The sequence below is a fragment of the Paenibacillus sp. SRL342 genome (assembly GCF_984798905.1).
In genome coordinates this window covers 1441787-1499457 of sequence record NZ_OZ481790.1, presented here as the reverse complement: position 1 = coordinate 1499457, position 57671 = coordinate 1441787, and the positions used below count along the sequence as shown (strand labels likewise).

Here is a 57671-nt window from a genome sequence, read left to right as displayed (position 1 = left end):
TGGTGGTACCATACCAGTCACTGCTTCCCAGAAATATCATGTAATTCGGGTTTGCCTCATGATAGTCAATACTCACAATTTCTCGCATACCTGAGAGTGGGATTTTATTAATAGGAACATCGGTTACATTTTCATGTCTAAATCCGACCTGATCCGTTAAACCACTAAAGAATGAAACACCCTGAGGTGGTGTGGAGGCCGTGAGTGCGACGACTTCTTCATGTCCATCGGTGATAGCTTCCCAAGTACTCGCTGTACTGCCAGTCAATCCATTGGTACCATTGATATTTTCCGTCTTGTACACGCCAAACCAGTCTGTAGCGTATACGGTGCCCGGATTATGCGGATCAAATTTGATACTGGATGTTGCTGAGAAAAACATGTTGGGTGTCCACCATGACGGTTTGGATACCAACGTTTTGCTCACTGTTGTCCAACTCAGCCCGCCATTAACGGAACGATACAGCGGAAGATTATCTCCGCCTGTTCGAACGGCTGCCAGGATGTGATTATCATTATTCGGATCAATCGTGATTCCATAATAAGATGAGTAACTAGAGCTGGGTGTTATATTCGTCCACTGCACACCATTGAACTTGTATACGCCTTGATTATCCGTGGTCACATACAACGTTCCGTTCTTCGCTACAGTCATACGTGCAGGATATTCGGGGCTTCTCCCGGTAAGTTGCCAGGTGGTCTGCCCATTGCTTCTTGGTGCTTTGCTATACACACCAATGCCGCGAACCCCCGCATACACAACTTGACCTTGCTTCGTCACGGGATTCAATCCATATGCTACACTCCGAATCCCCTCACCGGACAGCCCGCTAGGTACATCCCATACCTTGCTCCACGTGGATGCACCATCACTGGAAGTATACAATCCATCATATCGTGTACCCACGTGCAGGTAATTGGAGTTCGTGGGATTAACCGCGATGCTCTCTCCCATGGCTCGATGGATATTTCCATTCGATTCATTCCGAAGATTAAGTCCGGTTCGAATCCAGGTTTCTCCCCGGTCTGTGGATTTCAGAATATCACTTGGCCCCACGTTCCCGTACTTCCCAGCAGCGATATACACAACGTTGGGATTTTGCTGATCCAGCGCAATTCCATCCACGCCGTACAGATTACTGTCCTCATCTCCAAAATGATCCAGTAGTGGAATCCAATCTCCTGAAGTTACATCCAGTCGGTAAGCTCCTCCAACATCAGTTCGAGCGTAAACCAGATCAGGCTCAGTCGGATGAATGACCACCCCCGTAACGTACCCCCCACCACCAATAGGTATATTATTCCACTGATAGTTTTGAGCTGATTGAACATAATTTGTACTTGCCGGTATCATGAGCATATACATGAGTAGCACAATCAGGGACAATTTCATTAGTCTGGAGATACGCATCTGGTTCACCGCCCTATCCGATCATTTTGAATGTTCTTCAATCATCTGATGTATCCTGTCTCGTTCCGACTGTTCCACGATATAGTAGTACACTCCGTCTATTTTCTTGCCCGTGCCTTTAATCTCAACGGATTCAATATGATCCAGTACCGAACGATAATTGGAGAACATCTGCTTCATCTCATCAAAGGTAACGTCGGTTCTGACGTGAGCACTGACTTCGTCCAGCAACGTCTCCAGTTGCAACACGTTCGATACCTGGACCGTATTCTTCAGCACTTGTTTGATGATCTCCCGCTGACGGTCATTCCGTCCGAGATCCCCCTTCGGATCATCATAACGCATCCGCGAAAATCCCAAAGCCGCTTCACCATCCAGATGAATCTTCCCTTGCTCGAACCGGTAACCCTCATAGTCAAATGCAAACGGGTTATTCACATTCACTCCGCCCACCATGTCGATGACTTGTGCAAAGCCCTCCATATTCACTTTCATGTAGTAATGTATGGGAACGTCAAGCAATTGTTCCACCGTTTGCACAGACATGTTAACGCCCCCAAAAGCGTATGCATGGTTGATCTTATCCTCCGTGCCGTGTCCAACAATATTTGTTCTGGTATCTCGGGGGATGTTAAACATAAGAGCGGATTGCTTCGCAGGATTAACACTTAATACAATCATGGTGTCGGAGCGCCCCCGATCATTGGAACGTTCATCCACACCCAGGATCAAAGCATTAAAAGGTTCTTCATTCTCCATGTCCACAGGGAAATCTCCCCCACCGCGCTGGTCGACAATAGATACCTGCTTGATGGGTTCCCGGGGTTCATACATTTGATCCGCCGCTGATTTGACATGCGAATACAGGTACACAGAATATCCAATCATAACAACTGCAACAAGGGAAATGGCACCTAATGTTATTTTGATCCCGCGTCTCATGTTATGGCCTCCGTTAGATGACTGCCGTTTTTCTACCATCGATATTGGTTAGACCTGGACGACCAACGGAGTAGTATTGAAAGGACGTATCTTTAATCTGATCTTCTCCGTAGATGTTTCTTCCATCAATCAGGATGGGTTGGTTCATATGCGCTGCCAAATCAGTCAGATTAACCTCCATGAACTCTTTCCATTCCGTCAGAACACAGAGTGCATCAGCACCTTCCGCCGCTTTCATGGCACGCTCTTCCCACGTAATGGATGGGGAATCCACCTCTTTGCGGAAGTTCTCGGTAGCGATGGGGTCATATGCCCGAATCACTGCTCCCTGCTCAAGCAAACGTTGAATGATCTCAATCGCCGGAGCATCCCGAACGTCATCGGTATCCGGTTTGAAAGCAAGCCCCCAGATGGCAATCTCCTTCCCTTCGAGTGAGCCCAGTGCGTCTTCCAGTTTACGAATGACGTTGAAGCGTTGATCTTTGTTCACTTCCACCACGGACTTCAGCAGTTTGAAGTCATAATCCACATTACCTGCAATTTGAATCAGAGCCTGTGTATCCTTAGGGAAACAGGAACCTCCGTAACCAATGCCTGCCTTGAGAAAGGAGGCACCGATTCGTCTGTCATAGCCCATGCCTTCGGCAACACGGCTGACATCTGCTCCTACTTTTTCACAGATGTTAGAGATTTCGTTGATAAATGAGATCTTGGTTGCCAGGAAAGCGTTGGATGCATATTTAATCATTTCGGCCGAACGAATATCTGTAACAATAATCTGATCGGTTAATGGCTGATGCAGCTCTTTCAGTGTGGCAACCGCCCGTTCGCTATGTGTCCCAATGACTATCCGGTCAGGATAGAGTGTATCCTGGACAGCGGTACCTTCTCGCAGGAACTCCGGTACCGATGCCATGTCGAATGGGTGATTCGTCAAACTGCTGATCCATTCCTGAATACGATCATTGGTTCCGACAGGAACAGTGCTTTTAGTCATTATTATTTTATAATTATCCATATAAGAACCTATTTCTCGCGCGACAAGCTCAATAAAGCTCAGATTTGCTTCGCCATTAGGCAGGGATGGCGTACCCACCGCGATGATAATAATATCCGAACGACTGATAGCATCCTGAATGTTGGTGGTGAAGGACAGCCTTCCTGCTTTCATATTGGCATTCATGATATCCTTCAGACCCGGTTCATAGATCGGAACATGACCGTCCATTAACATATTCACTTTTTCCACATTGTTGTCGACACAGATCACGTTATTTCCCAGTTCCGAAAAACATACGCCTGATACCAAACCCACATACCCTGTGCCAATCACCGTAATATTCATTCCATAATCTCCCCCATGTTCTAATGTGTTGGTTACGCGTGCTTCACATATGTCTGAACAATGTCCTGCCATTCGGTAGACACTCTAACGATATCTTCCTCAATCAGCTGACTGCCGATCTGTACCTCAATGATCTCCAGTTCCGTAACGGCTCTGACGGAATGAAGCATACTCCGGTCAATGATCACCGTATCTCCTTGCCCGATCATTCGGCTCTGCCCATTCAGAATCAATTCCCCAGTTCCCGATACAACCGTCCATACCTCATTGCGAAGCAAATGGTATTGATAACTCAGGTTTTTCCCGGCACTGATGCAGATTCGTTTGGTGAGAACCTCACCGCCAGCTTCGTTTCTTGTGTAATCCAGAACCCGGTAGCAACCCCACCTGCGCTCCTCATACATGGGGCGTTGATCCTCGTTCTTTAAGATTTCCTTGATCCGTGGGCTGGCTTCTTTGTCACTGACCAGAATGCCATCCGGACTCACGGCGACCACCACATCCGACAATCCCAATATGGCAACCGGAATGTTCAATTCATTGACCAGGTGGGTATTCAAAGAATCTCCCGTAATCCACCCTTTTCCTACAACCGAGCTTCCCATCTCTTCCGTGAGTGTGTTCCACGTGCCTAGATCTTTCCAGAAGCCGTTATACGGAATAGCGATAATCTGATTTGCCTTCTCGACAACCTGGTAATCAAAACTGATCTTGTTCAATCTTCCGTATTGCTTCAGCATTTCGTCATACTGGATTGGCAGTTCCATCTCAATGAGCAGATTAATCAAATAACCCAGCTTAAAAGCAAAAACCCCGCAATTCCATAATGCGGCCTGCTCAATCATGAGGACCGCATCGGATTCGCAGGGTTTCTCCTGGAACTTCGCTACATTCACGTATTCATTGTTATTGTCACTGGAAGATAGGGATTGCGGAATGATGTATCCGTACTTCTCTGACGGGTACGTCGGCACAACTCCCATCAAGGCCAGATCAGCACCAGACTTATCAAGCATCTCCGGTAAGGTTGCCAGCACCTCGAAGAATTCTTTTTCAACAAAGGGATCTACAGGCAACACTGCAATCGTCTCATTCAGACTCACACTCTCTACGGAATACAGATAGGAGGCAGCGAGTGCAATCGCAGGAAACGTATCTCTGCGCTCAGGCTCCACAACCAGTCTCACATCATCTCCCAGCTGAGAAGTCAGAATCTCCACCTGTGGCAAACTGGTCGCGATCAGCGCTTCTGATGCAAGTCCCGCATGATTCAGCTGTCGCCATACCCGCTGTACCATGGATTCCGGACTTCCCTCTGGCCCATGAAGAACTTTAAGAAATTGCTTGGATCTGGAATCGTTGGATAACGGCCACAGACGCTTGCCAGAACCACCAGATAACAGAATACTTCTCATAGGGCTGCACCATCCGACAGCACAACCGTACTTGCTCCCTTGCCAGTCTCGGTTGGCTTGTTATATGTGCTGGTCTGATTGGACTCCAGTCTGCCTGCCGGATTACTCTTGGTCCAAGCTGCATAATAATTCGAGTTCTTGCCGTATGAATTATCCAGCAGGATGTTCGGTTGATCCAGGAGACAGGCCAGAATATGTCCATGCAGACGGGATGTCGTAATGGTCTGGTATTGATTGAATTCCTTAATGGCCGTATGTACCATCCGATCAGAGTATTTGTACCACAACCAGCGGGCGAAAGAGCTGCCTTTCCCTGACTTTAACCGGGACGTAATCATGCGAATGATCTTCCGGTCTACCCGGTTGTACAATGTCTCCCAGTCTTTAAACGTGGCCTTGGGTCCACTGACGGATTCGTAATGCACCTGATTCTGAGTTTTCTCAATGTCTTTCCGGAAGAAATACAACATCTCTGCGGTAGGCTTGCTCTTGGACTTAAGAGGCCACAACTGATGCGCCATATCCGGAGAAAGGTACACATTCGTTTGTTGAAATTCTTTACTGGCTATCTCATAAGATAAGGTATCCCGGACAAAAAAGTGCACATCCTTATGACGATTGAATACTTGGGCTGTCTTTTTCAATTCAATATCACTCTTGTAAAACATCGTCTGTGGCAGAATGACAATCCGGTGATTCGGATGCTGGGCGATCATGCGCTCTCTCAATTTCTGATGGGCAGGGTACAGATCACCAAAGTTACCTCCCCCGTGCAACACAATCGTGATACCTTCCGGTACCTTGAGGGACAAAGGGCAATCCAGAATGCTGTATCTGGCACGTACATGAATATCATTGTCCCGGAAGAAAGCCTCAGTACCTTTCATAATCAACAAGTCGCCACCATTGCTGTGCACCGGGTAATCCAAATAATAGATTTCGGTACGCGGTGGAATGACCTTCAAAATCTGACGTAAATGTCCCTTCAACTCTTCCATTGGATGAATATTGTTAGTGCCCAGCATCTCCATCTCCTCCTTGGGTGACTCTTCTTCTTTTTTTGTTTAACCGTTCATAGAGAAACGGTATATCTTCCTTGTCATAGAACATGGCGGCAAACTTCACCTTAAATACAATCTTCATCGCAGCCACAGTAACCACCATTCGTACAATGGACCCGATCAATAAGGCAATTGCAATTCCGTTGAGCCCCCACAGCGGAGTGAATACAAAGAACAAAGCCACCGTCACCGAGAGTGCAATAAGTTGTCTGATCATCACAAGTCCTGGCCGACCCAGTGCATTAAATGCAGATGCTAGAATCCAGGAGCCACCACCAATGATGCATTCCACAGCCAAAATATAAAACGCAACGCTCGCTTCCAAAAATTCGGAGCCAAACAGAAGACCCATCAGGTAGTTCCCCACAAACATGGTGGGTATTACAATGATCATCATGACCATGAGCGAGATGCGGAAGGCTCTGCCGACCGTTCGAATAATCTGCTCTTGGGGTAATCCGGTCACTTTTGGGAAAACAACATTGCTGATCGCCGTTTGAACGGCATTGTAGATTCGGGATAACGCAAATACGACGGAATACAGTCCAAAATCACGCGGGGTGAGCAAAGCCAAAATAATGATTTTATCAAACTGGGTATACAATGTTCCTAGTAATTCAACACCATACACCCTGCTGCCATAACCAAAAAGTTTCTTGGCCGAACTCTGGTCCACCCGATCCTTGAACCATCTCAGTCTCAATTCATCACGGTTCGCATAGATAGCCCACGCCACCACGGAGAAGCTGGTTACAAAATAGATCGCAGCCGCGAGCTGAATGCTCAGCATCCCCAGGCCCCATAACACAAAAAGCCCGCCTACATTAAACAGGGGGATCATTAACCGGATACCATTATATACAGCGAATTTCTCCCGACTCTGCGAGAGCGCTGATATGAGATTGATGACAATAAGTACAGGAACGGTAGCAATCGTATACCATCTGGATATCTGCACGACCTCCGGCGGAAAGCTGGAGAGCCAGAAAGGTAATCCAAACCAGGCCACAATACCAATAATGATGCACACCGGAACTTGAAAAAGAAAACTTAACCGAACATACTGCGCACTCTTCTCGGTTGCGCTCTGTTTGATGTTATAAATGATGGATGTCGGTAGTCCGAAACCGACCAATCCGGTTAGTAGCGCCGGCCAGAACAAGATGGCCGAGAATGCGCCCTTTCCCTCTACACCGAACATGCGTGACGTCAAAATGGAAGACAGCATCGTCAGTGTCATGACCAGCAGATTGGTCCCACTTGTCTGAAATATGGCACTCATTAAGCCGTTTCCTCTGAATACTTTGCGAAGTGCAACTTGCGCCATAGCGATCCTCATCCCTTACTGTTTTGACGAAGCGACCCAACAATCATGCCGTTTCGGTAACATACTTTGGCAAGCTGACGTGTGAACCGATCTGCATTATAAATGTAGATCAGTGAGGTTGTGATCCCCTGTGCGAGCTTGATCCCATGTTTGGCCGTACGTACAACACCACGATCCTGATCCCGAATGGCATCACTCACACCCTGCCAATAGATTCTGCGCAGAAACCAGTTCTTCGTCGTTCGCTCTTTGGCTACTTTATGTTGTACCGCGCCATACGGCGTGTAATATACCTTGAACTTTGTCCGTATTCTTGCAATCAACTCACTCTCTTCACTGGAGAGAAGATTGTTGCCCACTCTTCCAAGGTCTTCACGGAAGGGGGCCAGTTGATCAAAGACGGATAAACGAAAGGCCACATTGGCACCAAATGGAATATAAGGACTTTTCATCTCAGTGACTTCATCTGCAAAATCCAGAATGGTGAACAGCGACCTGTTCTCCGGTGGAATCCACATTGGCTCAGGTACTTCCCAGATCGGATCAATCTTGCCACCGACACAACCGATATTTTCATTCATTTCAAAGACGCTAACGATCTGGCGAATCCAATCCCTGCAAGCAAAAGCATCATCGTCAAGGAACAGGATATACTCGCCGCGCGCCTCGTGAATGGCCCGGTTACGGGCTACAGACAAGCCTTGCTTTTCTTCCAACACATACCGGATTGAATGGTTCTCATGCTGCAAGATGGTTTGGAGCACGATTTCCCGTGTGTTGTCTTTCGAATTGTTATCAATAAGTATGATCTCATAGTCGCTGCTTGCGTAATTCTGTTGTATCGCACTTCGTATAGCCTCTACCGCATCCTGTGCACGGTTATACGTACAGATCGCGACGGTTACCTTCATCATTTCATCCCCATATTTTTCAATTAGGTCCACTCTCTCATCTGTACTAACTGGAGTACAGGGTAAGTGTCCTTTGGGCAATCACTGGCCAATCCAGCCGCTCCAACGCTTTGACAAAACCACTGCCTTCCTGAAACTCCGATTGTTTTAACCGGATCATATTCATTGCCTTGAGTAATCCATCCGGATCGGAAGGTTCATAGAGTACCGCACAATCTTCGGGCAGGTATTCCTCCAACAAGCCAATCCGTGGTGCCACCACCGGTTTACAGAAGGTCAATGCCAGAATTGCACTGCCTGAAGTTGCAATTTGCTTGTATGGAAGAATGATCGAATCGACTGCATCAAAATAGTCCGAATATTCATCATCTTCGATGAAATGAAAATGGGTATGAATATGTCCGCTCTTGAGAAATTCATCTCCAAGGTCATAATCCTTTACCTTTTTGCCGGCAATCAACAGATGGGCTTGTTCGGAATCCAGATCCTTGAATGCCTCCAGCAAATCATCCACGCCTTTGTAAGGCGACACCTGACCGAAGAAAGCATACACATAACTATCCTCCGGGATGCCAAACCGGGAGCGGATATTCACGCCTTTCCCCTGATACACTCCCTTGTAATGTCCATGCGGAATAACCTCGATCCGGCTGGAATCAATCCCAAACGTCGAACAGATCTCCGAGATCAAGGGTTTACCCATGACAATCAGCTTGGAGCAATTTTGGACCAGTATTTTTCTCATCCAATAATCAAACCGTGTCTTACCGCTGTTGTGAGGCCAGATGTTATGCACTGTCCAGAACAATTTGGCCCCGCGCAACCGTGCAAAACAAATCATCAATACATACAGAATGGACTTGATCACTGTTGTCAGTACGGATGAACCTCTGTAATAAAAGCTGGGCCAATGAAAATGCAGCACATCATTTTTTTTCAGTTTGAGTAGATCTCTTTTGGTAAACTGTTTCACTTCCCATCCCTTGTTCTCAATGGAATCGGATAACAGCTCATTGAATTTATTGTTCTCAATCATCTTGGGCAGCATATACACCGTCGGATTTTCCATCCAGACACCTCTTACTTTAGTTTCATTCGCACAGGTTCCTCTGTATACGTTCCAACTGCGCGCCTTGCATGAAATCTCATTAGAAATCCTTGCATCATAATTTTGGTATTACGCTTGAGCAGCACCCAGTCTTTCCACCAAGGGTACAGCGACAGTGCTTTTTTCAAATAAACGTTATTGCGAAGTGTATTTCTCGACCATTCGAGCATTCGATAATGGTGTAACTGACGGCGCTTCTGTTCCTTGGACATGTCATTGTAGTATTTCAAAATGATCTTGCGTTGGCCCTTGTACTTGGCCGTTGTAGAGGTTGAAATTCGCGGACCACTATGGATGTTAATATCCACCAGCGGTTCTTTCACATTCACGGCGATGTAGCCTCGTTTCAATATGCGCAGATAAAAGTCATAATCCTGAGCGGATGTCAGATTTTCATCGAATCGAACTTCACGGGCCAATGAGGTAAGTACCATGATTTTGGACGTTTCCCCAATCCAGTTGAATGTAAGCAGATCCTCATACCGAATAACATCGCGAGGTTCCACCGACAATTTCCGTTTGACCACCTGATGCTGCTCATTCGTGTATGCGAGATACTTGCTGCAAAAGGTGAATGATTCCTGGGTTCGTTCCAGCACTTCCGCCTGGGTTTTTATTTTGTCAGGCATCCATTCATCATCATCATCCAGGAAGGCAATGTATTTGCCATTGGCTTGAGATATCCCTACATTCCGTGCATGGTTGGCTCCTTTGGGATATGGAACCCGGATGTACCGAATCCGTGAATCTTCCCGGGCCCAAGCCTGACAGATCTCTGGCGTCTGATCTTCTGAACCATCATCCACAATGAAAATCTCCAGATACGGATGTGTTTGCTCTCGTACACTTCTCAACGCATTTTTCAATAACTCGGCCCGGTTATGGGTCGTAATGATGCAAGATACCAAGGGGTTCATTTCATCACCTTTTCCTGTTCACTAGGATACCTTCACTTGAAGGGCATCATATATTCCTGACAATCTGCCTACGAGAAGATTCATATCGAATTTATCCGATATAATCTCTCTGTTATGTGAACCCATTCTTGCTCTAACCTCTTCATCCGTGATGAGATATTCCAGCGCTGATATCAGCCCGTGCACATCTCCCGGCTCGATTAACAGCCCATTATGACCGGATGTAATCACTTCGGGGATGCCTCCGACGGTGGTCGATATAATGGGCAAGCCACAATTCATTGCTTCAAGTATGGCCATAGGTAATCCCTCATGATAAGAAGGCAGGACCAGTAGATCCGCTTCCCGCATCAGCTTTTCCTTTTGCTCTCCGTTAATCCAGCCGAGTACATTGACACGATCCTCTATTCCATACTGCTGCACGATTGCTTTGACTTCTTCGACTTCGCCATCCCCTGCCAGATTAAAGGTAGCTGTAACGCCCAGCGCCTTCAATTGCTGAATGGACTGTAGCAGATCGTAGACTCCTTTTCGCTCACCGAGTCTGCCCATGAAAAGAGCATTAACGGCTGTTTGTTGTTCTCTCACAAACGGTTCTTTGACAAAGACCCCGTTATAAAGAACTTCAATCGCTGTCTCCGGCACAATCGTAGCAAAGTATTCTTTCCACGTCTGGGACAAGACAATCAACTTATCTGCCTGATTCAGAATGTAGTGACAATACTTACGCTGCAGAGCAAATTGGTTGTAGAAATCATCAAAGCTGGCCGCATGAATATGCAGAATGACTGACTTTCGAAACAACTTTCGTGCGGTTAGCAGAAATAGAGACTTCCGATAAAAGCTCCCGTTGTTTGCCATATGAATATGCACGATATCCGGCTTAAACGTATACAGCTTCATCCAGAATTGAATGAATCCCCGTATAAAAATAAGCAGCCGTGAGAACACGCTGCCCGTGATATACGTTTCGACCCGCTGCATGGCATACATTTCCGAGATGGAGGAATCCTCAATATTTTTGATGACACTCACAATTCCACCCATATCCTTCAAGGATGATCCAACAACCAATACTTTTGGTTTCATGATAGACTCCTTTTTTTCATGGTTAATCTTCATACCTCTTACAGACTGTTCACGTAATTTTTAATGGATGAGATCAGATCAGACTGTTTTCTCACATAAGGCTGGAACGTCAGCTCCTCTATGCACGGAACCAGTTTTTGCAATTCATCCTGACTCTCCGCGACGGCCACATAGCCGTTATCCTGAAAAACCTTGGAGATTTCAAGCTGATGGTCATCCACATGCTCGCCCCATTCTTTCCGGCGTGGAATGACAATAACCGGCTTGCCACGTTCAAGACAATTTGTGATGGAACCCACACCCGCATGAGAAATAATGCATCTGCTGCGCTCCACATATTCATTCATCTCTTCCTGGGTAAGGAAAGGAATCACAGTGAAATTTCGGGGCTGAACCTCGGTATATCCGGATTGGGCAATAACCTCTTCTTCAATAATTCCTGCCTCAATCGCCTCATCAATAAGCTCAAACATCCGATTGAAGGGAAAACGCTGGGTTCCAACGATAGCAAATATCAAAATAAAGCCCCCCTGTATTTTGCATTGGGATAGCTATCCTGCAACGTTTCCCATTGGATGAAGAACTCATCCGAGATTTTGTACATCAATCTCCCGGTTGCGCTGGAGGAATAGATTTTGGCATAACTTTCGATATAAATCAGCTTGGCACCGAAGATTTTACCGATGAGGCAAAAAGGATAGGTAGCTCCTGCCCCTGTTGTAATGATCACCTTTGGACGCTCACGCAGATATAGAAAGAACGACTTGATAATATTAGCCACAAAGATTAGCAAGAACATCGCATTCTTCCGCTCTTGTTGCATTAAGAAGTATACTTTGCCCTGAGACGATTCTACTTTTCTGCTTTTATTTTTCTCGGTAATCAGGAAATAATCATGTTCTTCAACCGCAGGAATAATTTTGGTTAATTCATCAAAATGACCGCCTGTAGAACTGATCAAACAGACCTTCATGTTCTAATCTCCTTTGAAAAGGATACGTCCTTGGCTCGCTGTATCTGTATATCCACTTCTGCTTTAGCCCCTGACTTGGAATGAATTCCATTTCCCGTAGCATATAACGCGTTCAGGAAGATACAGAATGGAGCAATCAGATGAACCGTGGACAGGGTATTGTCAAAAAAGGAATAGGTCAGAAAACCGATAATCATACCGGCAAAATACAACCGGATCATGCCGCCCAATCGGAAGTACACAGCCCGAAACACCAGCAGCAGCGAAAGAAACAACAGGATGGCTCCAACTAAACCGCCATCGTAATAAAAACGAATGTATTCATTATGCGGAACAACGAATCCAGAAAAAATACTTCCATCATTCGCTACAAGTGTTGAGCCGAGCCCACGTCCAAATATCGGATACTCATTTGCTTTGCCAATAAAATAATTCCAGGCTACATCCCTTCCCGACAACCCTTTACTCTCTGACCTCATCTCATAATTGTCCCACTGCGCAATGACCATATAGGCCACTGCAACAACAAACAGAATGAGAGGAATAATCGCGCTGACTCTGCCTTTGATGAAGGCTTTCAGTTGATCAAAAAGGTAGACCAGAATAATCGGAATAAGCGCAATAAGCGGCCCCCTTGTTCCCGTCTGGACCAGAATGACCAGATGTGTCAAGGTAAGCATGTAATACAGAACAACCTGATGGCCTTGCTTGATCTGAATCAGACAGACGCAGATGGAGATAAAACACAACATGGCCAGATGCGCGGCGATGTTGGCACCCTGTAACCGGGTTACTCCCGACATCTCCAGGTTAGTAATGGACAATATGCCGGCGAGTTGCAGAATATAACCACCAGCAAGACTGAACAGCGGCAACCATGCGAGTACACGTATAATTCGTTGACTGATCTCTCTTGAGAAGTGGGGCATCAGCAACAAAAAAGGAACAATGACTCCCAGAAAAGCCTTGAATGGATCGAGCGGACTAACTTTACTTGGCAGATCCGATAGAAAATAACTCTCCACAAATAAAAAACCAATCGCCAGTGCAGGATAGATCAGATCTTTGCGAATACCAAAGCGTAAAAAAAGAGAGACGACAAAACCTAGAATCGCCAGCTTGTAGAAGGACAGCGAATCCAGTCCTGCCAGATGAATGCTAAATATTTTATCAATGGACAATGAAAAACTGACGATGAGAATCATAAAAATCCAGCTGGGCTGTTTAATATAAACGCCCAGCAGAATCACAGCTATAAGAGCAACAACCGAGACTAGTGGAAGATAGATTGCTGCGAAGACAATTACCAGCGAAAAAAGAATGATATTAAACGACTTCATATTTAATGCAGCAAGTATACCGGTCTTTTGCATATCTGCTATGCCACCTTAAAGCCAGAATCGTGTTTCAAAACGCATCCTTCGAACCTACCAGCACCTTGAACGTTCTGAAGATAATTTTGATATCCACCATCATGCTGCGCTCACGGGCATACGTCAGATCCAGCTCCACCATTTCCTCAAAACCAACACTATTTCGACCGCTGACTTGCCATAATCCCGTACATCCCGGAATCATCTGAAGACGTTGTCTGTCATAGGAAGTGTAGTTCTTCACTTCTCTGGGCAGAGCCGGTCTGGGTCCAACGAGACTCATCTCTCCTCTGAACACGTTCCACAACTGTGGCAACTCATCCAGACTGGTTTTCCGAATGAACTTGCCAATCCGGGTAATGCGGGGATCATTTTTCATTTTGAACATATTCCCGTTCACTTCATTCTGATCAATCAGCTGTTCGAGCAGATCTTCTGCATTCGCAACCATGGACCTGAATTTGTACATGTGGAACTCTTTTCCATTCTGTCCGACCCGTACCTGACGAAAAAAAACAGACCCCTGCGGGGCCTCGATTTTGATCAGTAATCCGATGACCGCAAACAAGGGGCACAAAATGATCAAACCTATGAAAGAACCCAGCAAATCGAGCATTCTTTTCATAAATAGATACACTTTATCCGCATTTTGTCCTGACATCGTTGATGCATTGTACCCCAGACTTGGGTCCATAACGATCTCCGCTTCCTTCGTTTGGGGAGATGGACTCATTCAAACTCCCCCCCGGCTACATGTTCTACCGACTCTTTTTCCAGAATCTGTTGCAGAGCTTGCAGCATTGGAATTCTAAGTTCCTGTTTTTGCAGAGCGAAGTCGATGGTTGTCAAAATGAATCCCAGTTTCTCGCCCACGTCATAACGTACTCCCTCGAAATCGTAAGCATACACTCCTTGTGTCTCATTTAAGCGCTGAATCGCATCTGTTAATTGAATCTCTCCCCCTTGACCAATCTCTTGTTGCTCCAGATGTTCGAAAATCTCTGGACTCAGTACGTATCTCCCCATAATCGCCAGGTTGGAAGGCGCTGTGCCTTGGGCAGGTTTCTCTACGAACCTGAGAACCTCTGTCAAACGGCCATCCGATTGAAGCGGGTCTACAATGCCGTATCTGTCTGTTTGTTCAGCAAGTACGGTTTGTACGCCAACAATGGAATGTTGAACCTGATCATATTGATCAATCAATTGTTTGGTGCATGGAACTTCCGATACGACGATGTCATCTCCGAGCAACACGGCAAAAGGTTCGTCACCGATAAAGTTACGTGCACACCAGACAGCATGACCAAGTCCTTTGGCCTCTTTTTGTCTTATGTAGTGGATATCCACGTTAGAGGATTTGCGAACCTCTTCAAGCAGGCCCAGCTTCCCTTTTTCCAGCAAGTTATGTTCCAATTCAAAAGCGTTGTCGAAATGATCTTCAATTGCCCGCTTCCCTTTACCGGTTACGATGATGATGTCTTCGATTCCAGAGGCAATGGCTTCCTCAACGATATACTGTATAGTTGGTTTGTCCACAATAGGGAGCATTTCTTTGGGCATCGCTTTTGTGGCTGGCAAAAATCGTGTACCTAGTCCAGCTGCAGGAATGATTGCTTTTCTCACTTTTTTCATAAATACCACCCTATCCTCTTTTTTTTTAGTTTGATAAAAGTTGAATCAGGGCATCTAACCCGTCCTCACGTCATACCTTCGACGATTAACGTCTAAGGTTCATTGAACCCACAGCATGACCGAGTGCCTACAGTGATAAAGGTGCAGTAGACATTACCTGTTTGCTTGGGAGCATTGGATGGAAGGTTTACTTCTCTCCGTAGCCCACCGGTACTGCAGCGTTTTTGATATTGTTCAGAATTGCGCCCAGGATCCGTGCATTCACATGTTCCAGAGCAGCCTTGGTCTTCTTCACCAGTTCCTTCTTGACCTTGCCCGAGTTCACGACCAGCAGCACACCATCACACAGCGAACTCACAATGAGTGCATCCGTTACCGCGAGCACCGGCGGTGTATCAAACATGATGACATCATATTGATCCTCTAACTTCTCAATCAGCCTTTTCATCCGGTTGGAACCGATCATCTCGGAAGGGTTCGGCGGAATTGGGCCAGAAGTGAATAATTGGAGATTGTCGATGTAGCTCTCTCTAAGCACTTCTTCCACACTGTACTGATTAGACAGCACACTACTAAGACCGATATGATTCGGTACGGAAAACACCTGGTGCAAGGAAGGATTACGCAGATCCGCATCGATCAGCAGAACTTTTTTGCCTTCCTGGGCATAGGTTACCGCCAGGTTGCTAATGGTTGTGGTCTTGCCTTCGCCGGATTCAGCGGAAGCCACCATGATTTTTTTGATATGACTGTCGATTGAGGAGAACTGGATGTTCGTCCGTAATTTACGGTATCCCTCCGAGATTTGAGATTTGGAGTTAAAATAGGTCACCAGACTGTTATTTTCATTGGTTAGCCGCGACATATTTGCCATCCCCCACTTTCTGTTGAGATACGTAATTTTTCGTGTTTTTCAGATCATCTTTTTTCATTTTGGATATCACTGTAAGCACAGGCAGGCCCAGCTCTTTTTCAAGTTCAGTTTCGGATTTGAATGTGTCATCCAGATAATCCAGCAGGAATACGAGTGCAATCGCGAGCACAAGACCTGCGAACAGACTGACAATGATGCTTAATGTGGTTTTCATATTGATTGGAGATGCGTTACTATCCACTTTTGCTTCACTGAGGATAGCCACATTATCGATTTTCATGATCAGGGGGATTTGAGATTGGAACACGTTGGAGATGGCATTGACCGTTTTTGCGGCTTTTTCGTAGGTAGTCCCTTGTACAGTTATGCTCATCACTTGGGATTCGCTGGCTGTAGAGACGGAGGTGCTATTCATGAGCTGAGCAGAGGTTAAGCCCAGGTCTGGATACGTGGTAGCGACTTTATCCATAATGGCGGAAGATTTAATAATTTCTCTGTAAGAGTTAATGAGTTTGATATTGGTTTGAATCATGCTGAAGTCCATCATCGCTTGGCCTTGAACGTTAGAGGTCTGGTTCACGATCAATTTGGAACTTGCCTCATAGATGGGCTGGGTGAAGAAAATGCTTTTGACCCCTGCACCCACACCGGCTATCAAAGCAATTGCAACAATCAACCACAGTTTCTTTTGTAAGAGTCGAAAATATCCTTTCAGTTCCACTTTCATTCCTCCTATACGTTGTGATCTATCTTATGTAACTACCAGATGGACAGTAGCCATTTGCGAGGTTTCCAGCGTTCTGTAACCAGACACGAATTCGATAGAATGTGCGACGTATTCTCTGCCAGCCTCTTAACGGCTTCAGCTCCAAATCGACGCTCGATGACCCGCTCTCCTTCACTTATGGCAAATGTCCTTGTGCACGTATCATGTGCATCTGATGAAATGAAATGAAACCCGTTTTCTTTGCAAAAATGAAAACACCACTGCCGAACTTTCCGTCCGAAAAGCCCAGTGAAAGATTGAGCTGTGAGCTGACATAGTCCGCCTTGACTCAAGTAATCAGCCAACAACTTTGGCTTCTTCAAAATGACACGATTGCGTTCCGGATGAGCAATAATAGGGGTAATTCCCGCTATTCGTAATTCATGCAGTATCCTGGGGAACTGTGAGGGAATATGACCAAAGGGAAGTTCCAACAACATGTAACGACTTCCGGCGAGTGTGCAGCACTTTCCTGCATATAAGTCTCCAATCAGGTTGTCATGCACCCTGATCTCCTGTCCGGGACGGATCTCCAGGCGAATGTTGCGATTGCGAAGTTCTGCGTGAAGCAGGTTCACGGCCTGATTGACCACCATCGGTTCATTGTTGTATTGCCCGTTCAGGTGATGCGGAGTAGCAATAATGGAGGTAATTCCTGAGGCTGCCGCCTTCTCAGCCATTGCAATGGACTGCTCCATTCGAACAGGACCATCATCTAGGCCAGATAATATGTGGCAGTGCATTTCAACCATATCCAAACTTCCTGAAATAGTATGAGCCCCCTCGCCCCTTTATTCATTGCGCAAATGCTTTTGGTGTTAAAGAACTAATGCATAACGCTATGAAATATAGTAAAATGGCGTTAAGTACATGTTTTGTTCAGAAAATGTTAAGAATCGACTTGGAATTATATGGTGAAATCAATGTAATGATAGGGTTCCTGCAGAGCCTTTTGTTCTGTTGCCTTTTCATACTGAAAACGGGAAACCGCGGGAAACTGAACTTCAGTAAGCATTGTGTTTAACTGTCCAGTTATATATAGTTTCTGTTCGTGCTGAATATGCAAGTTCGAATGATACATTGTGAGCTCACCGAAGGGCTGTTTCCATTGCAACCTTGCGTGAAGTCGTACACATACATGTTGATCTTCAACATCCAAACCAATGAGCATTTCTGATGATACCGGCAAGTTCAGGTCGCTCAGGAAGGTGATTGCTTGAGTGTCCATTCCAAGTAACAGAACAGGGCGTCTTTTGCGGTCTACCATTTTCCCATGAAACTCCTGAATGTACATATGGACATTTAATTTCATATCAGCCCATTCCTGAATTATTGAATACATGGTTTCATTCCTTTAGAATGGATTAGCCAACTGGACTGCCTCCACTTCCTTCTCACAGGTATATGGTCCAGGCAACAAGGAGATACTTAAAATATTCCAAATGATACATTTTGTAACTCCATACGTCCAATTTACGATACAATACGTATCATGTCAAGCGGTATTTGGACATGGTTCTTTTGATTTACGACAATTTGAGATGTCCTTAGACAGACCTATTTACAAATGGGAATGGGTTAAAGGAAACACATGCGGAGTTACTCTTTTGCAGGAAAGCTGCCCTGATCAAACACTTGGCTCAGGATTGTTTCAATATATATTTGATGTCGTTCAGGGGGAAATAGCTTATGAGCTACGGAAATCGCATTGCTGAATTACGGGAACAGCGGGGACTTACTCAAGAAGAACTTGCGAGCTCCATTCATATTACCAGAGCTGCTCTCTCCCACTACGAGAAGAACCGTCGCAAACCGGATTTCGAAGTGTTAACGAGACTTGCTGACATCTTTGAGGTGTCTATTGATTATCTTATAGGACGTACAAAGCAAAGCGATGTCGTGATGGATGAGGACGTACGCGAATTCGTTGATACCTTGGAGTTATCGGATAAGGAAGTGTTGGAACGCTTCGATCTGATGATTGATGGGAAGTCCTTAACAGAAGAAGAGGCACGTCGTTTTATTGCGTTTGTCCGAATGGAACGCAGCATGGACTAAACCCGAAAGAGGACCCAGTTCCCGAGAGATAACCTCTCTGGCTTCTGGGCTTTTTTTGTGTTTTAATTCCCTTCCATTCCCTGCTTGTCTATTGTGTCAAGGACACTTGTTGTTGACGGAGGATACGAAATGGTTCCAACGCTCCGGGTCGATTCCGCATTGCAGTAAAACCTTCATGATGTCCATCTGGGTTGCTTCGACTTGTTTACCTGTCGGCCTACGATCGTCCCTGTTTGGATGCTTCATATTCATTCCGCTAACCTCTCTTATCTTTATACTTTCCCTGCCCTCCAAAACTAGCCTTATTATACTTGAGAATGTTCCTCGATGTTGTCGTCTCATGGCGATAACGTTTTTTGATGGGGTTCTAATTTTGTCGAAAGCAAAATAGGAGCAATATGGTGCCGGAATGGCAACCATATTGCTCCTATTATTCTTAATACAACCTGTTCATGCACTTCCACCTTTGAACATGGAAGTTATTAACCTCCAGCACGTGCAAGTTCACGCATATTCGCTTCAAACGCTGCAAGCAGCGCCGCTTCTCCTGTCAGACCTGTTGCCTGAATCCGTTCGATCTGTTCTGTCATCCGCTTGAAGTCCTTCGGAATAACCCGAACGAACTGATTCAGCGCATCTTGCCAGTTATCCAGAACGCGCTGACCGACAGCACTTCCTGTATTGGCAACATGACGTTGAATCATGCCTCGCAGATCTGCACTTTCGGCCACATCTTCGATACGCTCCAAAAGAACCATTTCCAGATTACAACGTTTCAGGAATGTACCTTCCGGATCATACACATAGGCAATACCTCCGGACATCCCTGCTGCAAAGTTACGACCTGTATCGCCCAGTACAACGACACGTCCACCTGTCATATACTCACAACCATGGTCGCCTACACCTTCAACGACTACTTTGGCGCCCGAGTTACGTACAGCAAATCGCTCACCGGCAATACCACGGATGTACGCTTCACCGCTTGTTGCTCCGTAGAGAGCCGTGTTACCGATAATGATGTTATCTTCCGCCTCAAACGTTGCTTTCGGGGAAGGCATCACGATCAGTTTACCTCCGGACAGTCCTTTACCAACGTAGTCATTGGAATCCCCTTCAACGGTCAAGGTCATACCTTTAGGTACAAAGGCCCCAAAGCTTTGTCCGGCAGAGCCGACAAATTTGAATTTAACCGTATCTTCCGGCAATCCTGCGAGTCCATATTTGCGTGTGATCTCACTACCCAAAATGGTACCTACTGCACGGTTAACGTTTGTAATTGGAAGCACCGCTTCAACCGGTTGACCGGATTCAATAGCAGACTGTGCCAGTGGCAGCAATTGTTGCATATCCAGCGTTTCTTCCAATTGGTGATTCTGATGCTGTGTGCGGTAACGCGCAGAGCCTTCCGGCATTTCAGGCACGTGCAGCAATACAGACAGATCCACACCTTTTTTCTTCCAGTGATCTACGGCTTCTACCGTTTCGAGGCAATCTGTACGTCCGACCATCTCCTGAATCGTACGGAAACCAAGATCAGCCATGATCTCACGCACATCTTCAGCAACAAATCGCATGAAGTTAACCACATGAGCCGGATCACCCATATAATTTTTACGCAATTCCGGATTCTGTGTCGCTACACCAACCGGACAGGTATCCATTTGACAGACACGCATCATGATACAGCCAAGTGCAACGAGCGGTGCTGTAGAGAAACCATACTCTTCTGCTCCAAGCAAGGCTGCAATCGCCAAGTCACGACCGTTAAGCATTTTGCCGTCTGTTTCAAGGACAACACGGTCACGCAGATTGTTCAGCATCAACGTTTGATGTGTCTCTGCAAGACCTAGTTCCCAAGGCATACCTGCGTGGCGAATCGAACCTTGCGGTGATGCACCTGTACCACCGTCATAACCGCTGACAAGGATAATATCGGCACGGCCTTTGGCTACACCAGCTGCGATGGTACCCACGCCCACTTCCGATACCAGCTTCACGTTAATCTCAGCACGCGGATTGGCATTTTTCAAGTCATAGATCAACTCTGCCAGATCTTCGATCGAGTAGATATCGTGATGCGGTGGTGGCGAGATCAGACCTACACCCGGTGTTGAACCACGGACTTCAGCAACCCAAGGATACACTTTACGTCCTGGCAGCTGTCCGCCTTCACCTGGTTTAGCTCCCTGAGCCATTTTAATCTGAATCTCGTCGGCATTAACCAAGTAGTTGGATGTAACACCAAAACGTCCGGATGCTACCTGTTTAATCGCACTGCGGCGGGAATCCCCGTTGCTATCTTTAATGAAGCGAGCCGGATCTTCTCCACCTTCACCGGTATTGGATTTACCTCCAACACGGTTCATAGCAATGGCAAGATCTTCATGCGCCTCTTTACTGATCGAACCAAAGGACATTGCACCTGTTTTGAAACGACGCATGATGTCTTCTACGGATTCAACTTCTTCGAGTGGAATGGAAGCTCCCACCGGTTTCAGTTTCAGCATGGAGCGAATGGTCAACAGTTGATCATTCTCACCTTGCACAAGTTTGGAATATTTTTTATACAGCTTGTAATCCCCAGTGCGTACTGCATGTTGCAGGGTATGAATGGTTTGCGGATTGAACAGATGCTCTTCTCCGTCGTTACGCCATTGATAATCCCCACCGGAATCCAATACTTTATCGTTACCGTCTTTTTCCGTAAAGGCACGGTTATGATGTGTCAACGCTTCGGCTGCCACTTCTTCCAACCCAATTCCACCGATACGGGAAGGTGTCCAGGTAAAGTAACGGTCAACGAAGTCTGATTTCAGACCTACCGCTTCGAAGATTTGAGCTCCACGATACGATTGAATCGTAGAAATTCCCATTTTGGACAACACTTTAGTAACGCCTTTGGTAGCTGCTTTAATGTAGTTTTTCACTGCTTTCTCATGCGAGATGCCACGCAGCAACCCTTGCTGGATCATGTCATCCAGCGTTTCAAAGGCCAGATAAGGGTTCACCGCACTTACACCATAACCCAGCAGCAACGCGTAGTGGTGAATATCGCGCGGTTCTGCCGATTCGAGCATAATGCTGACTTTGGTTCTGGTTCCCTGGCGAATCAGATGGTGATGCAGACCTGCTACAGCAAGCAATGCAGGAATGGCAGCATTCTCTGCGTCCACACCGCGGTCAGACAGGATCAGAATGTTATGACCTTTGTCGATGACACGGTCTGCAGCTTCGAAGAGCAAATCCATCGCTTTGCGAAGTCCTTCTGCTCCTTCCGCAGCGGTGAAGAAGATTGGAATCGTCATGGAGCGGAACCCTGGGCGACGCACATGGCGAATCTTCGCAAAGTCTTCATTGGACAATACCGGTGTATCCAGACGTATCTGGCGACAACTCTCCGGTTCAGGGTTCAGCAAATTGCGCTCAGGACCAATCGTTGTTGCCGTAGATGTTACAATCTCTTCACGGATTGCATCGATTGGCGGGTTGGTTACCTGGGCGAACATCTGTTTAAAGTAGTTGTACAGACGCTGCGGACGATCCGACAGCACAGCCAGCGGTGCATCATAACCCATCGAACCCGTAGCTTCCATACCTGTTGTTGCCATGGGCTCCAGGATTTTACGCAGTTCTTCAAATGTATAACCATAAGCGAGCTGAAGCTGGGTCACGTTATCATGTTTTGGATCAGGAAGTTCCGGTGCTTCCGGCAACTCGCTCAGATCCATCAAATGCTCGTCAAGCCAATCCTGATACGGATTCTCGGCTGCAATGATTGCTTTTACTTCCTCATCCGCGATGATGCGGCCTTCTTGTGTATCCACAAGCAACATCCGACCTGGACGCAGACGATCTTTGTACAGGATCTCTTCCGGCGCGATATCAAGTACCCCAACTTCGGAGGACAGGATAATACGGTCATCTTTGGTTACATAATAACGAGCTGGACGTAATCCATTACGGTCGAGTGTTGCACCGATTTGCAAACCATCTGTGAAGGCCATTGCTGCTGGTCCATCCCAAGGCTCCATCATTGTGCTGTGATACTCATAAAATGCCTTTTTGGCAGGGTCCATTCCCTCATCCGTGCTCCAAGGTTCAGGAACCATCATCATGGCCACGTGTGGCAGAGAACGGCCGCTCAGATACAGGAACTCCAGTGTGTTATCAAACATGGCTGTATCCGAACCGTCCGGATTGATGACTGGTTTCACTTTGGCGATGTCGTTACCAAACAACTCGCTCTCAAACAAGGACTGTCTAGCATGCATCCAGTTCACGTTACCACGCATCGTGTTGATCTCACCGTTGTGGATCATGAAGCGATACGGGTGGGCACGTTCCCAGCTTGGGAAGGTGTTTGTACTGAAACGGGAATGCACAAGTCCAATGGCCGATTCCACGAGTTCTTCCTGCAGATCCAGATAGAACCCGCCAACTTGTTCAGTTGTCAGCATGCCTTTATATACAATTTTGCGACAAGACATGCTCGGAAGGTAGAACGAACCACCTTCTGCTTCATCTGCCGAATAACGAATAGCCAGCTCAGCACGTCTGCGAATAACATACAGCTTACGCTCGAATCCAAGCTCATCCTTCACATCTGCGGATCTTCCAATGAACACCTGACGTACATAAGGTTTCGCTGCAAGTGCAGAACGGCCAAGCATTTCATCAAAAGTAGGAACATCCCGGAAACCCAGGAACGTCTGACCTTCTTCTTCAATAATCTTCTTAAGGCTCTCTTCATGCGCACTGCGAATGGCAGGGTCTTGGGAGAGGAACAACATACCTACGCCATAGAATCCCTGTTCAGGCAATGCAAAACCAAGGCGTTTCGCTTCCTCCGCAAAAAAGCGATGTGGAATCTGAATCAGGATACCTGCTCCGTCACCGGAATTCGGCTCACTTCCCTGTCCTCCACGGTGCTCCATGTTACTGAGCATGGTCAGTGCCTGACTAACGATATCGTGTGAAGGTACTCCTTTGATGTTGGCAACAAAACCCATTCCGCATGCGTCTTTTTCGAACTGCGGGTCATACAGACCCTGTTTTGGAGGTAATCCGATGTGTCTCATGGAACGCAACCTTTCTATAATGAAGTATTTCGGAAAGATCAAGAACATAGGCAACAGGCAACAATGAAACGGGAGGAGCTGGCCTTTCGCTTGCGATAGAGCCTGCTAGATAGAAGAGGTGACAGCATGAGACTGTCAAAAATAATGCCTGCTATTGGGCAGAAGCCATTGTAATGAGATGAGCTGATCCGGACGATCCGGCAAACAGCCTGTATAAATCAACACGCAGCCGCTGGCACGGCTACTGAAATGGAGCGACGTTTTTTTGATATAGTTCTATTATTTTAACACCGACCTAACATCAGCGCAATTTAAACTTTTTAATACCTCTGATAAGAAATGTTTTGCAGTACAGCTTTACAGTAGTGACGTTTAAATTCATCTCTTTTTCGAATAATTATACACTTTTTAAGCCAGAGTACAACTGAATTAAATTGCTGACAGAAGAAAATCGTTCCATGTGCAGCCTACGTTTATCCATAATTCCACCAAATTTTCACTGCTTAAGCCAGCGAAACTTTACTTCTCTATGCATTTGTATACAAAATAGCCTGCAACCCCTTTTTGGGGCTACAGGCTATTTGCACTATTTGACTACTATATTGCATAATTTCACTACAAGAAAATAAAGTTTTTTTCAAAAATATGTCCCTGCTGAAGATCAGGTTCGACTTATGCCGTCACAACTTGACCAGAATCAGCCTGTTCGACTTCTTTTTTCGGACGTCTGCCATTCCAGAGGAAGTAAGCAAGCGTCAGCAGAATGGATACCCCTGCATAGATGCTAAGAATACCTGCCTGATGCCACATCACATCCAGATTACCACTCGATACCACGGCTTTGAAGCCCATAATGCTGTGTGTCATTGGCAACCAAGGGCTAAATGCCTGAAGCCATGATGGAATCAGTTCTACCGGGAAGGTTCCTGCACTTGCCGCAAGCTGGAAGACCAGAAGCAGAATGACAACATAACGTCCAGGCAGATCCAGCCAGGTTACAAGTGCCTGAACAATCAACATGAAGGTCAGCCCGGTAATAATGGTAAACAGGTAGAACAGCCCTATGCTGTGTGTCTCCAGTCCAAGACCATATAACATGAAACTTGCCACGATAACCGATTGGAAAATGCTCACGGACCCAAATACCAGTGTCCGGCTGACAAAACGATTCCAGCCTGTTGCACCAGGTACGGACGTTTCCCGCATTTTCAATACAATCGTGGAAATCAACGATCCCACAAACAGACCGATCGACAGGAAGAACGGTGTCAATCCTGTACCATAATTGCTCACGTTCTCTGCTGTGTTCTCCGAGGAGTTCACCGGTTCAGCGAACATGTTCACTACATCATCCGTTTTCTTAACTTCGGATGTTTTCTGAGCGGCGTCATTCAGCTTGGTTGCCAGTTCACTTGAGCCATCTTTTAGCTCGGTAAGACCGTCAGCCAGTTTGCCCGCGCCATCACCCAATTGCTTCGAACCATCGGTTAGTGAATGAACGCCACCACTTAGTTTACCTACACCCGTTTGCAAAGCTGTTGTCCCTGAGCCCAGCTGCTTGGCACCATCTGCAAGCAATGTACCGCCACTTGCAGCATCACCCAACTTGCCGCTGAACTGCTTCAGGCCATCGGAGAGCTGTGCTCCTCCTTGACTAAGCTGCCCGGCACCAGCCAGCAATTGTTGCTGACCATCCACTAACTGGTTCGTACCAGCCAGAAGTTGCTCCTGACCTCCATGAAGCTCGGCTGCACCCGCAGCCAGTTGCTGGTTACCCTGATGCAGCTGATCTGCACCCTGCGCCAGCTTCTGCTCGCTCTCATGCAGTTGCGCACTGCCATCAGCAACAGCTTCACTTGCCGCAAGCAGTTTCTGTACATCCGCATTTTCGGCCAGTTCCGGGTTTGATGCAGCAAGCTGTTTCAATCCGGCGGCTACACCCTGTGCACCATCAGCAACCTTGGAACTGCCATCTACAGCCGATTGCAGGCCTGTTGCCAGTGTACCGCTGCCCTGAACGGCACTTTGCAGACCATCCGACAGCTTCGCACTGCCCTGTTCTGACGATTTCAGGCCAGCCTGCAACTTGCTTGTGCCATCCAGTGAAGACTGGAGTCCGGTTTCCAACTTGGCGCTGCCATCCTTCAACTGATCTGCTCCGCTCTGAAGCTGGCTAGAAGCAGCTGCCTGAAGCTGTTGCAGACCGGATACAAGATTCGATGTTCCACTTTCAAGTTTGGTTGCCCCTGTATGCAGCGCGTTAACACCATCACTTAATGGAGAAAGTCCTTCCTGAAGTTCAAGCGTTCCTGATGCAAGCTTCGCCAGATTATCCTTGAGCTTAACAGCACCATCATCCAGTTTGCCTGCGCCGGTATTCAGTTCACCAGCCCCATCGCCTGCCTCAGCCAAGCCATCTGATACTTCGGAGAACTTGTCGAGCAATGTCTCTGCATAGGATTCCGTTACTTTGGCGGAAACTTTTGCTTTCAGGTCCTTAATAGCGGTCTTACCGATCTGCGCACCGACAAAGCTGTAATTGCCATTCGGTTCATAGATCAGATCAGCCGGCTCCGGCTTGTCATCGAGCAATGTTGTTGCTTGGGATGAGAAGTTCTCCGGAATCGTAATTTGCATATAATATTTGTCATTACTCATGCCTTCTTTGGCTTGACTCGCACTGACAAAGTCCCATTTGAAATCGGCATTTTTCTTCAGTTCATCCACCAGATCACTACCCACATGGAGGGATTTGCCCTCCAGCTCAGCGCCTTTGTCCAGATTGACAACAGCAACCGGCATCTCATCCACATGACCATACGGGTCCCAATAGGCCGCCAGATAGATGCCACTATACAGGATCGGTATAAACATAATTGCAATAACAGGGATCAACACCTTCGGGTTTCTCACGGCCGATCCCACATCCTTGAAAAACACGGATAAAGATTTCATGTCATTTTCTCCCCTTAATCTCTCTGCTCCATGAGCAGGAATAACCATAATGAAATACAATGCGGCATTCCAGAAAACATACTGAAACACGAACTGACCACTTTCCTCAAACGGTCACTTTAGGACAAAAAAACAACCTGTCTTCCGACAAGCCTCCCTGCTTGATACGCGTGAAAATCCATATATTATAGTAGATATAAATTCGGATTACGTTATAGCAGCAATTCCTTCCATTAAGAAAAGGCGAAAGTAAGTCTTGATTTCCTCTTTGCTCAGCGGTTGATGTTGTTTGCTCCAGTCTGAGGTGAGTGCAATGTACAGGCGAATCATCATAAATGCGACGACTTGCGGATCACAATCTCGAATCTCTCCATTGTCTTTTGCTTTCTCAAGCTCCTTAGCCAGAAAGTCGGAGATTACCTTCTCCACCTTGTCTAAACCTTCCTTGGCCTGCAGCGTTCCAAAGTCCTTCAGCTCCTGAGATAACTTAACGAGCAGGTCGTGATCACGACGAAACTCTAACAATGCATCCAGCACCCGAAACAGATTATCGAAAAATGCACTTTCCTGATGTACTTCACGATGCGCGATGTTCTTCATTTCCTGAATCACTTCTACCAGGATCTGATCAAACAATTGTTCCTTATTGGTGAAAAACGTATAGATTGTTCCTTTGCCAACGTTCGCAATCTTGGCGACCTGATCCATCGTCGTTGCTTTGTATCCAAACATGGCAAACGACTGGGCTGCTGCATGAATAACCTGCTGTCTCCTGTCAATCGGAGCCATCATATCCCTCCTTTTAAACACATTCATTGTTCAATCGCTCTACATAAATGACCAAAAATACAATTCGGTCATTCGGTCAAAATATACAATACCACCTTAGAAAACAGATTGCAACCCTAACATTTTAAAAATTGTGTTAATATTTTTTAACCTAAATGCAGTGGAAACTCCTTCTGTCGTCGTCTATAGTGTAAGATGACTCAGATAATACGTATATATAATGAAGTTTAGGTTGTCTCATTGTATGATATATGGTGTAAATATTCATAGAAGAAACATGATTTTACGCTTCAATGTATATTCATGTAATAACGCATTCCCTAGCTAGAATAAACAATGAATATCTTCATTTTGAATTAAAACTTATGAATAAAGGTGAACTCATGCGAAAACCAAGAGTGCTCTTATTATCGGAAGGTTTCGGTACCGGTCACACTCAGGCCGCTCATGCGCTGGCACATGGCATCAAAAAAGTCAGTCCACATGTTCACAGTCGTGTCATTGAACTAGGCAAATTTTTGAACCCAACGGTAGCTCCACTAATTTTCTCTGCATATCGAAAGACACTATCGGTTCAACCCAAACTGGTCAGCCTGTTGTACCGCACACAGTACAATAAATCATTAAATGGTTTTACCAAGCTGGCGTTGCACCGAATTTTCTATACACAGACGGCACAGGTCGTATCCCAACTGAAACCCGATGCGGTCATCTGTACCCATCCTTTTCCGAATGCGGTCATTTCCCGGCTCAAACGCCAGGGTCTGAATATCCCGCTCTATACGGTCGTGACGGATTATGACGTGCACGGAACATGGATTAATCCGGAAGTGAACAAATATCTGGTCTCTACCCCTCAGGTCAAAGCATTGCTTGAGATTCGGGGCGTCGATCCCTCCCATATTCAGATCACGGGAATCCCTGTGCATCCAGACTTCTGGGAAGCAGGAGATAAGGTGAAGCTACGGGAAGAGATGGGGCTTCAGAACATGCCTACGGCGCTGCTTATGGGTGGTGGATGGGGACTTTCGTTTGATGAGGACCATATGAAAGCTCTCACGTCCTGGGCAGATCGTGTTCAATTGGTCTTTTGTCTAGGAAGCAATGAAAAAATGATCGCAAAAATGAAGGAAATGCCTTGCTTCCAGCATCCGAATATTCGTATTCTGGGATATACACGGGAAGTAAGCAAACTGATGGATGTATCCGATGTGCTGATTACGAAGCCAGGTGGCATGACATGCACCGAAGCACTGGCCAAGGGTCTACCGATGTTGTTCATTCCTCCGATTGCAGGTCAAGAGGAAGAGAACTGTGAATACTTTGTACAAGCCGGATACGGCCAGGTCATTCATTCTGCCGACGTGATCACCAATCGTTTCAGACAACTAGTTGAGCAGGTATCTACTCAAACTGAAAGCCCGCTGAACGTAGCACATATTTCAGGTAATCAGTCGGCCTATGATCCGAAGTGCTGTGCTCAAGCTGTTCATAACTTATTGTTCCCGACTACAGCCGAAGTCACAACAACCTCCGTGGAGCGCTTCACAGCCGGAATTGCTGCCACGTCCTTGTCAGGTACCAGAATACCATTCTGACGCCTCTAGGGGCCTATAGAACAGCTCTCACGAGGTGTTATAGGGCACAAGACAATTACTCAAGATATACAAAGAAGGTTCCCTTCCGAATTTTTGGAAGGGAACCTTCTTTTATTTTCACTAATTCCACCGTATGATTTGGCAGAAAAAAGGGTAATTTAGAGTATAACGATATTTTAAAATAACGAAATAAAACTACGATTCAGGCTTTTTCAAGGGCCGTGTGATGCCCACACAGTTAACTACCCTGCCTGTTTGCAGAATTTACGGGTCGATTACTTGTAAAAAGTATGATGACCGATCGTTTTTACTTTTTTCTGCGAGCGGGCAACTGTCAGATCGTCGGCAAGCGTCAATGATAAGAAATAATACGTATCATCGGCGACTTCCTTCTTCCCGTTCAACGCAGCATTCACTGCTTTGATGCTGTCCTCGTTAGGAACCACACGTTTCATACGTCCGTTCGCTACAGGACTAAACTGGGATTTCTGATAGATGACCTTGTAAATGGTATCGGGAAAATTGGCTGACCGCAGCCGGTTTAAGACAACATTGGCAACTGCCACTTTGCCTTCGTACGGTTCACCTTCTGCCTCTGCCATGACGATTTTTTGCAGCAGATGCAGTTCTTTATCGGACACACTGTATGACCAGGTTGCGAGTTTCGAGTCTTCCTGGTTCAGAAGTTTGGTCCGTGTAAAGTATAGTTTTTGGGGGGGAGTTGTTACAGCAGCAACTTCTTTGGCACGTTTCACTTTGGCCAATTTCAGTGCAGCTTCTTTTTTGGCTTTGGCCGCAGCTACCGCTCTAGCTTTGTTCTTGGCCTTCGCTTCTTGCAGTTCCTGCTCTTCCTGAGCAGTCGTAAGCCAGTTCTTCGCTGGCAGAGATTCAGTCCACGCTACGGTTTGGGCAGACAGATTAGAGGACAGACTTGTCCCATCTTCCATCATGCGCCTCTCTTCTTGCGTAGATGTTTGGTTATTTTGCACAGAAGCCGCAAGTTCGGTCATCTGTTTACTATCACTAGCTTCATTCCACTTCCCCGTCGCCTGAACGACATTTACCCCCACTATACATACAAGCAGCACTGATAACATCGGTGCTACCCAACGATTTTTGCTTATAATGTTCATTCGAAGATTCCTCCTGTCGAAACAATTCCCTTAACTAAGTAACCCAAAAAAAAGAATTTGAATAACGTTGGCTAATATTACATAGGGATAAACGTTATGTCAATGTGATTTTATGGCATAAAAATGATTATCAGGAAAAAGTGAACGTATCCACGACCTCATACATTGGCGATTGCCCCAGCCTTGTCACATAAAGTACAATGTCCTCCACCATCCATGAATTAGCACCTGTGGAATGTTCCGGAAGCACGCCAGATACCCCTTTATTCTCATTACCTGGAACTTGTCCCAGATATTTTCTGGCAACGGTAATATGGGGAGCATACGGTCTTAATTCAGCTTCATACCCAAGGGGCGAAGTCGCCTGCACGATTTGTTTTTGCAATGAAAACAAGTGCTCTATCTCTCCGCTAACACCTTTCCAAAGTACTTTAGGGGCTTCTTCAAGTCCAAATGTACCCCAGTTCGAAAGCTGAAGTTCAAATGGCTGAAATCCGCTTGTTGCTGAGCGCAATGCTTTTCGCAGGTGTCCGATGTCACTAACTAACGTATCCCCCAGAAATTGCAAGGTTATATGATAATCTCTATGATCTGTCCATTTACGAAAATCCAGCTTGTTCTGTACAAGCCTCGCATCCATCTGAAGAGACTGCTGAACAGCAACAGGAAGACGAATTGCTACAAACAATCTTTCCCGTCGGGATGATTGATCCTGATGTGATTGGTTATTCATTGCATACACCTCTCTAAAGTTCGCTCTATTATTTCATAACTATACATATCGTTTCAAGTTGGGTAAGTATAGATTGACACAAATATAACCATTTGCAAATAAGGCTAGATTCCTGCATTTCCCACCTTAATGCACATCCAACATCAAATCTGATACACTTTAATTATCAAACTCATCAAACTATTTATCTCAGGAGGACCACACATTATGGGTAAAATTGTATGTTTTCCATCTCTATCCGAAGAACAGCAACAACGCATTCAGAATGCTGCACCGGGATACACCCTGAAATTCGGAAAAGCCAAGGAATTGGACCCCGCTGAGTTGAAAGAAGCTGAGATTATTCTCGGCTGGTCCCCACTCGTCACAGAACATGCATTAAAACAGGACAGCCTGTTGAAGTGGGTTCAGGTCTGGTCTGCTGGTGTGGACAATCTCCCCTTCGCAGATTTGCAACAAAAAAACGTTCAGGTCACCAGTGCAAATGGAGTTCACGCGATTCCAATCACCGAAATTATTCTGGGCATGATGTTATCCCACAGTCGCTGGCTGAGACAAGCTATGCTGCATCAACAGCAGGCCGAATGGAAAGCTCCTGCCCAACCACTGCCAGAACTGCATGGCAAAACAGCGGTCATCGTTGGTGTAGGCGAGATCGGTACGGAAACAGCCCGTATTCTCAAAGCACTCGGCATGCGCACGATCGGAGTTCGCCGCTCAGGTAAGGATGTCTCCAATGTGGACCAAATGTACGACATGACCGGTTTACATGAAGCCTTGAACCAGGGCGATTATGTAATTAACATTTTACCGCTAACTGATGAAACCAAACATATATATGATCAAACTGCATTTGAGCAGTTCCGATCCGGTGCCTGCTTCGTTAATGTGGGCCGTGGCCCCAGTGTGAAAACGGAAGCGTTGCTGAATGCACTCCAAAACGGCCAAGTTGCCTTCGCTGCACTGGACGTGTTCGAAGAAGAACCTCTTCCTGCAGACCACCCGCTATGGGGCATGGATAACGTGTTAATTACGCCTCATATCGCAGGAAGTACAGAGCAATACACGAATCGAGCAGTCGATATTTTCGTCAAAAATCTGGAAGCTTACGTCGCTGGCGATACTCTGCCGTTGAACCTTGTGGATTATAGTCATAAATATTAACACAAACACCCGTTCCCATGCAATATTGTGCAAATCAGATCAACGATATCAATGGAACTAAAGAAATATTTCTGTCCTCTACGTTCTAGTGTAAACTGTTAGTTCAATGGATATGTAAGCAATAAAAAAATCTACCTCTGGAAATTTCCCTAGAGGTAGATTTTTTGTTTTTTTACGCTTACATACACAGCCAAATATGACGTACAAACGTGCCTTTATGTACTGTTCGGTACTCTTTTACAGTCCATCCTACTTCCAACAAGTGCTCTTCTACCCACTCTGTGGAAACAATCACTGCCCGTTTTGCCAATCTGCGCAAACTCTCCAGCATGGCTCGTTGCTCAGCATCCGGAAGTACAGAGCAGAGATTATAGGGCATGTCCAGAATTGCTGCATCATACAAATCTTGCAGTTCATTCATATCCCCGAGTGTGATTCGATCCGAATCATATCCATAATGCGGCAGATTGATACGTGCACCTCGGACAGCCAGAGGATTGAGATCGTTACCTTTTGCGTCAATTCCCATGGATAAAGCTTCAATCACAACCGTTCCCATACCACAGCATGGATCAAGCAATCGATGATTTTCTACTCTCGGAACAGCAATATTAACCAGCGCTCTCGCAAGCGTGATGCCAAATCCAGTTGAGTAATTTTGCGGCTTCTGCCGATGAATCTGCCATGATCGATCCGCTTCTGTCCACTGGCCCAAGATCCATTTTTCTCCTGTTCGGATTAGGCCGAAAGTCACCTTAGGTTGTTTCATCTGTGCCTTGCCTTTAATGCACATGCCAACTTCTTTTTCCAGTTGACGAGACTGTGCATAATCAGGGGCTTGATCCCCTTCTTTCAAACAAATCACCTTAAATGTCTCTTCTGGCAACAGATGAATATCCCTGGCAAAAGGAAGCAGATCAGTCACGCTGCCCCCTTCGCCGATCACGTCCAGTCTGCCATGGATAAAAGGACTGCGTCCAGGTGGAGTACATCGTTCAGACCACACATATGACCCCATATCCATACGGATCTCCAAACTCGGTTCAAGCAGCGTATTCAGCTCCAGCATGCATAGTTCTTGCTCGTTCTCGTGGCAAGCAAAGGTGTAGAGGTGTTTCCCAGAAGTGGCGTACATACCAAGTGTTTCATCAGGCAAAATTCCCCTCTCCTTCCTTCATTAATCATGTTTCTTCTATATAAATAGTAAGCTCATTGAAGACATATCAAATACGACTCAAACGTTTGCTTCAGGTAGCCATTGTATACAATGTTAGGCTCCTAGACAACTATCCATTTCCTTGCACGTATCTTTTTGGAAAGAAAAAAAATAAGGTGTTCCCATTGTTGAGGAACGCCTTACTTTATTTTGAGACTCTCACTAATCGCCACCTGCGTGATTCCAGCTTCTTCTATTATAAGGAGAAGGTTATATTTTTAATTTTTCAATGGATGTAAGCAAATCTTCCGATAATTCTTTCAGACTTTGAATGTTGCCGCTAATCGTTTCCATGGAACTTACTTGCTCTTCCGCCGATGCAGAAACTTCTTCCACACTCGCTGCCGATTGTTCCGAAACAGCGGAAATCTGCTGACTGAAATCATTCATTCGTCCGCTTGCTTCCTGCATGCCTCCCAGTCCATCTGTCATCGTGCCGATGACACCAACCATGCCTTCCACCGATTCATTAATTGTACGGAAGAGTTGACCTGAAGTAAGCACATGTTCCTGACCCAGTTCGGTCTCCTGAACGTTCGTACGTAATTCCGCAACCACCCCTTGTGACTCCTGCTGAATATCCTCGGTAATCGCCGTGATCTCTTCAACCGAAGTCTGCACAGCCTCAGATAACTTCCTCACTTCTGATGCCACTACGGCGAATCCGCGTCCACTCTCTCCCGCACGTGCTGCCTCAATGGAAGCATTCAATGCAAGCAGATTGGTTTGGCGTGCAATGTCATGAATGACCTGAACCAGCTTGGAAATATCATCATTTTTACGATTCAACCGTTCCATCTTGTTCATGGAAGCCGAGACTGAACCGGAAATCTGTTGCATCTGCTGCACCGACTGTTCCATCGCCTTGCGACCATTCAGACCTTGTTCCAGTACAAGATCCGACATGACGCGCAGCTGGCTGCCTTGTTCCGTATGATTCTGAATGTGATCATTCAACACTTCAACCGTACGGGCTGATTCCACGGCTGTCTCTGCCTGGCTCTCTGCGGCCTTGGCTGACTCTTCCATGGTCACAGCAATTTGCCGACTGCCTATCTTAACCTCTTCTGAGGATATTGCCAGTTCCCCACTTTGCAGATTGACAGCTTCGGCAATTCGTCTGACGCTCAGAACCATGGAAGTCAGGTTACCTTTCATGTCATTCACCGCTTTGGCCAGAACACCGACTTCATCCTCATGTTTGGTATGTATGTCCTGAACATTCAATTGGCCTTCTGCAATCAGTTTCACCGCACTAATGACACGCAGCAGTGGTTTCACGACCTGTGAACGAATAATTGGAATGCTGATCGCTGTAATGGCAATCATAACAAGAACACCGATAATGATGATTAATCTACCATCCTGTACCGATCTGATCGTTTGGGCCGCCGCAAGATTGGACTGTTCCTGATTGTATTCCACGAGATAATCGAGGTCGACTTGCATGGTGTCAAAGGAATCAGCACCTTTATCAGCTACTTCCTTCGCCAGCTGTGTCTGCCCCTCATCACTCAACTTGATCGCTTGCGTATTAATCTTGAGATACGCTTCCCATTTGTTCTTGAACGCTGTCCAATGTTCGAGCTCATCCGCAGACTTCTCCTGCTGATCATAGATTTTAATCGCCTGCGTCGTTTCACGAATATACTTGGTACGCTCTTCTGACAAAAATGCCTTGTCTGTCTCTTCCGCGTCAAAGTGGCGATAACTTAGTGACAGGACATGCTCTGTGGTATAATTTAACCGGTTAATTTGCTGGATTGATGGCATCCAATTGTTCGTAATTTCATTGGTATTGGTTTCGATTGAATTCATCCGGGTGACAATCGTGACACTCAAAACAATTAAACAGAGGATTAACAAGTAGAACGCGATGCTGATACGCAGACCGATACTCTTGATCTTGAATCTGCTGAACATATGATTTCCCCCTTGACCTCTTCGGTCATCCCGAATACAGGTGCGTTTGTCATTGTTTTCCCCTTCTATTTGACCTCTTGTCAAAAGAACTTATCTATATTATATCGGTAGGAAAATAGACGTAAAGTATTATAACATTATTTTGTCATTAAGATGCTTGATTTTGTAAGAGATTGTTGAATCTTGACAAAGTCCAAACTGAAGAGCTGCAGCATACGGTAAAGTCCCGATCTGCAGCTCTTCGGTTTGTTCGGATTTCAACGGCTACCTTCATAAAGCGATCAGCCTAGTTCAGTATTGCTGTCTTATGCTCAGCCAGCAATCGATATGAATCCAACCTGCGCTCATAATCTGGTCCCGCCGTAACCAGAAGCAACCTCTCCGTATCCAGCCTGCGACTCACCTGTTGCAATCGCGCCCATACCTGCTCAGGTGTACCTGCATAGTGCCGTACCGATTCATTTTGATCACTAACGGCTACATCATTCGTGTTAGAGACCACGATACCACTTGAATTCGGCCCGGTCGAACGTTCTTTTCCATCCAGCTTACGTCTCTCCGCCATGTTAAGACTCCAGCCCAAAGCATCCGTCTCTGACTCGGCACACAATACGCTGACTGCCACCATAACCTCAGGCTCCTTCATCGTTGCACTAGGAATAAATCCTTCTCGGTATCGCCTTACAGCCTCTGTACCATCGGCATCACTCATGAACTGACCAAATACATATCCCATGCCAAACCGAGCCGCAAATTCTGCACTCTTCACGTTAGTTCCCAACATCCAGAGTGATAACGGGAGCTCGGGAATCGGACGAGCTGTCACGGGATGATCCTCGTACATGTAGCGGTCTTCGAGCAGTTCTGTGAGTGCTGCGAGCGATTCAGGCAGTTTGGATACATGGTGCAAGTAATTGCCACTAAGTGCCATCGTGGCATGAGGTCCACCGCCCGGAGCACGTCCGAGCCCAAGCTCGATGCGCCCCGGATAGAGCGCAGCCAGCAGGCGGAACGACTCCGCAACCTTGAGTGGGCTGTAGTGTGGCAACAAGACCGCACCAGAGCCAAGTTGGATCGTTGTTGTCCTTGCTCCGATGTGCGATAACAGTACTTCGGGAGAGGCCGATGCCAGTTCAGCCATATCATGATGCTCTGACGTCCAGTATCGGGCGTATCCCCAAGCCTCGGCATGTTGCGCAAGTGTCACCGATTGTTGAAGCGCCTGTTCCGCTGTGGCATCGTTTAACCTTGGAACAAGGTCAAGTACGCCCAGACTGAACGTCTCACTCATTCGCTTAGCCACGCGTCTCATCTCCCTTTATATCGGTTAATTTTAATCCAGATCGTAGATCGAACCCACCTTCAGACCGTAGAGTTCATTATATATTTTCTCGGCAAATGCATCCGTCATACCTGCGATATAATCGATCACCATGTGTTCCCAAGTCCAGATCGGCTGGGCTTTGGCTTGATCCTTCTCATACCGTTGCAGCCAGTCGGATGGAATAATGGATTTGGACGTTTCCGGATCGAGGAATGCATCCCATAATCGCTTAATCATCCACTCACTGCGCTTCTGTAGCCGCTGCACACGTAGATCACGAATCATGGTCACCCAGGCAAAACTCTTGAGCACACTCACCGTACGCAGCATATCAAGGTCTTCAGCCCCTTCACGGACAAAAGTTACCTTCTTCCAGTCGCCGTCGTCAATAACGCCCAGGCTGCCTACAAAAAAGCTCACCCAGTAGGCTTTCACCTCACGACGGGTACGCGAGTAATCATGCTCGCAGAACGGCATCTTCTCATTCCAGATGCGCAGGAACGAAGCGAGGACCTCTTCTACCTTTTGCCCAATCGCTTCTCGGGTCCATCCGTTCCAGAACAGATCCTCCAGCGTTGTAATTTTATCCACAATCAGTCGATTCACATGCGGATCTTGCAGGAAATGCTCATGTACTTCAATTTTGCCTGCTTTGATGCCATCCTCCAAGTCATGCGAGGAGTACGCAATATCGTCGCAAAGGTCCATCAACTGTGCTTCCAGCGTCTTCTTGCCTGCCGGCACGTTCCAGCGATCACGGATCTCCCGAATATATTGCCACTCATGATGATACATGCCTTTTTTGCTCTCTGTCCCAGGGTACGGATACTTGTTGATTCCTAGTAATACCGCATCAGACAGGTTCAGTCCATCGATATCTTCACGCTTCTCCAAGTGCATAATGAGACGGAAGTTGTGCGCATTGCCTTCAAAATGCTCGTATTTCCGTTTTAACTCGGCACGGACTTCAGACTCCACCTTGGGAACTTTGGCGCTGCGGCTTTTTTTCATGATTTTCTTAGCCTCGGTGTTGATGAGGTCATCCAGAATGCCATCCAATACTTCTTCACCTTTATGTCCAAACGGCGGGTGGCCAAAATCATGTGCGATTGCAGCGCACTCCACCACTTCTGAATCAATAATAAGACCGGGGTTGTCCGCGCGGTCCCAGTCCACCTCGGGAAAACGGCGAATTAGGCTTCGGGCAGCTTCTCGGGCAATCTGTGCCACCTCCAGGGAATGGGTCAAACGAGTACGATAATAATCACCCGTTCCTGCGCCAAATACCTGCGATTTGCCCTGTAACCGACGGAAGGTCGGTGAATGAATAAGTCTCGAATAGTCCCGTTCATACGCTGCACGAGATCCATCCAATTTGGTTAATTCAGGATATTGTCTATGTTCTCTCAGATCGTTCCATTGCATGGGGATCACTCCTAGCCGACTGTCTCTATTTTGAGTGATTATACACAACATCTGTGGTTTCGAAAAGTAAAACCTGTCTGTGATTGTCATCTCTTCTTACATCAATTTGTGATGAACAGTCATCTTCTCTTATTATACCCTGCCAGACTATCATCCGTGCATCTAAATGATAATGATTAAAATTGAACTCATTATTCACATATGCTCGCTCCCATAGCAGAACAACCATAAGTACTCACTGTGACACAAGGTAGCCGTTTCGGTTACGGATCGTTCTTCTGATCGCTGTTGTCTCCAGGTTTTCTGAATTCCCTTTACTAAGGGAAAAACCCGGAGACAAAGGCGAACGCTTCGCTTCTTCAGAATCGATTCCGTCCCCTTCACTACTTTTGCTGTCCTTATAATACATAATGGTATTCATCATTCAACTCGCTAAAAAATCGAGTGAAAATCAAGTTCAATTTAGAAAATATCATCATTTGCTTCAATGATAGTCTGCCTCCCCCGCGCCCTCCCGTTGTTGGTAAAAACAAAAAAAACCGACAGGACTGAAACGCCCTGTCGGGGTGGAGATGGTGGGTGCAACGGTATTACACCATAACCTTACAGATATCGTTGGTGAACTCTACTGGATCTTGAATTGGCAATCCTTCGATTAACAATGCCTGATGGTACAGCAGGCTGGTATAGAGGTTCAGCTTTTCCTGATCCTGTGCGAAAGCGTCTTTCAACGATTTGAAGACATCGTGATTCACGTTGATTTCCAGCACTTTGTCGGCTTGTACATTTTCGCTGTTTGGCATAGCTTTCAGGATTTTCTCCATTTCAATCGTCAATTCACCTTCGGTGGACAAACATACCGGGTGGCTTCTGAGACGTTTGGAAGCTTTAACGGCTTTGACTTTACCTGCCAATTGAGCTTGCATCGCTTCAAACAACTCTTTGTTGTCGTTGTCCTGAGCGTCCGTTTCTTCTTTGTCCGCGTTATCTTCGATACCCAGGTCACCACTGGAGATGGATTTGAATTCTTTCTCCTTGTAGTTCGTGATCATCTTGATTGCAAACTCGTCGATGTCATCGGTAAAGTACAATACTTCGTACCCTTTCTCAAGAACACCCTCGATCTGTGGCAGCTTCTCAATACGGCTAATGGACTCACCGGATGCATAGTAGATGTACTTCTGATCTTCCGGCATTCTGGAGACGTATTCGTCCAGGCTCACGAGTTTGCTCTCTTTGGAAGACGTGAACAACAGCAGATCCTGCAATGTATCCTTGTTCACACCATAGTCGCTATATACGCCATATTTCAACTGACGGCCAAACGCTTGGTAGAACTTCTCGTAGTTCTCGCGCTCGTCCTTCAGCAGGCTTTGCAGTTGACTCTTGATTTTGTTCTTGATGTTTTTCGCGATCAGGCTAAGCTGACGGTCATGTTGCAACATCTCACGGGAAATGTTCAGGGACAGGTCTTCCGAATCCACCATACCTTTAACAAATCCAAAGTAATCTGGCAACAGATCCCCACATTTATCCATGATCAATACACCGTTGGAGTAGAGTTCAAGGCCTTTTTCATACTCTTTGGTGTAGTAGTCAAACGGCGTGTTCTCCGGGATAAACAGGATTGCATTGTATACCACTGCGCCATCTGCGCTGATATGCAGGTGTTTGAGCGGTTTGTCAAAACCGTAGCGTTTTTCCATATAGAAGTTCGTGTAGTCTTCTTCGGTCAGTTCGCTTTTATTTTTACGCCAGATCGGCACCATGCTGTTCACGGTTTGTTCTTCTTGATATTCCTCGAACTCGTTCTCCGTGCCCTCTTTCGGACGTTGACCCGTTACATCCATCTTGATCGGGTAGCGAATGAAGTCGGAGTATTTCTTGATGATGGATCTCAGGCGGTACTCATCCAAAAATTCGTCATACGAATCTTCTTCGGTATTTTCTTTGATCGTCAGGACGATTTCCGTACCTACGGAATCTTTCTCAGCTGGTGTGATTGTGTAACCATCCGCGCCTTCGGACTCCCATTTCCAAGCTTCGTCGCTGCCCAGCGTTTTACTCGTTACGGTCAGCTTGTCCGCCACCATAAATGCCGAGTAGAAACCTACCCCGAATTGTCCAATGATGTTGTGGCCGTCTTTTGCTTCATTTTCCTTCTTAAACGCCAGGGAACCACTCTTCGCGATAACCCCCAGGTTGTTCTCCAGCTCTTCCTGCGTCATCCCGATTCCGGTATCCGTCAGTGTGAGCGTGCGGTTTTCTTTGTCAATCGTGAGCTTGATGAAGTAGTCCTCTTTGTTGAAAACAAGTGAATCGTCGGTAAGTGCTCTGTAATAAATTTTATCAATGGCGTCACTGGAGTTGGAGATCAATTCTCTCAAAAAGATTTCTCTTTGGGTGTAAATGGAGTTGATCATCATATCCAGCAAACGTTTGGATTCTGCCTGGAATTCTTTTTTAGCCATGAGTGGTTGGACTCCTTTCAAATTGGATATCGAATGATTTGATTGAAAATAGAAAGTTACTGAGTAATCCTGCGGCCATTAGTAGACTCAAAAACCTTTGATCGCTCTAGTCCACAGATATTGTGATTCACTTCTAACTGGCTCATTGTAAAAATAAGTGCACGACGTTCTGCAATGTAGCCGTTCCGGTTACGAATCGTTTTTCGGATCGCTGTTATCCCCGTATTTCTTTGATTCCCTTTTTAAAAGGGAGAAATCCGGTGATAAAGGCGAACGCTCTGCTTCCTCCAAATCGATTTCGTCCCCTGCACTACTTTTGCATCTGATAAGCACTGATTTTTTATGATAGAGCACATCAATGAAGTGATATCTCTTAAACGTGGAATGCTACTTCAAGTCTGTTGCTTCCTTGGCTTCGCATGTCCTACTCAGGTTCAATATCTATTTTCAAAAACAGAATCATTCCATATGTAGGTGTACAGTAAAAACATCATCTGTTAGCACTCTGATGATCGGAGTGCTAAACCCTTCCTTTTATATAACATATGGGAAAATTGGGTGTCAATACGCAGGCGGTTATTTTAACAAAAAGATCGAATAACCCTTCGACTTTTGCACATCACCAATCATTTTAACGTAATCCAGCAAGTAAAACAAAAGCCGCCTCGAACCAAAGTTCGAACCGGCATAGGGAAAGATACTACGGTTAGGATTAGAAAATTTTACTTTTTCACCATTTTCGGATCAAGGGTGTCGCGCAGGCCATCGCCCATTAGGTTGAAGCCGAGAACGGTTAACATAATGGAAACGCCGGGGAAAATCAGTGTCCACGGTGCTTTTTGTATAAACTGACGGGAGTCCGACAGCATTTTACCCCATTCGGGATCGGGTGGTTGTGCGCCCATGCCTAGAAATCCGAGCGCAGCAGCTTCGATGATCGCCGTCCCAATTCCAAGTGTACCTTGCACGATCAGCGGAGTAAGACTATTGGGCAAGATGTGGCGAAACAAGATTCGCCCATTACCCGCTCCAAGTGTCCGCGCCGACGTAATGAATTCCTCCTGTCTCAAGCTGAGTACCCGTGAACGCACCAACCTTCCGTAGGTCGGGATGTTCACGATGGCGATGGCGAGCAATGCATTTTGCAACGACGGGCCCAATATCGCCACAATGGCGATGGCCAGCAAAATCCCGGGAAAGGCGAGCAAGATATCAAATAGACGCGAGATAAGCATGTCAGCCCATTTTCCATAAAATCCGGCAATTAAACCAAGCAACGTGCCCGCGATAATGGAACCAATAACAGAGAAGAAGCCTACCCATAATGAAATACGCGCCCCATGCATCACTCTGGAAAACACGTCACGCCCCAGATCATCGGTACCAAACCAATGCTCTGCCGAAGGGGCCTGAAGCCGATCCACCAGCACCTGTTCCTTATAATCGTAAGGAGCGATATATGGCGCGAGGAAGGCCAACAGGATAAAAAACACGATAATAATTAGACCTGCAAGGGCAAGCCGATTTTTCCGAAACGTTCTCCACGCTTCCCGCCATGGACCGGATGTGCTCGCCGACGCAGCGTCTATGGATGGTCCGGTATTGGTTGATAATTTGGCCATGCGGCGTCTCCTTTCTTGGATATGAATGAATGATAAATCCCCTATTTATAACTGATCCGCGGATCAAACACGGCGTAGAGCAGGTCCACAATCAGGTTAATCACCACGAAAAAGAACGCCACGATCAGAATCCCACTCTGGATCACCGGATAGTCCCGCGAACTAATCGCTTCATATATATAACGTCCCACGCCTGGCCAAGCAAAGATCGTTTCGGTCAACACCGCACCCCCAAGCAGCGATCCGGTCTGGATGCCGATAACCGTGAGCACAGGAATGAACGCATTTTTGAGTGCATGTCCATATACAACAAAAAACGGCCCCAGTCCCTTCGCCTTCGCTGTACGAATGTAATCGGAACTCATCACTTCCAGCATACTGGAACGGGTCATCCGGGCAATAACAGCCATCGGAATCGTTCCCAGTGCAACACTTGGCAGAATCAAATGTTTCGTGACGGTCCACAACTGATTCCATTGTCCAGCGATCATCGTATCCAGCACATACAAGCCCGTAATGGCTTCCACCGGATCTCGTGCATTCATGCGTCCAATGGATGGCAACCACTGCAACTTGTTCGCAAACAGCCATTGTTCCATCAGACCTAACCAGAAGATAGGCATCGATACACCCACCAAAGCAATGACCATACAGCAATAATCAAACCAGGAGTTGTGCTTCCATGCACTGACAATCCCGGCATTCACCCCAATAATGACAGCAAACAACATACTAGCCATCGTTAATTCGAGGGTTGCTGTCAGATAAGGCACAATTTCCTGGGCAATAGGCACCTTGGTGCGGATGGATGTTCCCAGGTCACCTTTGAGCAAATCGCCCAAGTAGGCGAAATATTGCTGGAACCAGGGTTTATCCAGACCGAGCTGGTCACGAAGGGCCTGCTTGGATTGTTCGGTTGCCTTTTGCCCAAGTATGGTCTCGGCCGGGTCACCCGGAATGGCGTGGATGATGGAAAAGACAATCAGGGTCATGCCCAGCAGTACGGGCAGCAACACAAGCACACGTTTGACAATATAGCTGTTCAATCCTGTTCACCTGCCTTCGACATATCGTGCAAAATAAAAAGCGCCGGCAGAAACGCATGCTTTGGATAGTTACGTCCGGATGTGGGTTCTGCCAAGCATTGCGTCTCACCAGCGCTTTGTAAGAAAGAATTAAACGTACTCACTCCGAACTGCAGTGCCATCTTCAGATCGCAGTTATCTGAAATGGATAAGTTCAGCTTACAGCTTACTCAAAATAAGCACCGGCATAGGATTCACTGCCCAGCGGAGATGGTACGAAACCTTTCAGGTTCGATTTACCCGCCAGAATTGGCGTGGTGTGCACGAGTGGAATCCACGGTGCGTCTTCCTTGATAATTGCCTGCGCTTGTTTGTAAAGCTCCGCACGTTTCTCCTGATCTGTTTCTTTCTGCGCATCCGTCAGTAGTACGTGCAACTCTTCGTTAACATAGAAGCTGCGGTTGTTGCCCGGAATGGCGTCTTTGTCGAGCAACGTGTACAGGAAGTTATCCGGGTCCCCGTTATCACCTGTCCAGCCGAGCATGTAGATATCGTCTTTCTCCCCGGCTTTCGCATCATCCAGATAGGTCGCCCATTCTGGGGATTCAATGTTTGTGGTAACACCAATTTTCTCAAAATCAGCTTGGATCGCTTCCGCTACCTTCTTGCCATCAGGCATATACGGACGGGATACCGGCATCGCATAGAAGGTTACCGGATCAGGCAATCCGTCAGGAAAGCCAGCTTCGGCGAGTAGAGCTTTTGCTTTTTCCAAATCATATGGGTAATCCTCAATGGTATCGTTGTATCCCCACAGCGTTGGAGGCATCGGGTTCACGGCAGGCTCAGCTTGTCCAGCAAAGAATGCATCAATAAGGGCCTGCTTGTTCACCGCATGATTGAGGGCTTGTCTGACTTTGACATTATCAAATGGTTTCTTCTTAAAGTTAAAGCCGATATACGCCACGTTGAACGGTGGACGCTCGATCTTCTGTAACTCGCTGTTGCCTTCAAGAATGGACAGATCGTCCGGGTTCAGGTCTTCCATAACATCAATCTCACCGTTTTGCAGGGCATTGAAGCGAGCGGTATTATCCGGAATGGAACGCACGATCACTTTGTTCAGCTTCGGCAGTCCTTCTTTCCAGTAATCCGCGTTTTTCTCCAGGGTGATGGAGTCGTTACGCTTCCATTCTTTGAATACAAATGGGCCGGTGCCCACAGGCTCGCTCTTAAAGTTCTCTTTTTTCTCCTGAATCGCGGTTGGGCTGGCAATGCCAAATGGCGTCATCGCAATATTTTGCAGGAAAGGCGCTTGTGGCTGGTTCAATGTGAACTCCACCGTAGTCTCGTCCGTCGCCTTCACTTCCTTGATCACACGCCCGTCCTCTGGACCAAACATGGAATCGTAATAATCGAAGGAATCTCCCTCGAATTTATATTCACTCGCCGGATCACCCCAGCGGTTGAAGTTGAACACAACAGCCTCTGCGTTGAAGTCAGTTCCATCATGGAATTTCACACCGGACTTCAGCTTAAACACATACTTGAGTCCATCCGCCGAAATCTCCCAGCTCTCTGCTAATCCAGGAATGACCTCTGTTCCGCCTTCCTTGTAGTCCAGCAACGAATCAAACACCTGATGCCCAATCTTCAGCGACTCCCCATCGGTCACAATCGCCGGGTCGAGTGCTACGGAATCCCCACCACGCCCCATAATCATCGTATCCTGGGCTACCGTTTCGGTTGGAGGGTCGTTTCCTTCTGCCGGAGCAGGCGTAGACTCTCCACTCTCGTTACTGGAACAACCGGACAACACCAATACGGTACTCAAGGCCATCGTTAGAACACCGGACATCCATTTTTTTCTCATTCGCATACGTACAACACCCTTCCCTGTCTCATAATGTGTGTGATGCTGGCATGAAAGATCTCCAATGTTGGCAATCGGTTTGGTGCTATGTATCATATAAAAGGCTTTAGATGCCTGCGATACCTGAATTAAAGTTCTGAGAAAAGTACGGCATGTATATGAAATGTAAAAATAGTATGGGACACGTATGGAATACAGGTAAATTTCAGATCGTGCACATTGAGCGAGGACATGGATTGATTACTTTTATAGAAAAAGAAAAAGGTTCAACAACGTATCTTGTGAGATGAATCTATGAAATTGATAGGATTGTTGCGTTTTATTTGAACTAAGGTCAATAAGCAACAGCGAGTGGGTATGGACTGGTAAGAGCAAGTTTAAGTTGGTAGATCGAAAATACAGATGGGCATGTGGATACTACGCTGCTGGCTACATGATAAAGTCTGTTCCTTGAGCATGTCGTCTTGAGCATGGAGTGTGGAAACCGGATTAGGTAGCGTTCGTTTGCAATACGGATGAAAGAAACTCAACAAAGGCTAGGTTGTTAGCTGTGTAAGTTGTTTATTAGAGTGATTTTCTCTTGCAGATTGGATGTGTAAAATGTATGAACGAGTCATCTTGAGATGTTGGATTTACAATAGGGAGACATTACAATAACTTTATATGTTATGGCTTTGTCATGATGAGGAGGATTGTGTAAATAAACTGTGGTGAAAAACAATTTCGTGTAACTTACTTTACATCACATTAATCAATTAGACAAGAGATTTACAGACATAAGTCTTCAACTTTATTATATGCGTTAATATAACTTACACAAAACACAAAAAAGGAACACAGTTCGACAAAAAGCGTCTCGTGTCCCTTCTCCGTTCAATCCACATTCAGATAAAATCAACATTTTAATTTGCTAAGAATCAGCTCACTTTTTAAATAAACCTCTGCGATGCATCACGGTAATAAAACGGTAAAAATCATAACTCGCTCCATTATCGATGCTGAACAATGGATTTTTGGTGTCATATGCCAGTGCTGCATCCACAGCTGTTTTCGCCCATACTGGAACTTCCATTTGCTGACGCGCCTGCAGTTTGTCGACCTGCGATTTGAGCGCATCAAACGCTGCTTTCTCTTCGGCTGTCATCGGTTCGCCCCCTTTCGGTGGTACGGTTGGTGGATTCGGATGACTTGGATTCGTTGGATTGGATGGCTCCGGTGGTTTCGGAGTGGCTGCTGCGTATCTTGCTCTGAGCTGTGCCGCTGTTCCCTCGAATTCATTCATATCCACGTTGCCACTAATTCCATTCACCTTGCCTGAATCCGTATACTGCCAGAACGTCCAACGCTTCCATGCCGGCTGGTCGTCCGGTACACGAGTGTTGCTGTAACGCGCGATCCACAGATCGTATGAGCTGAGTGATGTGTCAAAATTCCCGGCAAATGAATTGCCCGTGTATATGATCGGTTTTACACCTGTCAGACGTTGTAATTCGGTCAAAAAAGCTTTGGCAACTGTATTCATCTGCGCTTTGCTCAGGTTGCCAGGGTTGTTCTCGTAATCCATGACGGGTGGAAGTTGTAAAGCTTTGGCCCCTCCAACTTTGTTAAGTGTATTGGCATAATGTGCCGCTTCGGCCTTGGCACCATCGGTAGATGTCGCGCGGAAGAAATGGTACGTTCCGACAAGCATGCCCACCGCCAGTGCACCGGTTACATTTTTCTGGTAATTCGGATCGGTATACGTCTGTCCCTCAGTCGCCTTGATGAATACAAATGTCATGCCACTTGCCTTCACCTTCGCCCAGTCAATATTGCCCTGGTAACGAGAGACGTCAATGCCCTGTGTGTTGCCCGAACTTCTCGTTTGCATGTTTCTCACACCCTTTATGCGGCAAATTGCCGTTTGTATCAGCATTTTACATCATTCGATTCAAGCGTTCCCAGGTACAAGTATAGACAGATTAGAGCATTCTGATCTATACATTGCTGATTGGATGTCACTCTCTGGATTGATGCAAAATGCTCCTATAGTTAATGCGATTGGATCAGGGGTTGCTTGTGTGCGTGTCCCTGATGTGTTGAGTTATGTGTAGTTTCACGTGCTGGCTTACTATAGTCGCATTACTTCTTACTATCTCCAGCCTGTGAATCGATGTCGTCCGGATCAGCCTGTGAAAAAGAATCTTTGGCACTTGGGGAGAAGTTACCGGGGAGTTCCCCGGTTCCCCCTTTGCCCTTGAGCACTTCAATGGCTTGCCGAATCACCGGCGGAATAGGTGCGCCCAACTTGCCCCCGTTTTCGATAATGGACAACAACTCATTTGCGATATAAAAAAAGGCGACCGCATCCCTGAACAAATGTCCGTCTCCCAGAACACCGTCCACCAGATGAGCCACCGATACCATTGCAAATATAAATACCTTTCGGGCGATGCCGAACATGCCTACGTTACTTTCTAATTTCCCACTCATACCCGCCGCCGCGATACCAGTTAGGTAGTCGAGGATGACGAATACGAGTAATACACCGAGCACGCCTGACCAGCCTCCGAAGAAGTAGGTTACCGAGCTGCTCATGAGTGCAATTCCCCATTTCCATAGGGTATCCCATCGTTCCATGGTTTCACCTCAATTAATCTTTAAGTTTCTTTAGTATTCTTCTTCTCTCAAACGTAACAAGCAAAGTTTCCAATTAATCAACCCAAACAGTACTTCCCTGTTCAAAATAAAAGTTAAGTATAATATAATCTATCAACTTTACAATACAAAAATTAACTTATAAATAATCCCTAAAAAAGGTTTCTACTTCCTAATACATAATTATGTTTTTCCTCTCTGTCACAATTCGAAACCAATATTGAAACTGAAATTGAACTACTTAAAAACTTCATCGAATTACCCCACCACCAAAAGTAAGTTCCGAACCTTGTAGCTGTGAATCTGATTTTGATACTACGGATCCACCAACGACATACAAAGCTAGATAGTTATTACTACCTGTGTTTTTCTCAGCATACACATGGCTAATTAAATCCACATATAGCGCATAATATTTGTTGCTAATTTTATTTTCAATAAGGGCTACATTAGAAGCACTGCGTATGAAAACACCAATACCAGTATCACTAGTTGCCTGTTCAAATTTACAATTGCTCAACCGTACATATTTACATAGTTCAATTTGAAAAGAAGTGCCTCGAGTGTTGATTACATCAAATCCGTATATCTCGACTTCGACTGAGCAATTATTTAAATAGCAGCTGCCTATTGTCACTTCGTTGGAAGCGTTCAAATAAATTCTACCTATACCTGACTTTCCAGATATTATAATCTGCTCCGGATAGTTTCCTTTATTCACTCTTACATAAACTCTGTGGTTTATAACTTCAGGTAGGATTGAAATAGCCTTAGCTATAGTTTTGAAAGCCTGGGCAGGAGATAAGCCTGTATTACCATCATATCCTGTACTAGCATTAACATAATATGTCAAGTTTTCAGTAGATGTCGTTGGACCTGCAGCCACTGGAGTCCATATGATTCCATTATAATATTCCATCTTTCCAGCTTTGATTCGTAAGCCATGCGTTTCCGAACTATTAACTATTGAGTCGGCATGAACATCAATTGCATAATTTGTAGCAATCCTCGCATCCCTAACCGCCTTCTCCGTTGCCGCCACCGTCTCGGACGTGCCATCCGTCTTACTAGACAACTGAACCTTCCCTTTCTGCGTCAAAGACGAATCAGGAACATCTATCTCCTCTATCGCTTCACGAAGTTCCTCTAAATCTTGCTTAGTCGCTACACCCTCATCAACCTTCTCCCAGTTCTGATCCAAATATTTATCCAGATCAAAATAGGTCGTCGATGGCGAGGAACGGTCAATTTTATTCAACCCAAGATTCGGTGTTTTTGGTCCATTCATTTAAGCTCCACCTCCTAAAAATTCATCCTGACGGGTCTGTTCGATCTCAGCCAGCGTCATGCTTTCCACTTCCGCAATCGTCAAATACCGCAGACGGTACTCCACGATCATATGTGCCGGTATGATATCCTCAATCGCTGCCTTCAGATCGTCCAGATTGGGTGGCAATCCCAAGGTATCTGTAAAACGGATAATGATCCTATATTCGCCTGAATCAACCGAAACTTCGATCCCACCACTCTCATACGCCTGTGCCACATTTTTCAGCATCGAACCGGAAACTTTACCACTTCCGCGCATTTTGGAAATGATTACGGATCTCCGCTGATCATCCGGCTTGGCTTGATTCGTCGGAATCTGCAAATCCCGCTCATAACGTTCCAATGCCCAGGTCGCAGACTCCGGGTAGAATTGATCCAGCACACTTTCCAAACTCACCGTAAGCTGGTCCAGCTCTACACCTTCTGTCTCCGTGAGAAGCTGCATCTCAAGCACATTTTCATACAATGGGGGCAAAAGAGTCATTAATACCTCTGCTTTACTCATGTCACCTTCACCGTCCCAAGAACGGCTACTTCGCCGGGTGCGATCTCCAGATTAGACATACCACCATTCACCAGCAGATCGCTATAATCGATCACGGGTGGAATATCCAGAATGACATTGGCAATACGTGTCCAACGAACTAACGGATCGGCAAAAGCCAGTTCTTTCAGATACGCCATAACTCCCGTTTCAATTAGTGTCTTCACGCCCTCGTACGTTGAACCAGAAGCAAGCATGACCTGTACCTCCACATCAATAGGTATCTCTTGCGCTCCCACTACTGTGACCACGGGTCCAATTGGAGCAGCACCTTCGCCCATTCCATCCTGGGTTGGATCGATATATTCCTGAACCGCCTCAATGACCGCATCAGCAGGTGTTTGCATTTCATTATTCAGCAATGCCACTTTGACTGTACCTGAACCATTCCACAGTGGAAAAGCCTTTGCTTTGCCAACCCCGGAGTTTTCCCGTGCCCATAGCTCATACTGATATTTGTTGGCACTCGTGACCGGACGGGAAACTTTGTCCTGATAGCGATCATATAAGGCCTGATCCGTTTCCTCGTCTTCGCCAGGAACCAGCAACCGTGTCAATTCAGCTGTCGTCAAGCCAGCAATATAATCGATGGGCAGCAGTGCCCCCGTATATTCATTACCTTCCGCTCCCGCGACTTCACACTCCAACACATATTGTCCTGCCGCGATGCGCTCCACAATAACGTACACCCGATCCCCCGTGGAGAAACGACTTTCCAAAGGAACTTCAACAGGCTTACCTTCGTTATCCCAAAAACTCCCAACCCAACGTGCCTTCGTGGCCGTTTTCCGACTAATGCCAGACCAAGCCACCGCGCGATCCAAGTACTCTCCAGAGGCTGTATCTGCAAACTTCAGATTGGCGTTCACATCCAACTCGATATACATCTGAGCCATTTCCACAGCCGCTGGCGCAAGCGCATCATAGATAATGCTGCCTTCACGTTTATCCACACCATCTGGTACCCTATCCAGCATTCGGTTTAAAATAACTTCAAACGTCTGCTCTTCATACATTCATGTTCACCTCCGTCTCTTCCCTGGAGCTGCCAAAATCCGTTTCCACGGTAAAAGACACCCGCACTCCATCCGACTCGTGGACAAAATCGAACTCGGTTACATCCGAAATACGATCATCCGGAAGCAACGCTTCACGAATCCAGCGTTCCAGTTCAGATTCAACCATGGATCTCCCGGCCATTCCTTCCCAGGACCATTCCATGCCGTAATCCGAAGAATAAATTAGATGCTCGTAGCGGCGTGTAGACAACACTTTATACACCGCCTGTTTTACCGCATCTTTTCCATCCAATTGCAACCTTCCAATTCGTTGTCCCGAAGCTTGAAATACATACGTAAGACTTGGAAGCACAGCAGATTCTTCCTGATCTTCTGCGCTAATCTGCGCACCCTGTGGAATCATGGATTCACCAGCCGATCCAGCACGACAAAGCTGTCTCCACCTTGAACACGTAACAACAAGACATGGTCACCCACGGTCCAAGCTTTGTTCACTACGGATTCCGGCAGTACCAGAAAAGGTTCAGCCAATGCCAGCCGTTGTTCAACGGTGATCTCCAGCGGCTGGGTGTTTGTCACGCTTCCGTACATTACCTGAACGGGAGACTTGGCATCTACAGCGGCCACCGCCGCCTTTTTAATCACGTCCAGCATCATTTATCGTTACACCACCTTCAAATCCAGTGACATCGTATGCACGCCCCCCTGTACCTTATGCGTACATTCGTCTACCAGAAAATATTGATTAATCTTCAGTTCATCGATCTGGATGTTCACAAAACTACCTGCCCTTACCTTGAAATCACCAAGCGCATCCACCTTCAATGTCTGCGTCTCACGATTACGTAGGGTCATCAGGGTCTTCAGCATGGCATCAATCTGACCTTCGTTCAGGCCATCATCCGCTTTTTGGTACAAAAAAAGCAGCCCCCATTGACGGATGCTGCCTGAGTCCTGATGAACAAACGTTTCTCTTTTTCCCGTATCCTTGTTATCCCGGTACAGCTTGATCTTGTTATATGTCTGGTCGTCAATTGACCTAGTATAGCTGTAATCCGTGAGTAGACTGTTATCCCCAATGACAAAGCCGTATGGCATCTCTTCCACATCCCGAAGCACAAGCTTGCCGAAATCATCGTAGAAGATGTAGTTTTTTCCGCCATAGATCAACGTTCGGTCCAACGCCTCACAGATCATGTCAATCAGCTTTTTGTTATCAAATAACATGCGTGGAATAACGTATTTCGGCTGGACCAGCTCGCCCACCTTCAACTGAAAGTCGGTAGCAATTCGTTTGATCACATCCGTAGCGGTTGCGTTAACGAACTTGTACGTCTGATTCGCGGTTAGATAACGAGTCTGGTCGTAGGCTTTGATTTTGACACTTTCGTCCTTGCTACTATCCACCGAGAAGATATATCCGTAAAATATGCCTACCTCGTTGCTGATATATTTCACGACATATCCATTCTCATATGTGAATTTCTTGTTCTGGTACAGACTGCCCTTGATCAACGTGAATTCCAGAGAGGATGGTTTGCCGATACGGGAGGTTTTGTACGTAATATCACCGGCAATTTCGCTAATGTCCCAGATGTTGCCCTGCTTGTCATCCAGCAATAACCGTTCCTTCATGTTTGCCAGCTTATCATCCAGCCTGATCTGCTCTTGCATATTCCCTCTCCTTTCACGGAAGCTTGATCACAAGTCCAATCGGCAACTTCTTCAGTTGTGCATCTTTGATGCCATTCAGCTTTTGCAGCTCTTTCCAGCGAGATCCATCTCCCAGATGGGCTTTGGCTACAGACCACAAGGAGTCTCCTGCTTTAAGTGTGACGGTCTTGGGCTGGATTTTTTCATTGGGCCGGGAGGCTTTGGTTTTTGTTTTCGAAGCAGCCGTATCCTTGCTGTCCTTGAGTGGCACTACTTTTTTGGCGGCATAAAAAATGAACTGCTTCAGCTTGATATCATACTGGATATCCCCCACCGTACCCGCAGTCTCCTTCCAGTCGAAGCTCTCAATGGAAACAGCCATATTAATGGTGTACCTTGCACTGGAAAAGAACAGTCTGACGGGTCTGCCCGTCTGCATCCAGCGGATGATCTTTTTCACATATTCATAGGGATCACGGTAAAACTGCTTCTGAATTGCCGGATGTCCTGCATCGTAGTTCAGATGATAAGGGCTGTAATCTGCCGGAAAAATCCCGCTGAAACTGACTTCGCGCAGCTTCGGCGACTTGATCACGTTAATTTCACCCAAAGCGCTCACGTTAAACGTACTACCGTCTCCCGAATCCGAAAACTCAATGCTCTCTGGTGTGACCGGGAAAAACATGTATTCGGAACGGTTATTGAAGCTTAGCTGAATATAATATTCCACTTATCCATACACCCCCTGGGCACTGGAGACGATCTGACTGTTCAGTCCATCGGTGATTTTGCTGATAATGCTGTCCACATCATGTCCGCTGTTGATATCCCCTGTGGTGACCTGAACGGTTGGCGTCAGACTGACAAATCGCTGAATCGCCTGCATCTCTGCAAGCTCACGCATCAGTTTCAGATCCTCGCTCGTCACATCCACTGTGCCGTCCACGTCACCGATCTTGTCCACCTGTCCGATATTGTTGATTTTGTTGATGTTACTCATGTTGCTATTGGGAACAACGGTGGGAGCAGGTGTAGTTGGCATCGATGGTATGGGAGGTGTTTTGGGAGTTGAACCGCCGAATTTCCCGGGTAATTTATCAGAGCCGTTGGGAAATAGGCCTTTGGTGGTATCCATCAAATCATTCCCCTGGCCAAATCCCTTATCAAATGCATCCTTATAATCCGCAGAAGCATCCATTCTCCACAGGCTAACAACGTCCTTTTGGCTCTCAGGAGCACTCGCTTCAAGGTCACTCATTAAACCCTGTATCTTACCGCTCATTGAATGAATGTTAGCATCATCCACTAGTTTAATACCGCCCCAATTGGTACCGAAAATTTTATTCAGATAGGGTATTAATTTGTTTATACCACCGATCATCCAGTTGATCTGATCTTTGAAACCACCTGCGAAATCCTCAATTCCCTTTGTAATGTTGAACAAAATTTGGAGTACAATGAGTCCCATGTCAACAAACAACTTTTGGAATGCATATGCTGGATCTCTGAATACATTGATGACAAATTCAGCCCAAGACATGAAATAATTCAGAATGGATGCAAAAATTGATTTCATATGCTCGTAAACCATATAAAAATAACCTATAATCGCTCCCACCATATCCCCAGCTGTAACTCCACATAATTGCAAAATAAAGATGAGTCCTGCAATGGCAACAATTACAAGCAAGATAGGCCAGTTAGCTACCAACCATGCCGCTGCCAGTAGATAAACCTGAGCGATTACAACTCCGAGCGTAATAATTATATTGGCTAGGAGCACTAAAGCAATGGCCGTTAATATAGGTCCAATGATAGCCCAGCCTTCCTGTACAGCTGTAGCAAAATTGATGAACCCATCCACGATAAATGCCACCACCTGAGCAATAATTGCGAAGGCCCCACCAATCCATTCGATGAAAGCACTGAACTGACCTGAGCTTATGGCTTCGTTTAATCGGTCAAGCACAGGAGATAAAACTTCCAACGCTCTTGTCCCGATTTCAGATAGTATTCCATTGAACTGATTCACGAGAGCCGTCCATTTTTGCAATGGAGAATCCAGCATCGTATCAAAGGCTTCTTGTGTGTAACCTTGCATTTCAAGAACTGTCTGCAAACCTTGTATAAAACCGTCAAGGTCTTTAGTCTGTATAAATTCACCCAATCCAGCCCCGGTCAATGCACTTTCCGGTATGTTGAATTGACTCGCCAAATCAGTATTTTTTCCATTCATGGCACTAACAATAGCCTTGGATGCATCGGTCAGGCTTTTATTATCTGGTGACAACATACTTAATCGTTGAGTCATATCATTTAACTGATCTACCTGCCCTGTATTTTGTGCCAAAGGCAAGAAGCCTAGAGAAGATTTAAGCGAATCATTGACATCCTGACCGCTCTTGGAAGCTTGATCTCGATACTTATTATAGATGCTTTCCCCGAGCACCGGATCTTCTGCGGCAACCATGTAACGATATTTGAAGTCTTCTTGTTCAGCAGCCGCTTTTAACACGACACTTCCAGCGGACTTTACCATTTGCATCCACTTGGAGAGTTTGATCAGATTATCACCTAACGAATCACTTGTATCATCGACCGTATCTTCCAACTTTTCCATCAAATTAATCGTTACATTCATCTGTTGGTTTATTTGATTAAAGTGGTTGGATATGTTCGTCTGGTTAAATTGATTCAAATTAATCTGGTTCATCTGGTTGAAGTTATTCAAAATTTCGGTTGTTTTTACCTGGATCAGATTCAAGTTGTTGATCAGATTATTTACAGATGGAGGATTGATTACATTTATACTTGTATCGGACATTCATTTCTCCCTCCTTTCCTTTTTATTTCTTCCGGGCGCGGCTCTTGGACCGTTCTTTCTTCTCTTTCTCCACTCGGATGGAGATCATCGCATAGATCGCTGCTCGTTCTCGCATGGAGAAAGCCATTAATTCATGCGGCAAAATGTTTAATTCATGGAGAGCGTAATAAGCCAGATTGGCTTCGGAATCGCCCTCTTTAATTAGTTTTTTACGTCATCCACCAGTTCGTTCATGTCCTGATTGAAGCCGTTCAGCTTCTGAACCTGTTCACCGAGCGAAGCAAATTCCCCAGGCAGCAGCATTTTCCGCAAAAGCGATTCCGCCCCCATCACGCCGTATGACCGCTGGAGTTCTGCGTTTTTCAGATCGGGATACACGACACTTGAACTCATCAGGCGAGCCATGTAATCATTCGCATCGATGTCGGGTGTGTAGACACCGTTCTTGCCCTTGATTTTGCGAGTAGCTGCCTTGCGGCATTCCTGGTTTTCGTCCTCGGTCATGCTGCGCAGTTTCCAAGCAACCGGCTCGCCTTTCTCATCTTTGAATCGGGGGGATACAATAAACTCCTCCGTTGTATCTGTTGCTGCATTTTGGGCAAAAAACATACTCAATCCACTCATGTATTGTTCCTCCTCTAAAGTTAGGTCCCCCGCCGCACGAAGCGGCGAAGAACAGTATTTTGACACGCCAAATAGCCCGTAACACAGGCAAGTTGAACAGGTTTCTTTTACAAACCCGCTGTTAATTAATACTCTTTATAAATTTCAAATCATTATGCTTTCCACGCTACATTACTTTGGCAAATTGAACGATACAGGCATATCGACATCTTCAAAGGTAAAGCTCACTTCTTCCTCCAACGCCTCCGCCTCGGTATCCAGGGATGCCATGATCACACTGTCGAGATTGACACCTTTGAGGGTCACGGTCTGTTTGCCAATTGTAGAGGAAGGATCTTCGTTGGTCACTTCAATGTCGAAGTACGTGTCCACACCATTCTGCATGTACTGGAGCATCAGCTCGCGGAAACGAGAAGTGGTATAAAAGATTGTCATGGAACCCGAGCCAGACCAACCGGTTGCTTTGTGCTGTACACCGCGACGACCCAACGTTTTGACCTCTGCTTTTTGTTTCTCCACTGTTGCTTCCAGCGTCTTCACATAGAACATTTCTTCCGTCTGTCCGTTAATCGTTGCGTATGCGCGGCCTTCCTGGCCGGAAATCGTGTCGCTTGCTTTCAGAAATGCCATCTTAAACCACCTTCACTTTCATATATACTTTTTCAACGGAATCCACAGGTTGGACCTGAATCTCGATCAGAATGCTGTCGGTTTCATTGCCCGGAGCAACAGTGATATCTGTTTTGGAATCAAAATTTTGAATCGCCCCAATATCCTGAAGCTGCTTCAGGTAGGTAACACATTGGGAACGGAACAGGCTGCGCCCATCTTCGTTGTTGTTCACTTTGCCGATATAGTAGGATTCGAAAATCCGTTTCATATCGTTAGCGATGCCATCGAGTACACGCACCACACGGTTTTTGGCAAAATGACGTGCCTTATCCGGTGTTACGGAACGGAATGTATTCACATCCTGCTCTACCACTGCGCGGTTGCTGCTCGCCGTAAACACAAACTCGCCATTACGCAATGCTGCTTCTGTCTCGCTATGTGTCAGTCGTCCGTTCACATCCACGGCATCGTCATACGCACGGAACGTCAGGGATTCATTCAGGTTAGCACCCGCTGTTGCACCGGCAGTCCATGCTACGGTTTGTTTTGGTGACAGGACCGTACCATCTGCGAGCACAACACCATTTTTGATACTGATAATGCCTTCATGATCTGCAGCAGGATAATCGGACAGAACGAGTTGCACTTTCTTGCCCTCGGTATCACGCAAACGCTTGATGTAAGCTGTGTAGACTGACTTGAGTGTGGCATCATCTGAAATCAGGCCGACCGTGTTAAAATCCAGTACTTCCAGCTTGGTCAGGAAATCGGAATGCTCCTGGTTCGTTGCTGTACCATCCAATCCACCTGTTAGTGGAAGTGAAGCTGTAGCTGTAAGTGCACCTTCACCAGTAAATGTGACGTATGCGTTGGATTCCAGAGCTTCGATGGTGGA

General features: G+C 46.2%; 50 protein-coding genes (2 of these 50 running past the window's edge). 3 read left to right on the top strand and 47 right to left on the bottom strand.

What is annotated here, in order from left to right; genetic code table 11:
- From AC4E8D_RS06660 to AC4E8D_RS06570, 19 genes are all read right to left on the bottom strand, one after another.
- Positions 1-1411, bottom strand: partial view of a hypothetical protein gene (locus tag AC4E8D_RS06660; protein WP_221819123.1) — the 5' portion only. It extends 749 nt beyond the left edge of the window; the window shows 1411 of its 2160 coding nt (coding positions 1-1411); it begins with the start codon at positions 1409-1411; the stop codon falls past the left edge of the window.
- 21 nt (positions 1412-1432) lie between these two features.
- Positions 1433-2353: an LCP family glycopolymer transferase gene (locus tag AC4E8D_RS06655; protein ID WP_221819122.1), complete on the bottom strand. Its 921-nt coding sequence runs from the start codon at positions 2351-2353 to the stop codon at positions 1433-1435.
- A 13-nt stretch (positions 2354-2366) separates the two neighbouring features.
- The gene (locus AC4E8D_RS06650; RefSeq protein WP_047841972.1) at positions 2367-3698 is read right to left on the bottom strand and encodes a UDP-glucose dehydrogenase family protein; all 1332 of its coding nucleotides are present in this window, start codon (positions 3696-3698) and stop codon (positions 2367-2369) included.
- Positions 3699-3730: 32 nt separating this feature from the next.
- On the bottom strand, positions 3731-5113 hold the full coding sequence (locus tag AC4E8D_RS06645; protein ID WP_221819121.1) for a sugar phosphate nucleotidyltransferase: 1383 nt from the start codon (positions 5111-5113) through the stop codon (positions 3731-3733).
- Positions 5110-6138, bottom strand: coding sequence for a polysaccharide pyruvyl transferase family protein (locus AC4E8D_RS06640; protein ID WP_036668919.1), 1029 nt, complete (start codon positions 6136-6138; stop codon positions 5110-5112). The genes AC4E8D_RS06645 and AC4E8D_RS06640 overlap by 4 nt, the downstream gene beginning before the upstream one ends.
- Positions 6125-7501 carry a lipopolysaccharide biosynthesis protein gene (locus tag AC4E8D_RS06635; RefSeq protein WP_221819120.1) on the bottom strand — a complete coding sequence of 459 codons (1377 nt, stop codon included), beginning with the start codon at positions 7499-7501 and terminating at the stop codon, positions 6125-6127. Before AC4E8D_RS06635 ends, AC4E8D_RS06640 begins: the two co-directional genes overlap by 14 nt.
- An 8-nt stretch (positions 7502-7509) precedes the next feature.
- Positions 7510-8415 carry a glycosyltransferase gene (locus tag AC4E8D_RS06630; protein WP_256704149.1) on the bottom strand — a complete coding sequence of 302 codons (906 nt, stop codon included), beginning with the start codon at positions 8413-8415 and terminating at the stop codon, positions 7510-7512.
- 43 nt (positions 8416-8458) lie between these two features.
- Positions 8459-9481, bottom strand: coding sequence for a glycosyltransferase (locus AC4E8D_RS06625; protein ID WP_221819119.1), 1023 nt, complete (start codon positions 9479-9481; stop codon positions 8459-8461).
- An 11-nt stretch (positions 9482-9492) separates the two neighbouring features.
- Positions 9493-10437, bottom strand: a complete 945-nt coding sequence (locus AC4E8D_RS06620) for a glycosyltransferase family 2 protein (RefSeq protein ID WP_221819118.1) — start codon at positions 10435-10437, stop codon at positions 9493-9495.
- A gap of 21 nt (positions 10438-10458) precedes the next feature.
- Complete coding sequence (locus AC4E8D_RS06615) at positions 10459-11526, bottom strand: glycosyltransferase family 4 protein (RefSeq protein ID WP_221819117.1); 1068 nt, start codon at positions 11524-11526, stop codon at positions 10459-10461.
- A 38-nt stretch (positions 11527-11564) separates the two neighbouring features.
- Positions 11565-12044, bottom strand: coding sequence for a PssE/Cps14G family polysaccharide biosynthesis glycosyltransferase (pssE, locus tag AC4E8D_RS06610; protein ID WP_221819116.1), 480 nt, complete (start codon positions 12042-12044; stop codon positions 11565-11567).
- Positions 12041-12499, bottom strand: a complete 459-nt coding sequence (gene pssD, locus AC4E8D_RS06605; protein ID WP_036668906.1) for a PssD/Cps14F family polysaccharide biosynthesis glycosyltransferase — start codon at positions 12497-12499, stop codon at positions 12041-12043. The genes pssE and pssD overlap by 4 nt, the downstream gene beginning before the upstream one ends.
- Positions 12496-13872: an O-antigen ligase family protein gene (locus AC4E8D_RS06600; protein WP_339307245.1), complete on the bottom strand. Its 1377-nt coding sequence runs from the start codon at positions 13870-13872 to the stop codon at positions 12496-12498. The genes pssD and AC4E8D_RS06600 overlap by 4 nt, the downstream gene beginning before the upstream one ends.
- A 34-nt stretch (positions 13873-13906) precedes the next feature.
- Complete coding sequence (locus AC4E8D_RS06595; RefSeq protein WP_036668903.1) at positions 13907-14605, bottom strand: sugar transferase; 699 nt, start codon at positions 14603-14605, stop codon at positions 13907-13909.
- Positions 14602-15504 carry a UTP--glucose-1-phosphate uridylyltransferase GalU gene (gene galU, locus AC4E8D_RS06590; protein WP_036611572.1) on the bottom strand — a complete coding sequence of 301 codons (903 nt, stop codon included), beginning with the start codon at positions 15502-15504 and terminating at the stop codon, positions 14602-14604. Before galU ends, AC4E8D_RS06595 begins: the two co-directional genes overlap by 4 nt.
- A gap of 187 nt (positions 15505-15691) precedes the next feature.
- Positions 15692-16369, bottom strand: a complete 678-nt coding sequence (locus AC4E8D_RS06585; protein WP_339307243.1) for a CpsD/CapB family tyrosine-protein kinase — start codon at positions 16367-16369, stop codon at positions 15692-15694.
- Positions 16350-17105: a YveK family protein gene (locus AC4E8D_RS06580; RefSeq protein ID WP_152417061.1), complete on the bottom strand. Its 756-nt coding sequence runs from the start codon at positions 17103-17105 to the stop codon at positions 16350-16352. Before AC4E8D_RS06580 ends, AC4E8D_RS06585 begins: the two co-directional genes overlap by 20 nt.
- A gap of 32 nt (positions 17106-17137) precedes the next feature.
- On the bottom strand, positions 17138-17896 hold the full coding sequence (locus AC4E8D_RS06575; RefSeq protein WP_339307241.1) for a tyrosine-protein phosphatase: 759 nt from the start codon (positions 17894-17896) through the stop codon (positions 17138-17140).
- 155 nt (positions 17897-18051) lie between these two features.
- Positions 18052-18456, bottom strand: a complete 405-nt coding sequence (locus tag AC4E8D_RS06570) for a hypothetical protein (protein WP_127551237.1) — start codon at positions 18454-18456, stop codon at positions 18052-18054.
- Positions 18457-18833: 377 nt separating this feature from the next.
- On the opposite strand from AC4E8D_RS06570, the gene AC4E8D_RS06565 reads away from it, so the two are divergent.
- Positions 18834-19202: a helix-turn-helix domain-containing protein gene (locus tag AC4E8D_RS06565; RefSeq protein ID WP_017690127.1), complete on the top strand. Its 369-nt coding sequence runs from the start codon at positions 18834-18836 to the stop codon at positions 19200-19202.
- A 96-nt stretch (positions 19203-19298) separates the two neighbouring features.
- Here AC4E8D_RS06565 and AC4E8D_RS06560 read toward each other — a convergent pair whose 3' ends face one another.
- The 4 genes from AC4E8D_RS06560 to AC4E8D_RS06545 all read right to left on the bottom strand — a co-directional run bounded on the left by AC4E8D_RS06560 (position 19299) and on the right by AC4E8D_RS06545 (position 28027).
- Positions 19299-19454, bottom strand: coding sequence for a hypothetical protein (locus AC4E8D_RS06560; protein WP_490205983.1), 156 nt, complete (start codon positions 19452-19454; stop codon positions 19299-19301).
- Between the two features lie 230 nt (positions 19455-19684).
- Positions 19685-24283, bottom strand: a complete 4599-nt coding sequence (gene gltB, locus AC4E8D_RS06555) for a glutamate synthase large subunit (protein ID WP_339182679.1) — start codon at positions 24281-24283, stop codon at positions 19685-19687.
- A 672-nt stretch (positions 24284-24955) separates the two neighbouring features.
- Complete coding sequence (locus AC4E8D_RS06550; RefSeq protein ID WP_221819110.1) at positions 24956-27238, bottom strand: YhgE/Pip domain-containing protein; 2283 nt, start codon at positions 27236-27238, stop codon at positions 24956-24958.
- A gap of 207 nt (positions 27239-27445) precedes the next feature.
- Entirely contained in the window at positions 27446-28027 is a 582-nt protein-coding gene (locus tag AC4E8D_RS06545; protein ID WP_076209603.1) for a TetR/AcrR family transcriptional regulator, read from the bottom strand.
- A gap of 383 nt (positions 28028-28410) precedes the next feature.
- Here AC4E8D_RS06545 and AC4E8D_RS06540 point away from each other — a divergent pair, with 383 nt between their 5' ends.
- The gene (locus AC4E8D_RS06540; protein WP_221819331.1) at positions 28411-29625 is read left to right on the top strand and encodes an MGDG synthase family glycosyltransferase; all 1215 of its coding nucleotides are present in this window, start codon (positions 28411-28413) and stop codon (positions 29623-29625) included.
- Positions 29626-29900: 275 nt separating this feature from the next.
- Here AC4E8D_RS06540 and AC4E8D_RS06535 read toward each other — a convergent pair whose 3' ends face one another.
- On the bottom strand, positions 29901-30758 hold the full coding sequence (locus AC4E8D_RS06535; protein WP_091033869.1) for a cell wall hydrolase: 858 nt from the start codon (positions 30756-30758) through the stop codon (positions 29901-29903).
- Positions 30759-30888: 130 nt separating this feature from the next.
- Positions 30889-31491: an RNA 2',3'-cyclic phosphodiesterase gene (thpR, locus tag AC4E8D_RS06530; RefSeq protein ID WP_221819109.1), complete on the bottom strand. Its 603-nt coding sequence runs from the start codon at positions 31489-31491 to the stop codon at positions 30889-30891.
- A 207-nt stretch (positions 31492-31698) separates the two neighbouring features.
- Here thpR and AC4E8D_RS06525 point away from each other — a divergent pair, with 207 nt between their 5' ends.
- Complete coding sequence (locus AC4E8D_RS06525) at positions 31699-32655, top strand: D-2-hydroxyacid dehydrogenase (protein ID WP_221819108.1); 957 nt, start codon at positions 31699-31701, stop codon at positions 32653-32655.
- Between the two features lie 178 nt (positions 32656-32833).
- Here AC4E8D_RS06525 and AC4E8D_RS06520 read toward each other — a convergent pair whose 3' ends face one another.
- The 22 genes from AC4E8D_RS06520 to AC4E8D_RS06415 form a co-directional block, all read right to left on the bottom strand.
- Positions 32834-33811, bottom strand: coding sequence for a TRM11 family SAM-dependent methyltransferase (locus AC4E8D_RS06520; RefSeq protein WP_260632579.1), 978 nt, complete (start codon positions 33809-33811; stop codon positions 32834-32836).
- 270 nt (positions 33812-34081) lie between these two features.
- Positions 34082-35794, bottom strand: a complete 1713-nt coding sequence (locus tag AC4E8D_RS06515; protein ID WP_221819107.1) for a methyl-accepting chemotaxis protein — start codon at positions 35792-35794, stop codon at positions 34082-34084.
- A gap of 286 nt (positions 35795-36080) precedes the next feature.
- Positions 36081-37106: an MsnO8 family LLM class oxidoreductase gene (locus tag AC4E8D_RS06510; protein ID WP_221819106.1), complete on the bottom strand. Its 1026-nt coding sequence runs from the start codon at positions 37104-37106 to the stop codon at positions 36081-36083.
- Positions 37107-37127: 21 nt separating this feature from the next.
- On the bottom strand, positions 37128-38543 hold the full coding sequence (locus tag AC4E8D_RS06505) for a deoxyguanosinetriphosphate triphosphohydrolase family protein (RefSeq protein WP_076209597.1): 1416 nt from the start codon (positions 38541-38543) through the stop codon (positions 37128-37130).
- A gap of 235 nt (positions 38544-38778) precedes the next feature.
- Positions 38779-38967: a hypothetical protein gene (locus AC4E8D_RS06500; RefSeq protein WP_339307236.1), complete on the bottom strand. Its 189-nt coding sequence runs from the start codon at positions 38965-38967 to the stop codon at positions 38779-38781.
- A gap of 166 nt (positions 38968-39133) precedes the next feature.
- The gene (htpG, locus tag AC4E8D_RS06495; protein WP_221819105.1) at positions 39134-41014 is read right to left on the bottom strand and encodes a molecular chaperone HtpG; all 1881 of its coding nucleotides are present in this window, start codon (positions 41012-41014) and stop codon (positions 39134-39136) included.
- Positions 41015-41736: 722 nt separating this feature from the next.
- Positions 41737-42636 carry a nickel transporter permease gene (gene nikC, locus AC4E8D_RS06490; RefSeq protein WP_076209596.1) on the bottom strand — a complete coding sequence of 300 codons (900 nt, stop codon included), beginning with the start codon at positions 42634-42636 and terminating at the stop codon, positions 41737-41739.
- A 41-nt stretch (positions 42637-42677) separates the two neighbouring features.
- Positions 42678-43682: an ABC transporter permease gene (locus AC4E8D_RS06485; RefSeq protein ID WP_017690144.1), complete on the bottom strand. Its 1005-nt coding sequence runs from the start codon at positions 43680-43682 to the stop codon at positions 42678-42680.
- A gap of 205 nt (positions 43683-43887) precedes the next feature.
- A complete protein-coding gene (locus AC4E8D_RS06480) occupies positions 43888-45534 on the bottom strand; it encodes an ABC transporter substrate-binding protein (protein WP_221819103.1) in 1647 nt (548 codons plus the stop codon).
- Between the two features lie 922 nt (positions 45535-46456).
- Positions 46457-47404, bottom strand: a complete 948-nt coding sequence (locus AC4E8D_RS06475; RefSeq protein WP_221819102.1) for a glycoside hydrolase family 25 protein — start codon at positions 47402-47404, stop codon at positions 46457-46459.
- A gap of 251 nt (positions 47405-47655) precedes the next feature.
- Entirely contained in the window at positions 47656-48153 is a 498-nt protein-coding gene (locus tag AC4E8D_RS06470; protein WP_221819101.1) for a phage holin family protein, read from the bottom strand.
- A gap of 268 nt (positions 48154-48421) precedes the next feature.
- Positions 48422-49459, bottom strand: coding sequence for a phage tail protein (locus tag AC4E8D_RS06465; RefSeq protein ID WP_221819100.1), 1038 nt, complete (start codon positions 49457-49459; stop codon positions 48422-48424).
- Positions 49460-50005, bottom strand: a complete 546-nt coding sequence (locus AC4E8D_RS06460) for a putative phage tail protein (RefSeq protein WP_221819099.1) — start codon at positions 50003-50005, stop codon at positions 49460-49462.
- Positions 50002-51060: a baseplate J/gp47 family protein gene (locus tag AC4E8D_RS06455; protein ID WP_221819098.1), complete on the bottom strand. Its 1059-nt coding sequence runs from the start codon at positions 51058-51060 to the stop codon at positions 50002-50004. The genes AC4E8D_RS06460 and AC4E8D_RS06455 overlap by 4 nt, the downstream gene beginning before the upstream one ends.
- Positions 51053-51466, bottom strand: coding sequence for a DUF2634 domain-containing protein (locus AC4E8D_RS06450; protein WP_221819097.1), 414 nt, complete (start codon positions 51464-51466; stop codon positions 51053-51055). The genes AC4E8D_RS06455 and AC4E8D_RS06450 overlap by 8 nt, the downstream gene beginning before the upstream one ends.
- The gene (locus tag AC4E8D_RS06445) at positions 51463-51720 is read right to left on the bottom strand and encodes a DUF2577 family protein (protein WP_175383663.1); all 258 of its coding nucleotides are present in this window, start codon (positions 51718-51720) and stop codon (positions 51463-51465) included. Before AC4E8D_RS06445 ends, AC4E8D_RS06450 begins: the two co-directional genes overlap by 4 nt.
- A 6-nt stretch (positions 51721-51726) precedes the next feature.
- Positions 51727-52737 (bottom strand): XkdQ/YqbQ family protein, encoded by a 1011-nt coding sequence (locus tag AC4E8D_RS06440; protein WP_221819096.1) that lies wholly within the window; start codon positions 52735-52737, stop codon positions 51727-51729.
- 13 nt (positions 52738-52750) lie between these two features.
- Entirely contained in the window at positions 52751-53446 is a 696-nt protein-coding gene (locus AC4E8D_RS06435) for a LysM peptidoglycan-binding domain-containing protein (protein WP_221819095.1), read from the bottom strand.
- The gene (locus AC4E8D_RS06430; RefSeq protein WP_221819094.1) at positions 53447-55540 is read right to left on the bottom strand and encodes a phage tail family protein; all 2094 of its coding nucleotides are present in this window, start codon (positions 55538-55540) and stop codon (positions 53447-53449) included.
- Positions 55541-55741: 201 nt separating this feature from the next.
- Entirely contained in the window at positions 55742-56164 is a 423-nt protein-coding gene (locus AC4E8D_RS06425; RefSeq protein ID WP_221819093.1) for a phage tail assembly chaperone, read from the bottom strand.
- 171 nt (positions 56165-56335) lie between these two features.
- On the bottom strand, positions 56336-56794 hold the full coding sequence (locus AC4E8D_RS06420; RefSeq protein WP_017690162.1) for a phage tail tube protein: 459 nt from the start codon (positions 56792-56794) through the stop codon (positions 56336-56338).
- A 1-nt stretch (position 56795) separates the two neighbouring features.
- Positions 56796-57671, bottom strand: the 3' portion of a protein-coding gene (locus tag AC4E8D_RS06415; protein WP_221819092.1) for a phage tail sheath family protein. The gene runs 441 nt beyond the window's last position; the window shows 876 of its 1317 coding nt (coding positions 442-1317); its start codon lies off the right edge, out of view; the stop codon is at positions 56796-56798.

What these genes read in the sequence shown, in the direction of transcription:
- AC4E8D_RS06655 (WP_221819122.1), bottom strand. Translation starts at nt 2,353, where the DNA reads ATGAGACGCGGGATCAAAATAACATTAGGTGCCATTTCCCTTGTTGCA.
- AC4E8D_RS06650 (WP_047841972.1), bottom strand. Translation starts at nt 3,698, where the DNA reads ATGAATATTACGGTGATTGGCACAGGGTATGTGGGTTTGGTATCAGGC.
- AC4E8D_RS06645 (WP_221819121.1), bottom strand. Translation starts at nt 5,113, where the DNA reads ATGAGAAGTATTCTGTTATCTGGTGGTTCTGGCAAGCGTCTGTGGCCG.
- AC4E8D_RS06640 (WP_036668919.1), bottom strand. Translation starts at nt 6,138, where the DNA reads ATGCTGGGCACTAACAATATTCATCCAATGGAAGAGTTGAAGGGACAT.
- AC4E8D_RS06635 (WP_221819120.1), bottom strand. Translation starts at nt 7,501, where the DNA reads ATGGCGCAAGTTGCACTTCGCAAAGTATTCAGAGGAAACGGCTTAATG.
- AC4E8D_RS06630 (WP_256704149.1), bottom strand. Translation starts at nt 8,415, where the DNA reads ATGATGAAGGTAACCGTCGCGATCTGTACGTATAACCGTGCACAGGAT.
- AC4E8D_RS06625 (WP_221819119.1), bottom strand. Translation starts at nt 9,481, where the DNA reads ATGGAAAATCCGACGGTGTATATGCTGCCCAAGATGATTGAGAACAAT.
- AC4E8D_RS06620 (WP_221819118.1), bottom strand. Translation starts at nt 10,437, where the DNA reads ATGAACCCCTTGGTATCTTGCATCATTACGACCCATAACCGGGCCGAG.
- AC4E8D_RS06615 (WP_221819117.1), bottom strand. Translation starts at nt 11,526, where the DNA reads ATGAAACCAAAAGTATTGGTTGTTGGATCATCCTTGAAGGATATGGGT.
- pssD (WP_036668906.1), bottom strand. Translation starts at nt 12,499, where the DNA reads ATGAAGGTCTGTTTGATCAGTTCTACAGGCGGTCATTTTGATGAATTA.
- AC4E8D_RS06600 (WP_339307245.1), bottom strand. Translation starts at nt 13,872, where the DNA reads ATGCAAAAGACCGGTATACTTGCTGCATTAAATATGAAGTCGTTTAAT.
- AC4E8D_RS06595 (WP_036668903.1), bottom strand. Translation starts at nt 14,605, where the DNA reads ATGAGTCCATCTCCCCAAACGAAGGAAGCGGAGATCGTTATGGACCCA.
- galU (WP_036611572.1), bottom strand. Translation starts at nt 15,504, where the DNA reads ATGAAAAAAGTGAGAAAAGCAATCATTCCTGCAGCTGGACTAGGTACA.
- AC4E8D_RS06585 (WP_339307243.1), bottom strand. Translation starts at nt 16,369, where the DNA reads ATGTCGCGGCTAACCAATGAAAATAACAGTCTGGTGACCTATTTTAAC.
- AC4E8D_RS06580 (WP_152417061.1), bottom strand. Translation starts at nt 17,105, where the DNA reads ATGAAAGTGGAACTGAAAGGATATTTTCGACTCTTACAAAAGAAACTG.
- AC4E8D_RS06575 (WP_339307241.1), bottom strand. Translation starts at nt 17,896, where the DNA reads ATGGTTGAAATGCACTGCCACATATTATCTGGCCTAGATGATGGTCCT.
- AC4E8D_RS06570 (WP_127551237.1), bottom strand. Translation starts at nt 18,456, where the DNA reads ATGAAATTAAATGTCCATATGTACATTCAGGAGTTTCATGGGAAAATG.
- AC4E8D_RS06565 (WP_017690127.1), top strand. Translation starts at nt 18,834, where the DNA reads ATGAGCTACGGAAATCGCATTGCTGAATTACGGGAACAGCGGGGACTT.
- AC4E8D_RS06560 (WP_490205983.1), bottom strand. Translation starts at nt 19,454, where the DNA reads ATGAATATGAAGCATCCAAACAGGGACGATCGTAGGCCGACAGGTAAA.
- gltB (WP_339182679.1), bottom strand. Translation starts at nt 24,283, where the DNA reads ATGAGACACATCGGATTACCTCCAAAACAGGGTCTGTATGACCCGCAG.
- AC4E8D_RS06550 (WP_221819110.1), bottom strand. Translation starts at nt 27,238, where the DNA reads ATGAAATCTTTATCCGTGTTTTTCAAGGATGTGGGATCGGCCGTGAGA.
- AC4E8D_RS06545 (WP_076209603.1), bottom strand. Translation starts at nt 28,027, where the DNA reads ATGGCTCCGATTGACAGGAGACAGCAGGTTATTCATGCAGCAGCCCAG.
- AC4E8D_RS06540 (WP_221819331.1), top strand. Translation starts at nt 28,411, where the DNA reads ATGCGAAAACCAAGAGTGCTCTTATTATCGGAAGGTTTCGGTACCGGT.
- AC4E8D_RS06535 (WP_091033869.1), bottom strand. Translation starts at nt 30,758, where the DNA reads ATGAACATTATAAGCAAAAATCGTTGGGTAGCACCGATGTTATCAGTG.
- thpR (WP_221819109.1), bottom strand. Translation starts at nt 31,491, where the DNA reads ATGAATAACCAATCACATCAGGATCAATCATCCCGACGGGAAAGATTG.
- AC4E8D_RS06525 (WP_221819108.1), top strand. Translation starts at nt 31,699, where the DNA reads ATGGGTAAAATTGTATGTTTTCCATCTCTATCCGAAGAACAGCAACAA.
- AC4E8D_RS06515 (WP_221819107.1), bottom strand. Translation starts at nt 35,794, where the DNA reads ATGTTCAGCAGATTCAAGATCAAGAGTATCGGTCTGCGTATCAGCATC.
- AC4E8D_RS06510 (WP_221819106.1), bottom strand. Translation starts at nt 37,106, where the DNA reads ATGAGACGCGTGGCTAAGCGAATGAGTGAGACGTTCAGTCTGGGCGTA.
- AC4E8D_RS06505 (WP_076209597.1), bottom strand. Translation starts at nt 38,543, where the DNA reads ATGCAATGGAACGATCTGAGAGAACATAGACAATATCCTGAATTAACC.
- AC4E8D_RS06500 (WP_339307236.1), bottom strand. Translation starts at nt 38,967, where the DNA reads ATGATGAATACCATTATGTATTATAAGGACAGCAAAAGTAGTGAAGGG.
- htpG (WP_221819105.1), bottom strand. Translation starts at nt 41,014, where the DNA reads ATGGCTAAAAAAGAATTCCAGGCAGAATCCAAACGTTTGCTGGATATG.
- nikC (WP_076209596.1), bottom strand. Translation starts at nt 42,636, where the DNA reads ATGGCCAAATTATCAACCAATACCGGACCATCCATAGACGCTGCGTCG.
- AC4E8D_RS06480 (WP_221819103.1), bottom strand. Translation starts at nt 45,534, where the DNA reads ATGAGAAAAAAATGGATGTCCGGTGTTCTAACGATGGCCTTGAGTACC.
- AC4E8D_RS06475 (WP_221819102.1), bottom strand. Translation starts at nt 47,404, where the DNA reads ATGCAAACGAGAAGTTCGGGCAACACACAGGGCATTGACGTCTCTCGT.
- AC4E8D_RS06470 (WP_221819101.1), bottom strand. Translation starts at nt 48,153, where the DNA reads ATGGAACGATGGGATACCCTATGGAAATGGGGAATTGCACTCATGAGC.
- AC4E8D_RS06465 (WP_221819100.1), bottom strand. Translation starts at nt 49,459, where the DNA reads ATGAATGGACCAAAAACACCGAATCTTGGGTTGAATAAAATTGACCGT.
- AC4E8D_RS06460 (WP_221819099.1), bottom strand. Translation starts at nt 50,005, where the DNA reads ATGAGTAAAGCAGAGGTATTAATGACTCTTTTGCCCCCATTGTATGAA.
- AC4E8D_RS06455 (WP_221819098.1), bottom strand. Translation starts at nt 51,060, where the DNA reads ATGTATGAAGAGCAGACGTTTGAAGTTATTTTAAACCGAATGCTGGAT.
- AC4E8D_RS06450 (WP_221819097.1), bottom strand. Translation starts at nt 51,466, where the DNA reads ATGATTCCACAGGGTGCGCAGATTAGCGCAGAAGATCAGGAAGAATCT.
- AC4E8D_RS06445 (WP_175383663.1), bottom strand. Translation starts at nt 51,720, where the DNA reads ATGATGCTGGACGTGATTAAAAAGGCGGCGGTGGCCGCTGTAGATGCC.
- AC4E8D_RS06440 (WP_221819096.1), bottom strand. Translation starts at nt 52,737, where the DNA reads ATGCAAGAGCAGATCAGGCTGGATGATAAGCTGGCAAACATGAAGGAA.
- AC4E8D_RS06430 (WP_221819094.1), bottom strand. Translation starts at nt 55,540, where the DNA reads ATGTCCGATACAAGTATAAATGTAATCAATCCTCCATCTGTAAATAAT.
- AC4E8D_RS06425 (WP_221819093.1), bottom strand. Translation starts at nt 56,164, where the DNA reads ATGAGTGGATTGAGTATGTTTTTTGCCCAAAATGCAGCAACAGATACA.
- AC4E8D_RS06420 (WP_017690162.1), bottom strand. Translation starts at nt 56,794, where the DNA reads ATGGCATTTCTGAAAGCAAGCGACACGATTTCCGGCCAGGAAGGCCGC.